The organism is Streptomyces sp. NPDC033177 (genome assembly GCF_055577715.1).
This window is the reverse complement of record NZ_JBVIPS010000003.1, coordinates 61242-118912: the sequence shown is the minus strand read 5'-3', so window position 1 is coordinate 118912 and position 57671 is coordinate 61242. Positions and strand designations below refer to the sequence as shown.

The following is a 57671-nucleotide window of genomic DNA, read 5'->3' as shown; positions in this document are numbered from 1 at the left end:
CGAGTGGTGCGGATGCCATGAGTGCTCCTGATGCTGGGACGGTTACGGAGGTGTGCGGCGGGCGGCGGCAGGGCCCGGTGGATGCGGCGCCGGACGGCGCGGGCAGGCTCAGGCGTGCGCCGTGGGCCTGCCCAGGTGGTGGACGGCGACAGCGAGGAGCGCCGCCGCGGCGGCGCCGCAGCCGATGAGTTGGGCGGTGGGCGTCGAGACGGTGCCGGTGAGCGGCAGTGCCGTCACGAGGGCCGCGGCGGCGATGCAGGGCGCGGCTGACGGCCAGGCCGCGCCGAACGCCTGGAGGAGCAGGGCGGTCCACAGCACGGCCCCGAGCAGGAGGAGCCGGGTCGCGCTCGCGCCGACGAGTACGGCACCCAGGGCGAGCGGCACGAGATAGGCGGCGGCGCACACGGCGAGCGCTCGCGCGGAGCGCAGCCTGAAGCCCCTGGGCGTGGTCGAGGCGTGCAGGGCGGCCACGGCGAGCCCCCGGTAGCGGTAGAGGAGCCATTCGGCGAGGCCCATGCTGAGCGTCAGCACGATGACGGCGTACGGCTCCTGTTGTCCCGCCACCGCGGTCAGCGCACCGGCGGCGAGCCCGAACAGGCCGTACGGAAGCGACTGCGCCAGGCGTGGCGCGGGGCCCGGCATGGGTGCCGCCCGCAGTGCCGAGCGCAGGGCGTGCCCCGCGGCGGCCGTCGCGAGCAGGACGGTGAGCAACGGCAGCCCGATGCGGAGGAGTTCCGGCGGCTGCCACCACGGCAGGGCCGCCGCGCCCACCACGACCGGCAGGAGCGCCGCCGCGAGGATCTTCTCGTGGCCGAGCACCAGGAGCAGCCCGGCCGCGGCGAGGTAGCAGGACTGCCCGACGGCGAAAAGCGCGGCGGCTCCCGGACCCGCGACCAGCAGGCCGGTGAGCGACGCGGCCACGATGCCGAGCGGCGCGCCGGCCAGCAGGGTGCGCCCCGCCTCGTGCCGCCCGGTCGCGAGCCTGCTGTACGCGCGGTGGCTCAGCGCCTGGGACCACGCCCAGGACACCAGGGCGGCGGCGATCAGCCCGTACAGCCCGGAGGCCGCCCCCCAAGCGCCCTGCGCCAGTACGTATGCCGTGCCGGGGAGCGCGAAGAGCAGCCCGCGCAAGGCGCACCGCAGGTGGTCGGGGCGCCAGGGGTCGGGCGGCACAGGCGGCTTCGGATGGCTGCGCGGCACCCGCCGGAAGACGGCGTCGGCCAGCGAGAACAGATCGGGGTGCCCATAGGTCTCCTGGATCCTGGCGCCGGTCAGGCCCTGCGACTCCAGGAGCGCGGCGACTTCGTAGGCGTGCACGGCCGCGCCCGCCTCGTCGGCGAGTTCGGCGGCGAGGTGGTCCACGGGGTCGTCGGCCCTTGCGGGACGCAGCGCGACGCCGGGCCGTGTGCGGTGCCGGTGGTCGTGGGGGCCGGTGCGGGGCGGGCGCGCCAGGCGCAGGGCGAGGGTGTCGTCGGCGCCGTAGGCCTCGCCGTACTCCGCGCCGCGGGCGTGTGTGCCACGCGGCCTGAGAGGGAGGGGGCCGCTCATCCCGCCACCTCGCCGGAGACCGGAGCGCGATGGCTCGCGAACTCGGGCTGATACAAGCCCTGTTGGCCTGGCGTGGCCAGCTCCTCGTAGATCGAACGGAACGCGTCGACCGTCTGGCGCAGCGTGAACTGCTCGATCACGCGCAGCCGGGCCGCCTCGCCCATCGCGGCGCGGCGCGCGGGGTCGCGGAGCAGTTCGACGACGGCGCGGGCCATGGCCTCCGGTGCGCGCGGCGGCACCACGAGTCCGGTGGGGCCCACGGCCTCGCGCACCCCGCCGACATCCGTGGAGACCGTGGCCCGCCCGCAGGACATGGCCTCGATCAGGGTGAAGGGGAAGCCTTCGCTGATGCTGGACAGCATCACCACGCTGCCCGCCGAGTAGGCGTCCTTGATGTGCTCGACTCGGCCCTCGAAGACCACCGCGTCACCGTGGCCGAGCTCGGCGGCCAAGGCTTCACAGCGCTCGCGGTAGGCCTCGCCGCCGCGCGGGGTGCCGCCGAACAGGCGCAGTCTGGCGTCCGGGATCTCCTGCCTGACCAGCGCGAAGCTGCGGATCAGGGTCTCCAGGTCCTTGATGGGGTCGACCCGGCCCGCCCAGCTCAGGGTGGGGTTCAGCGGTTCGGGGCCCGCGGGCGGGAAAGCTTCGGGGTCCACGCCGTTGTAGACGGTGCGGATGAGGGCGGGCTCCGCGCCGCCGCGCTCCTCCCAGAGGCGGTTGTAGCGGTTGCCCGGGGTGATCAGGGAGGCCTGGCGGTACGTTTCCTCGGCAAGCAGCCGGAAGAACCCGAGCAGCAGCGCCTTGACGGGCCAGCTGTACGGTCCCGTGCGATAGCCGAGGTAGCGCTCGCGCAGGTACACGCCGTGCTCGGTCAACAGCAGGGGCACGCCGTGGAGTTGGCGTCCCACCAGGCCGGGCATGGCCGCTATGCCGCCGCTCACCGCGTGTGCGACGCCGCTCTCCGGAGGGCGGGCGGCGAGCGGGCGGAGCGCGTGTTCGAGCAGGCTGGTGGCGGTGACCGCGTCGTGCAGCGTCGGCCGTGCCTCGGCGGTCGCGCGCCCGGGGACGTTCCACACGGAGGTCAGGACGTGCACCGCACGGTCGGTGCGCAGGGCGGGCGCCAGGGCGCCGTCGCGGGCGTGCCGGGCGAGGTCGTGCAGCGCGGGGGCGAAGCCGTCCTCGGCGGCCGGGTCGAGCAGGGCGGTGAGGAACTGCTCGTAGGAGCCGAGGAGTTGGCGTCGGCGTCGGCCGCGCGGGGCGTGTCCGGTGGGGGTCGGGCCCCACATGGGCAGACACACGGGTTCGTCGACGTGCGGCGGCAGCTCCCAGGCGAGGCTCTCGCGGCCGGTACCGGTGACGGCGAGCACACCGAAGTCGATGTCGGGCATGCCACGCACGAGTTGGTCGCACCAGACGCTGACGCCACCGTGGCTGTGCGGGTAGGTGCCTTCGGTCAGCAGGGTGACGCGGGTCCGCGCGGGCCGGCGCGACGGAGCGGGGAAGGGGGCCGGTATCGGCACGGGCGAGGGCGAGTCGGACATGGTGGGGCTCCGCGGGTGAGATACGAACGCGAGGGAGCCGGCGGCGGCGCCCGCCCCGGTGGACCGGGGTGGGCGCGTTCCGTGAACGGCGGCATGCGGGTCGTACGGGCGCGGGGGGATGGTGGTGCGGTCCGGCCCCTGATCGGCGGGGCGGTGTGGGTGACTTCTCGGATCCGGTGGCCGGCCGGGAGGGGCCGGCCTGCCACCGGGTGCGACCGTCGGGTCAGCGCCGGGGCGGCAGCGCGCGTGGCGTGTGGCCGTCGGTGCCGGGCTTCACGTACGTGGCGGCGCCGGGCGGCACGGGCAGTTTCCTGGCCGCCTTGGCGATGTCGGGCTCTCCGGCCGCCTTGGCCGAGGCCGGTGCGGACGGAAGGTTGAGCGTGACGCGGCTCTGGAGGAGCGCCGGGGACACCCAGCCGGAGGTTCTGCCCGCGTATGCGGTCCCGAACTTGTCGGTTCCGAGCAGGAGTTGCCGTACGGTGCCGGTGGGCATGGTGGCTCGGACCGCCACGCCGGACGGGGCCTGGACGGTCACCTTGGCGCCGATCCGGTAGGCGGTGACACGGCCCGCCTTGACGGCCGTGTCCCAGGCCGCGCGGGAGCGCAGCTCGCCGCCGATGTCGGCCATCCGCAGGTTGACCACGGGGGCGTTGTCCGCGAACAGCGCGCCGTACGCGTCGAGGACGGAGCCGAGCACGGGGTACGCGATGCGGTCCTCGGCGAGGTTCGACTGGTGGATGAAGTGCGGCCTGGGGTCGTTCGCCAGGACATGCCCCATCGCGATCGTCGACTCCACCGGCACGATGTGGTCCTCGTAGCCGGTGGCGGGGTCGAGGGGGGCCTCCAGGCAGGTGGCGACGGAGGAGTTCTCACAGACGCCGCTGCCGCCGTCCGCCTTGCGGGTGTAGATCCAGTTGTACTCGTCGACCTGCTCGCTCGCGCGGCCCGCGTTGTAGAAGACGTTCATCGGGTAGCGCGGCACGGTCAGGGCCGAGCCCACCGGGCGCTGTCCCCGGTCCCGGGAGTTGTCCGAGCCGAGCCAGGTAACGCCGTTGTCCCGCAGGGCCGGGCTCAGGTTCGGGTTGTCGTCGGGCTGCTGCGGAAGGACCTTGAGGCCCGAGTGCTCGCCGGTCACCAACTCGTCGTTGTCGAGAGGGAGTCCGGCGCGCTGCCCCCAGTTGCGGTTGTCGGAGACCTGCTGGGAGATCTCCGAACGCGAGACGTAGCGTGTGCCGCCGTCCGCGTTCTTCGCGCACACCCACGGCACGACGCTGACGTCCTGGACGCAGCCGAGGAAGGGGTGGTTGTAGGTGTGGTTGATCCAGCGGTGCTCGCCCCGGTCGGCGATGAGCCGGTCCGCCAGGGGGTCGGAGCCGCCGTTCTCCTCGCGGAAGAGCTCGCTGCCGCCGCCGTTGAAGGCCATGTCGAGCGGGAACTTGCGCCCCTTGGACCACTGGGCCGCGTAGGCCGCGTCGTCGGCGGTCATCCGGATCGGGTCGGGCGTGCCCTGGCCCGGCGGGCAGTCCACGTCGCCGGGGGTGCAGTTGAGCTCGCTGTCCCAGCGGTCGTCGGCCCCGAAGACGTCGTCGACGTGCACGGCGAAGTAGTTGCGGGACGAGCCGAGCTGGACGCCCTGGGTCATCCAGTCGACGATGCCGCGGGCGAGGAGCCGGAACTGCTGCTGGTGCTGGTTGTAGACGAATGTCACCACCAGCTCGCGCCGCCCGTCGTGGCGGTACTCACCGACGAGTGAGCCGCGGTCCGAGGTGCCGGGGATCGGCGCGTCCACGTAACTCGTGAAGTCGGCGCCCGGTGCGGGCTCGGACAGGAAGCTGTAACTCTCGTTCGTGTCAGGGGCGTTGTCCTCGAAGGGCACCTGCCCGGTGAGGTAGCCGAAGGGGCCGCTCTTGCCCGGCGCGGTCACCTGGGCCCGCACCCCGTCGAGCGGGCCGCTGAACTCGGGTGTCTGCAGGCCTGCTTCGGGCCTGGCGTACGTGTAGGCGTCGACCTGCGGGATGGCGTAGGTCTGCTCGTAGGAGGCGAGGGCGGCCATCTCGGCCGAACCGGCAGCGAACGGGTTGTCGTTGGGCAGCACGACCGCCTGGAACTTGGCGCGCGCCCTGCCGTCGACGGTGTCCGCCAGGAACGCGGCATCGATCACCGGCCGTCCGCTCTGCCGCAGGTCGACGGTCGTGTACGGCGTGCCCTGGCCGTCGAGTTCGGCGGTGATCGCGGCGGTGGCGGGGCCTCCGTCGGTCACCACGAGGATGCGTAGGTCGATGCGAGGCAGCTCGGCCGCCGATGCCGGGTTGCCTGGCAGTGAGAGCGCGAGAAGCAGAGCGGCGGCGCCGAGGGCCGCCGCTCGTGCGGTGTGATTCATGCGGTGCGTGGTCCCCTCCACGGTCGGGCCGAGGGGGTGTCTCCACCCCACGGCCCGCCCCCCAACGACGCACTCACACATCGCAGTGTGTGTCCGCGTCGCTCTGACGCGTCACATAGTGCGTCCCACCTGTGGGGTCTGTGCGGATTCTGTGAAACCTGGCGGAAAAAAGATGGCGAACCCTTGGCGGTACGAAATGAGCGTCACGGGACGGAAGATGACACACCGGAGCAGCGCGCTCCGGGACGTCGTGGCCGCTCAGAGGGGTCGTAGATCCCCGAGCGCCAGATAGATGCTGAGCACACGCACCGGATCTCGGCCCGCCCGGCGAACACCGGAATCGAATGAGCTCCGAACCGAACCGATTCAGCCAAGCGATCCGGGCCCGCGTCGCAACGCCTTCCCCGGAAAGCGCGTTCTGACCTGCGCGGCAAGCGCGTTCCATGAACATCTGGGGGCGCGTTTCAGGGCGTGATCGGGGGCGCGCGAGGGGGCGCTCTTGCATTCCGAGGCCCCGGGGGTGACGCGGAGCCCACCGCGGCGCGTTGGGCCAAGCGGGCCCTTCTCCCCCCACCGATGAGGGAGTCGAGCAATCCATGAGGCCTTCGGTGCCGGATACCTCATGTGATGACAGAGCGAGAAGTCTTGCGACGTCCGGTCGACCGGTGGCGCGTCCCGGCAGGCGCCTTGAGCGGCCTGCTTGCCGGGTTCGCCGCGCTCGCGGTCGCGGAGCTGGTGTCCGCGGCGGTGCGGCCCGAGGCCGGCCCGGTGGTGGCGGTCGGGGGCGCGGCGATCGACCGCACCCCCGCGCCCGTCAAGGACTGGGCCATCCAGCAGTTCGGCACGAACGACAAACTCGTCCTGCAAGCAGGCATCCTCGCGGTGCTCGCCCTGCTGGCGCTCGTGCTGGGGCTCCTCGCCCTGCGCCACCGCCTTGTCGGCGCGGCGGGAGTGCTGCTCTTCGGGGTGATCGGTGCGACGGCGGCCACCGGCCGCCCCGACTCCACCGGCTTCACCGACGCGCTGCCCTCGCTGGCGGGGTCCGTCGTCGGTGCCGCGCTGCTGTACTGGCTCGCGGGCCGCCTCGCCCTTCGCCCCGTGGGCACGGCCTCCGAGCGGACGCCGGTGCCGGATGAGCAGCCGTCCGTGCCGGATGAGCCGACTTCAGGGCGGGATACGCCGACCTCCGTGCCGGCCGGCGTCGACCGGCCGGACTGGGACCGTCGAGGGTTCATCGTCGCGGCCGGCGTCGCTGCCGCCGCGTCGGCCGGAGCCGGCGTACTCGGACGATCCCTGAACGGCGCGGGCGGCCAGGACGCCGTCGCCTCGCGGAACCAGATCAAGTTGCCCGCCCCGGCGTCGGCCGCGCAGCCGGTACCCAAGGGCGCGCGGCTCCGGGTGCCCGGCATCAGTCCGTTCGTGACGCCCAACAGGGACTTCTACCGGGTGGACACCGCTCTCGTGATCCCCAAGGTGAACGCCGACACCTGGCGCCTGCGCATCCACGGCAAGGGCGTCGACCGGCCGACGACCCTCACCTTCGACGACCTGCTGCGGCGGGATCTGATCGAACGCGACATCACCCTGACCTGTGTGTCGAACGAGGTCGGCGGCCCGTACGTGGGCAACGCCCGCTGGATCGGCGTGCGCCTGGCCGACCTGTTGGCGGAGTGCGGCGTCGAACCCCCTGCGAAGGGTGGCCCCGCGGACCAGCTGGTCGCCCGGTCCGTGGACGGCATGACCATCGGCACCCCCGTCGACGACGTGATGGACGGCCGCGACGCGATGCTCGCCCTCGGCATGAACGGCGAGCCGCTGCCGTTCGTGCACGGTTTCCCCGTACGCATGCTGGTCCCCGGCCTCTTCGGTTATGTGTCGGCCTGTAAGTGGATCAAGGACATCGAGCTGACCAGGTTCGACGACTACGACCCCTACTGGGTGAAGCGGGACTGGGCCCGCGAGGCGCCGATCAAGACACAGTCCCGGATCGACACCCCCAAACCATTCGCCCGGCCGAAGGCGGGCACGGTGATGGTCGCGGGGGTCGCCTGGGCCCAGCACCGAGGCATCGACCAGGTCGAGGTGCGGGTGGACGACGGCCCGTGGCAGCAGGCCGAGTTGGCCGCCGAGGACACCAGGGACACCTGGCGGCAGTGGTCCTTCCCCTGGAGGGCGACCGCAGGGGGCCACACCCTCACGGTGCGGGCCACCGACCGCACGGGCGAGGTCCAGACCGAGAAGCGCACCCGCACGATTCCCGACGGGGCCAGCGGCCGGCACTCGGTGGTGGTCAACGTCGACTGACGACGAACGGCCGACGCAACGGCGACGCACGGGCGACGCGACGACTGTGACCATCCCACGATTCACTCGTTTGAACGTGGTCAGGACGCAACGTCGTCAGCCTTTGGAAGGCTTTTGATCAATGAGCACATCGCAACGGCCCTCGTCGAGAGGGTCCGGGCGGGTGGCCCTTGACCAGGCCGAGGCCGTCATCGTCGACCAGTACACCCGGCTCGTACGCCTCGCCTATCTCACCCTCCCCCACTCGCTGGGCAGGCACCGGCGGGTCCTCGCCGCCCACGCTCTGGTACAGCGCGCGCTGCCCGGATTCCGCGTCGGCCGGGTCACGCACCGCGTGCCCGAGCAGCGAAGGGTCACACCCGACCCCGTGGTGGCGAGCATGCGGGCGCGCGTCCTGCGATCGGCGCTGGCGCACGACCGCCGTCCGCGCGGCTGGCCCGGTTTCCTGCCGCCGCCCCGCGCGCTGCGCCCCATGCTCCCGGTGGTCTGGGGGCTGCGGCTGTTCCCGCGCGCGGGCGGCACCGAGGAAGTCGCGCTGGGGCAGGCGCTCGCCGAGGTCCCCGCGGCCGCCCGCGCGGCGTTCGTGCTGCTGCAGTTGGACGGGCTGCCCCGCTCCGAGGTCGCCGAGTTGCTCATCGCCGCCCAGGTGCCCCAGCCCCAAGAGGCGGTGCACGCCGCCTGTGACGTGGCGGCGTCCGCGGGCCCGGCGGCGGAAGCGCTGCTGCGGTCACGGGAGTTCGACGCCTGTTCCGTGCAGACCCGCCCGACCGATCTGCTGCGCCGCAGGCGCCGGTACCAACTGACCCTGTTCACCGCGGGAATCATCGCCCTGTGTGGTGTGGTGCTGCTGGCGACCGTAGGCGGCACACCCTCGGGAACGCCTTCCCGAGCCGCCGATGTGCCGCTCGCCTTCGGCCCCGACGAGTTGCTCCGTACCTCCGGCGACGACTGGGCCGACACCTCACGGGTGGACTTCACCGCGTGGCCGGCCCGCGGCGCGCGCACCGACGACGACGCACTGATCAGGCGCGCGCTCGGCGCCTGGACCGATCCGCCGTCCGGCACCCGGGTCGTCGTCGCGAAGGCCACCAGTTCCGAACCCCCGCCCAGGGGAACCCAGTTGCTGTACGCGGATGTCGTCGGCCGGGAGGCGGTCGTACTGTTCCACGACGGCCGACGCGTGGTCCGCTACGGCGAACCGCTCGCCTCGCCGGGCGACACGACCCTGGACATCTCCCGTTCCGACGAGGCCGACGTGACCACGGCCGCCGCGCTCGTCGTCGGCCGTGAGGCGGGCAAGGTCCGCTATCTGACCGCTCCGTGGATCGCCGAGGCGCGGACGCGCGACCTGCTGGCCCCCGAGTCCCCCGGACGCCCGCTCGACGTGTCGGACGAGGGCCTCACCGACGCCGTCCCCGAGCCACCGGGCCAGGGTGCGTGCGACAGCCTGCCGGTGCTGCAACTGCGCTCCTCCAGCCGGATCGTGGAGAAGCACGCCTTCCTCGTGGCCGACCTCGGCGGCCTCACCCCCGTGCATCTCAGCTACACCCCGCTGCCCGGCGCCGGGGCCCCGCCCCGGCAGCCCCGCGAGGCGACCGGCAGCACGGCGCTGCGGAGCTGGGCTCACACCGCCTGTCAACTTCCCGGGCTGCGGGAGAGCGGCGTACGGGCCGTCAATCAATGGGAGTTCGCCGAACAGGACCTGCCCGAGCGGGGTGGCAGGGCCGTGTGGTCCTGCACGCGTGCCTCCACCTGGCGCGGCCCCGGCGACGTCCTCGTGCAGTTCCGCGCGTCGACGGCGTCCCCCACCGCGCCGGCGAAGGTCGTCGGGCAGGCACGGTCGACAGCGGCCTGCAGCCGGTTCGGCCAGCACATCGTGGCCGGCGCCCCCTGGACGGCGCCCTCCGGGCGTCACTACCTCCTCGCCGCGGGCAGCCGTGAGGTCGAAGAGATCAACGTGACCGGTGACGTGAAAGCGACCGAGCGAGGGCGCACCCTGGCCGTCAAGGCTCCCAAGAACCCCGACGCGACAGTGCGGGCGCGCCTGACGGACGGTGAGAGGCTGGAGGAGGTCGGCGAGCGGCGCGTGCGCTAGCCGACAGCCGAGCCCAGTCAAGTCGAGGAGTCCAGTACCTGTGTCCTTCAACGACAGCGGGCGCCCAGCACTGGTGTTGAGCCGCCCGGTCGAGAAGCCACGTGCCGCCGTGCTTCTGCTGCACGGCGGCCGGGAACACGGGACCGACGTGCCCCCGCCGTGGAATCTCCCGGGCGCACGGCTGCGCCTTTTCGAGGGCCCGATACGTCGGTCCACATCGGGGGGCGCGGTGCTGATGGGGCGGGTGCGCTATCGCGTCCGGGGCTGGAACGGAGAGCGCGAGGACCCCGCACGAGACGCCCGCCAAGCCCTGCGTGAGCTGGAGCAGCTCACCGGTGACGTGCCCACCGTCCTGGTGGGGCATTCGATGGGGGCCCGCGCCGCACTGCGCGCCGCGGGAGACCCGCTGGTCCGAGGGGTGGTCGGCCTGGCGCCCTGGTGCCCCGCCGGGGAGCCGGTCGCGCATCTGCGTGACCGGCGTGTGGCGCTGCTGCACGGCGACCAGGACCGTACGACCGATCCCGCGTCCTCCCTGGACTTCGCGTCGCGCGCCGGTGCCGCGGGCGCCGAGGCGGCCGCCGTGCTGATGCGCGGCAGTGACCACGCCATGCTCAGACGCGCACGCGCCTGGCACGCCCTGACCGCGAGCATCGTGGCCGGGTTCCTGGGCCTCGCCGAGCTGCCCGCCGCGATCGCCGGCCAGTTTCACAGCACGCCCGGCGCGGGGCTGGACGGGTCGTCGTACGACATGCCCTGAAGAGCTCGCCGCTCGTGACGGTCCTGAATCCGATGGCTGCCGCCTGCTGTCTTCTGCAAGAGGCGCACCTCGGATTCTTTCCAAGGCCGCCTGAGGCGCCGTAAGTTGGCGTGCGGAGACGATGAGCGCGCGTCTGCCATGGGGGCGACCTTGGCGGTAGCGTGGCAGAAATCTGCGCACACCGTCCCCGCGGGCAGCGAACCGCCGGCGTACGACCGCCGGGGGCCCCGGCGGTGTGTCCACGGAAGGGAGCGGCGGCATGACCGCCATGTCCGAGAGGCAGCGCGAGGTACGGCTGGCGTCCGCGTTCGTGGATCTCGCTGCCCCCTTGGTGCGCGAGGTGAGCGTGCCCGATGTCCTGCGCGCACTGACCGCACACTGTGTGGATCTGCTGGAGGTGTCGGCGGCCGGGGTGATGCTGGACGTCCCGCGCGGCCAGGTCGTGGAGGTGGTGGCCTCCGACGAGTACACCCGCTCACTGGAACTGTTCGGCCTCGAATGGGACGAGGGCCCGCTCATGGACTGCCGTCGCGCCCGGACACAGGTCCGCGAGTTCCGGCTGGACACCGAGCCCGCCTGCACGCGGTGGCCCCGGTTCACGCCGCGCGCCCTGCTGCTCGGCTTCACCTCGGCCGCGACGGTCCCGCTGCGCTGCCAGGACACGGTGGTGGGCGCCCTGAGCCTCCTCCACGACCGGCCGACGCCCCTGGACGACACCCGGCTGCGCCTGGCCCAGGCCCTCGCGGACACCGCCACCGCCTGCGTCATGCGCCAGCAGGTGCTGCACGAGCAGCGGACGCAGATCGCACAGCTCCAGGACGCCCTGGAGTCCCGCATCCTCATCGAGCAGGCCAAGGGATTCCTCGCCAGCTCCCGCGGCTGCAGCGCGGACCAGGCCTTCATCCGCATGCGGACGTACGCCCGCAATCGCCGGCTCAAGCTCTCCGACGTGGCCCGCCAGGTTCTGAACGGCGGCGTCGGGGACACCCTGCTCCGTCCCGAACGCTGAACCCGGCGACCTCTCCCGCACACCCCGCCGTCTCACTCCTGTGCTCTCTATGTGAGACGGCGTTTCGACATCTCCGCGGGATGCCTATGGTGGTGCGCATGTTCGGACCCGCTCGTCAGCTCGCTCTCGCGCTCTTCGCGGCCACGCCGTGGAGCGTCGACGACGCGCTCTGTCGCCGCTGACGCCTCGCTGAGCAAAGTGCGCTGTGCGCTGTGCGCTCACGCGATCACCGCCTGTCCGACCACTCCCCTCCCGCTCCCGGAGACCCCCTTGACCACCGCTCCCGATGCCGGGGCGCCGCCCCGGATCGCCGTGCTCCCCCCTTCCCCCACCTCCGCCCCCGCCCCGCGGGCCGAGGCCTTGCCGCCGGTCCGGCGGGTGCCGCTGGCGGTCGCAGGTGCCATCGGCGTCGCGCTCGCGGGCTACGTCTTCGCGGAGCACGGGGCCAAGCCGGGCACCCTGCTGCTGCTCGGCATCGGACTCGGGGTCGCCCTGTTCCACTCCCGGTTCGGCTTCACCTCCGCCTGGCGGCAACTGGTGGCCGTCGGAAACGGCACCGGGCTGCGTGCGCACACCCTGCTGCTCGGCACCACCGCCACGCTCTTCGCCCTGATCATCGGCACGGGCAGCGGCCTGTTCGGTTCCGTGCCCGCACCCAGCGCCGGGCCGATCGGGGCGGCGCTGCTCATCGGCGCCTTCCTCTTCGCCATCGGCATGCAGCTCGGCGGCGCCTGCGCCTCAGGGACCCTCTTCGCCGTCGGTTCCGGCCAGGGCACCATCGTGCTCACCCTTCTCGGGTTCATCACCGGCTCCACCCTCGCCGCCTGGCAGTTCGGCCTCTGGAACGATCTGCCGGCGCTCGACCCGTACGTGCTGTCCGACCACGTCGGCTGGTTCGGCTCGTGGGCGGTGACGATCGCGGCGCTCGCCGCGATCTGGTTCGTCGCCCGCGCCGTACAGGCCCGCCGCAATCCCCCGCCGGTCGGCACCCCGCCATCGGCACGCGGCGCCCTCCGCCGTACGGTCAGGGGCTCCTGGCCGCTGGCCGCGGGAGCGATCGCGCTGGCGGTGCTCGGCGCCGGCGTTCTGCTCGTCTCGGGTGGCGCCTGGGGCGTCACCAGCGCGTTCGCCCTGTGGGGCTCCAAGGTCGTGGGCGCACTCGGCGGCATGCCGGAGACCTGGGCATTCTGGCAGCAGCCGGGGAGCGCGGCCCAGCTGTCCGGGCCGGTGCTTGCCGACAAGACCAGCCTCACCGACATCGGCATCATGATCGGCGCGGCCGTCGCAGCGGCGGCCGGAGGCGTGTGGCAGCTGCACCGCAACATCCCTGCCCGCACGGCACTCGCCGCCGTCATCGGGGGCATCCTGATGGGCGTCGGCGCCCGCCTCGCCGGCGGCTGCAACATCGGCGCCTACCTGGCCGGCATCGCCTCGGGTTCCCTCCACGGCTGGATCTGGGCAGCCGTGGCCATCCTCGGCACGTGGGCCGGCCTGCGCCTGCGCCCCCTGTTCGGCCTGGGCAACCCGAAGCCGACGGACAGCGTCTGCTGATCTGCTGACCTTTCGGCGCGGGTGGCCGCCGGTGGGCAACTGCCCCCAGGTTCAGGCCGACTTGGCCGGGCCGGGCCTCGCTCCGGCGGGCCCGCCCACGACCGTGAGCAGGTCCACCACGAAGATCAGCGTCGAGCCCGCCGGGATCAACGCAGAGGGTGCCTGCTTGCCGTAACCAAGACGCGGGGGAACGATGATCTCGCGCCGACCGCCGACCTTCATTCCCCGCACTCCCCTGTCCAGGCCCTTGATGGCCTTGCCACCGCCCACGGCGAGCTTGAACGGCTGGTCCCGCTCCCAGGAGGAGTCGAACTCCTTCCCGGACGCGAACGTGACCCCTACGTAGTGAACTTGGACGACCCGACCCGGCAACGCCTCGGGGCCGTCCCCGAGCACGAGGTCCCGGATGGTCAACTCGGTGGGCGGGTCACCCTCCGGTACCTCGATTCCGGGCTTCACCAGTTCGCTCATCACGGTCCCCTCACTCACCACCGGAATCCCCACGCGGACCGGCCGGACACACGGACCTTCCACGCGGCAGACGGTCACGCTACCGGCAATCCCCTTCTCGGGCCCGTCCGGGACGCAACCGGAGACGCCGGTCAGGACGGGGGGACACGACACACCGCACACCCTGAGGACGCGAACCGTCGGATCCGGAGAATCATAAGAGCGCTCCCAATCCGGGCCCCAAGCGCTTCCGGGGCCCTTGGGTGCCCGGCGACGGGTAGGGCTTCTCAACTCATAGGCGGGGGTGACTGGTTGACCATGACAGTTTCACTCGTCACTTGACGCGCATCTCGCACCGCATCCGCCGCTCGTGCCCGACCTCCCGCTCCGCGCCCGTCAGGGTGAGCGGCACGGTGTGGTGGACGTTTTCGCTGGACGCACAGACACGCAGTTCGAGGGCGCCGGGTTCGACGACGCGGCGGCCGTCGGCTCCGGTGTACGCGGCGAGGTCCGCCGGGAACGAGGCGTGGACCTCGGCCGACGCCCCGGCCTCGAGCGGGACGCGGGCGTAGCCGACGAGCCGGACCTCGGGGCGGGCGACGGTGCCGACCGGGTCGTGGAGGTAGAGCTGGACGACCTCGGTGCCGGGCCGCTCGCCGGTGTTGCGGACGATGAGACGCAGGGTGGTCTCGCCGTCGGTGGACAGTTCGGGGGCGTCGCACTGCGGGGCGTCCCAGGTGAACGTGGTGTAGGAGAGGCCGTGCCCGAACGGGTAGAGGGCGGTGGGGTCCACGTTGCTGGCGTCGCCTCGGCGGCCGAGCGGCGGGGCGAGATAGGGGGCGGGCTGGCCGCCGGGGCCGCGCGGCACGCCGACGGGAAGGCGACCCGACGGCTCGACGCGCCCCGCCAGGACTCCGGCGACGGCGGCACCGCCCTCCTGCCCCGGGAAGAAGGCCTGGACGACGGCGGCGGCCCGGTCGGCCCAGCGACCGAGCGCATAGGGCCGCCCGCTGAGTATGACGACGACGGTCGGCGTCCCGGTGGCGAACACCTCATCCAGCAAAGCGCCTTGCCGGTACGGGAGTTCGAGGTCCTCGGCGTCGCAGCCCTCGCCGGACGAGCCGCGCCCGAAGAGGCCCGAGCGGTCGCCGACCACGGCGAGGCAGATGTCGGCCTGCGCCGGGTCGTCGCCGAACACGGCTCCGGGCAGTTCGGCGCGAAGCGCCTGGGCGAGCGTCGGGATGTCGACACCCGCGGGGAGTTCCGGGTGGTTGACGCCGACGTGCCGCGGGAACGTGTAGCAGCCGAGCATGGCGGCCTGTTCGTGGGCGAGGGGGCCGACCAGCGCGATGCGCAACCCGTCGGCGGCCAGCGGCAGCAGCCCCGCGTCGTTGGCGAGCAGGACGACCGACTCCTGCGCCACCGAGCGTGCCAGGTCGCGCATCTGAGGGGGATTCAGGTCGATGAGTACATCTTCCGCATCTTCCGCGTCTCCCGCGGACCCCGTGGACCCCGTACCCGGCTCCCAGTCCCGGTCGAGAAGGCCCAGCTCGCACTTCTGCGTGAGGACGCGCAACGCGGCGCGGTCGAGTAGGTGCTCGGGGAGGTGCTCGGCCGCGGGCAGGCAGCGTGCGGCGGGAAGTTCGACGTCGACGCCGGCGGCGAGGGCGAGCCGCGCGGCGTCCCCCTCCGTCGCGGCCACCTTGTGCGCGGACTCCAGGAATGCGATGCCGAAGTAGTCGGCGACGACTGTGCCGCCGAACTGCCATGTATCACGCAGGAGTTGGGTGAGGAGGCCGGTGTGTGCGTGTCCGGGCAGCCCGTCGATGTCGTTGTAGGAGGCCATCACGGATCGGGCGCCACCCTCGCGCAGCGCCATCTCGAACGGGGGCAGGACGACGTCGGCGAGTTCCCGCGGTCCGATGGAGACGGGCGCGTGGTTTCGGGCGGCGCGCGAGGCCGCGTACCCGGCGAAGTGCTTGAGAGTGGCGACGATCCCCGCGGCCTCCAGGCCGCGCACGTACGCGGTGCCGATGGTGCCGACCAGGTACGGGTCCTCGCCGATGGACTCCTCGGTGCGGCCCCAGCGGGGATCTCGGACGACGTCGAGGACCGGGGCGAGGCCCTGGTGGATGCCGACCGTGCGCATCGACGTACCGATGGACTCGGCCATCTCCGTGATCAGGGCCGGGTCGAAGGTGGCGCCCCAGGCGAGCGGTGTCGGGAAGATCGTGGCCCGCCAGGCGGCGAACCCGGTCAGGCACTCCTCGTGGGCGAGCGCGGGCAGCCCGAAGCGGTTCGCGGAACGGATCCGGCGCTGCAGGTCCGCGAGGCGTGCCGCGCCCGCGGCGGGCTCGACCGGGACGGTGCCGAAGGGCCGGGTCAGATGGCCGAGGCCGTGCGGCAGCAGGGTGTCGAGGACCGCGCTCTCGGCGACGTACGCGTGCTGCCCCGGTGCGACGGCGGCGGTGTCGGTGTCGATGTCGGCTCCGAGCCACACGCTGGACAACTGGGCCGTCTTCTCCTCGGCGGTCATCCGGGCGAGCAGGTCCGCCGCCCGGACCTTGGCGGGCAGGGTGGCGTCCTGCCAGGGCTTGACCATGGAACTCCTCAAGTGCGGTGCGTGCAGGTGCTATTGACGGACCTCGATCGGTGCGGCGGCGCCGTGTCAGCCCTTGGTCGCGCCCACGGTGATGCCGCCGACGAGCTGCCGTTCGGCGACGGCGTAGAAGGCGAGCGCGGGAACCATCGCGAGGACCAGGTAGGCGAAGACGCGGGCGATTTCGGCGGCGTACTGTCCCTGGAACTGCTGGACGCCGACGGGGATGGTCCACCAGGTCTCGTTGCTGAACACCAGGAGCGGCAGCAGGAAGTTGTTCCAGCTGCTCACCACGGCGAGGACGGAGACGGTGCCGAGCGCCGGGCGGGCCATCGGCAGCAGGATCCGCCAGAAGAAGCCGAACGGCGAGCAGCCGTCGAGGGTGGCCGCCTCCTCCAGTTCCCCGGGGATCTGCCGGAAGAAGCCGCGCAGGATGACGATGGTGATGGGCAGCCCGAACGCGGCCTGCGGCAGGATCACGCCCCATGGGTTGTCGAGGAGCCCGAAGGTGCGCAGCAGGATGAACAGCGGCAGGATCGCCACCGCGAACGGGAACATGAGCCCCATCGTGAAGAGCGTGAAAAGCAACTCCCGTCCCCGGTAGGCGAATCGGGCCAAGGAGAACGCGGCGAGGGCCGCCGCCCCCACCGTCAACAGGGTCGTCCCGACGGCGACCAGGGTGGACGCGCCGAGCATCCGCCAGAAGGGGCCCGAGGCGAGGATGTCCGTGTAGTTGGAGGTCACCCAGGGCGACGGCAGGCCGAACGGGTTGCTCGACAGCTGGTCCGTGGACTTGAAGCCGGACATGAGGGCGTAGAGCAGCGGTGTCACCATGCCGATGCCGACCAGCCACACGATCACGTACAGGGGCGCCTTGCCGAAGCGTCGACGCCCAAGCGCGTCGGGCGCATCGGGCGCGTCGGGCGCGGTCATCGGGTGGCTCGCATGTTCGTGAGGGCTCCTTCGGTGTCCCGACGCAGCACGAAGCGCTGGTAGGCGAGGGCGAAGACGAGGCTGATGAGGAACAGCGCGATGCTGATGGCGCTGGCGTAGCCGATCTCGTAGCGCTTGAACCCGAACTGGAACAGGCTGATGGCCATCGTCTCGGAGGCGTGGTCGGGGCCGCCCTGCGAGATCACCCACACCAGGTCGAACAGCTGGATGGCGCCGATGACCGACAGGAACACGCTGATGCGGACGGTCGGCCCGAGCAGGGGCAGGGTGATGTGGCGGAAACGCTGCCAGGCACCGGCCCCGTCGATGCGGGCGGCCTCGTGCAGTTCGGCCGGGATGCCCTGCAGGCCTGCCAGGTAGAGCATCATGTGGAAGCCGAAGTACTTCCACGTCATCACGAGGAACAGGGTCGGCATGACCGTCGACTGGTCGGCGAACCACAGCCCGCCGAGCCCGTCGAGGCCGACCGTGCCGAGCACCTTGTCGGCGAGCCCGGCGTCCGGGGCGAAGATCATGGAGAACAGGACACCGGTGATCACCTCGGACAGGACGTACGGGGCGAAGAACAGCATCCGGTAGACGGCCCGGCCGCGCAGCTTCTGGTTGAGCAGGACCGCCATGGCGAGCGCGAACGGCAGTTGGACGAGCACCGAGAAGCCGACGAGGAGCAGGCCGCGCCACAGGTCGCCGAGGAAGACCGGGTCCTTGGCGAGGCGACTGTAGTTGTCGAACCCCGTGTAGTCCGAAGGGGACCCGAATCCGCCCCAGTTGAAGAGGCTGACGTAGAGCGCGTACAGGATCGGGGCGAGCACGAGCGCGCCGAACAGGATGAGGGCGGGCAGGGTGAAGGAGACGGCCGTCAGCCAGTCGGTGACGCGCCGGGCGAGCGGACGCCGGTTGCCGGGGCCGGCCTTCGTCTCCTCGGCGACGGCTTCGGCCGCGTCCTTTACGTAGGTCGAAGTCATCGTCTCTTACTGGCTCTTGGCGACCTGGGTGATGGAACGGGTCACCTGCTCGGGGGACTTGGAACCGGCGATGAGCGCGGCGACGGAGTCGTTGACCTCCTGGCCGACGGCCGGCGGGTAGGCCTGGTCGAGGTAGAGCTGGAAGCCGGTGGACATGCCGAGCATGTCGGACACCGCCGTGAGGTTGGGGTCGGTCAGGGCACTGGTGGCGTCCTTGACGACAGGGATCGTGTCGGCCTTGGAGACGAGGATGCGGTCGGACTCGACGGTCATGAAGAACTGCAGGAAGTCCATGGCGGCCTTCGGCGCGCCCTTGCGGACCGCGTAGCCGCCGCCTCCGCCGAACACGTCGGTGAGTTCGCCCTTGCCGCCGGCCACCGAGGGGAAGCCGAAGAAGCCGAGGTCCTTGCCGATGCCCTTGCCCGCGTCGGCCTGCACGGTGGGCGCCCACTGGCCCATCAGCTCCATGCCCGCCTTGCCGTTGCCCATGGTGGCGGCCTCTCCGGTGGGGGTGGAGTAGGCATCGCCGAGGAAACCCTTCTGGAACGGTTTCAGCGCCACCAGGTCCTTGAGGTGCTCGCCCGCCTTGACGAAGTCGTCGCCGGTGAAGTCCTTGGCGTCGGCGGCCTTCTGCATGCCGTCGACCCCGGCGATCCTCATCGACAGATACGCCCAGAAGTACATGCCGGGCCACTTCTCCTTGCCCGCGAGGGCGATCGGAGTGATCCCGGCGGCCTTCAGCTTCCTGACCGTGTCCAGGTAGTCGTCCCAGGTGGTGGGCGGGTCGCTGATCCCGGCCTTCTCGAAGAGGGCCTTGTTGTACCAGAAACCCACGGCACCGATGTCGAAGGGCACCGCGTACGTCTTGCTCTCGAACTGGTACGCCTTGACCGACGCGGGCACGAGCGTGTCGGCCCACGGCTCGATCGACGCGGTGAGGTCCTCGACGAGGCCCGCGTCGACCTGCTGCCGCAGAACGCCGCCGCCCCAGGTGTGGTAGATGTCCGGAAGTTTTCCGGAGCTGGTCAGCGCCGTCATCTTCGACTTGTAGGCGTCGTTCTCCAGCGTGACGAGCTTGATGCGCACGTCGGGGTTCTTGGCCTCGAACGCCTTCGCCCGCTCGGGCCAGACGGTCTTCGACGGTTCGGTGGTCTGGATGTTCCACCATTCGAGAACGGTCCGGCCCGAACTGTCCTTCCCACTACCGGAGTCGGAGCCGCCGCACGCGGTGAGCGCGGCCGCCCCGAGACCGGCGGCGGAGGCGGCGCCGAGGAAGCGTCGGCGGGAGAGATCGGAGGCTGGCATGGGCGCACCTTCCGGAAGTGATCCGAAAACTATCGGTAGATGGCCACGGAAGTTACGGACACAAAGCGGGGGTGTCAACGGCCTTAACAAAAAGGCCCGTTGACACCCCCGGCCGGGCGCCTGCCCCGCTACACCTCGCGTGGGGCCGCTGTACTGGCCCTGACCACCAGTTCCGTCGCCAGCTCGATGCGCTGCGATGCGGGTGCGACGGAGCGCGCGAGATCGAGAACGGCGCGGGCTGCCAACTTGCCCATGTCGGACAAGGGTTGGCGCACGGTGGTGAGCGGCGGAGCGCTCCAGCGCACCTCCGGCAGATCGTCGAAGCCGACGACGCTCATGTCCTCGGGCACCCGCAGGGCGCGTCGGCGCAGCGCCTCGATCGCGCCGAGGGCCATCTGGTCGCTGGAGGCGAAGACGGCGGTGGGCGGCTCGGCGAGGTCCAACAGCCGGTTGCAGCCGGTGAATCCGGACTCGTGGTAGAAGTCGCCGGGCACGATCAGCTCGTCGTCGACCGGCACACCCGCCACGTCGAGCGCGGCCCGGTATCCGTCCAGCCTGGCCCGCGAGCACAGCAGCCGGGGCGGGCCTTCTATGAACCCGATCCGCCGGTGCCCGAGCCCGAGCAGGTGCTCGGTCGCCGCCATCCCGCCCGCCCAGTTGGTGGCGCCGACGGTCGGCGCCTCGGTCGCGGGCGATCCTGCCGGGTCGATCACCACCAACGGCACGCCCAGGCGCTGCAGTTCGTCGTGCAACCCGGGTTCCAGGACGGACGTCACCAGGATCACGCCGTCGGATGCGCGGGCCCGCAGATTGGTCATCCACTGCCGCGCGGCGCCCGCCCGGTCGTGGATCGCGGAGACCACCGTGCCCACCTCGGCCTCGTGCGCGACCTCCTCGACACCGCGGATGATCTCCACGGCCCAGGGGCTGTCCAGGTCGTTGAAGACCAGATCGAGCAGGGCCGCACGGTCGCCGGGCGCGGGCGGTCGGCGCTGGTAGCCGTGCCGGTGCAGCAGGTCCTCCACCCGGGCGCGGGTGGCCGGTGACACGTCGGAGCGTCCGTTCACCACGCGCGAGACGGTCGGGACCGAGACCCCGGCCTCCCTCGCGATCTCGGTGATCGTCACCTTGGCCGGCCCGTCCGGGCTCCGCGTGGTCGCCTTGCGCTGAGCGCCTTCCCCGGCCACGTCCCTCACCTCCGTCGACTCGCCGTCCGGAAGATTTCCGAACGCCTTTCGGAAACCGTAGGACATGCTGTCGCCCCTGCACCGGTCAAGCCCTCGGTCCGTACGACCGCCCCGCCCGCTCCTCCACCGCAAGGAAGGCGACGGCCCCCGTACAGAATCGCCCTCAAACACGAAATAGGGGCCATCCGAAGATGGCCCCTACCTGCGACGTTTCCGTCGGGACGACAGGATTTGAACCTGCGACCCCTTGACCCCCAGTCAAGTGCACGATTCTGGTTCGGAGTTCTGGAGCTCCCTTGACGGCCGTACGACGCCACCCAATGAGGTGGATGCCAACGAGGAGACGGAGCAGAAGCCACTCGCCTCGACGCCCGTCGAGGCGGGACGGACCTCAGAGGAATCAGCTCTCACACGATGACTGGTGGCCTGCCTCGCCCTGACCGCCCAGGTATGGCTGCCCAAGGGCCCAGGGCCGAAGGTCACCGGCCTTGGCCGCAGTCCCTGCGCCCGCTTCCCCGACCGCTCGCAGGAGCGCGCTTACCGCCCCGCCGACCACTACGAGGCCCCGGACCGGCAACTGACACCGTCTGACCTCGTGCCCAGCCAGCGCTGATCGAGGGCATTGGCCGTACTGGCGCCCGTCAGCACGGCCAAACACTTCAGTCTCGACCGGAACGGAAGCGTGACAGACCGAGATCAACTACACCCCGTTGTGCCAGCCTTGCGGCTTCACCCGCTCCGCATGGGGCACCTTCCGTTGTTCTGGGTCCAGAAGCGGCGTGCAACCCGGTCGGGCCGTGACCGCTTCTGCTTCGGCCACTCGCCGGCGGCCTCCCCCTTGTTCCTCGTACGCTGCTCGGCGGCCGCACGCGCAGCGGCTGCTCACCCAGCAGGGGTGAACGTGGCGAGACCGGCACGCTCCTGCCGGCTGGCGACTTCTCCCGCTTTTTTGTCAGCCTCGTGGGTTCCGACTTCCCGCGCGGCCGTCAGTCCCTTGAGGACCCGGCGGAACTGCACGGCGGCATCACGCCAGGTCAGACGTGCAGGCTGGGATGACGGTCGTGGCGTCCAAGGGGCGGAACACGATCATTGCCACAAGATCATCGGCTGATTATATTTCCGGAGACCAGTCCGACAGCGGCTCCCTTGCCCCGGCGGGGGCCGTGGTCTGCCGATGAGGCTCGCCGTCCAGGGCTTCGTGATTTGGAGGATGTGTGCCTCGCGACCCTCGTTCGCACCGCCATACAACTGGCGGCCTCTCGGTGTCCTGCGACGGCGAAAAGCCCGAAGCAGGCGAATCTCGCCGACGAGCCGCGACAGCGCTGCGCTCCGCCATACCCGATGTGCTGGACGCTTACCAAGCCGGTCTGTTGCGGGTGGACAGCATGCTGGCCGAGCGACCGGATCTGTGGTCGTCGTGCAGGCGTCAGGCGGTGGCGATCATCGATGATTGTATTGCCACCCTGGAGCAGGGGGGCCTGCCGGACACCACGGCAGCGGAGGACTACACACGGCTTCTCGGTGTGAACCGAGCCCTTCAGAGAGTACCGGTCGCCGAATCGGTGCGAGCTGCCGAGCTGTTGTGGTCGGCCCTTCAGCCAGCGGTCCATGCTGCTGCGGCGGCTGCGGCGCCGCAGCAGCGGTCGGTGATCTGGCAGCAGGTGAACTCTGCTTTCCGGGCCGCTTCTTCGGTACGCCTCTACGCCGGAAGCCGAGGCTACGAAGAGACACGCGATCAGATCCTCGCCCCTGCCAACCCCCGGTCCCCTGAGACAACACAGCCGCGCACAAACCCCGCACCGACCCCTGAAGAGAGGGGTGGCCTCTCGGAGGAACTGACCCCGCGGGAGCGCCAGATCCTCGACGCGGTGGCCTTGGCGCTCACCAATCGTCAGGTTGCTTCCCAGTTGGACATCAGCGAGGGAACCGTGAAGCGCCACCTCTACAACATCTTCAACAAACTCGGGGCGACATCCCGGATGGACGCGGTCCTGAAGGGCGCGGAGCGAAGGTGACCGTCCCCACGAGCTTGACCGCACAGCCGACCGAGGTGGCGCCGGGGTCACCGCGAACCCACTAGCGTCACAAGCATGACCAGGTTTGCGGCGTACTGCGTGATCATGAACGCCCGGTAGGCGTCGCGGCGCGCATGTCGATCGCGGTGCTCGGTGTGCCTGCCGCGCAGGCAGAGCACCGTCACCCACCCCGCGCCGAGGACCAGCGGGAGCGTGCCCGGCAGGACAGAAGGCGCCCAGGTCCACGCGGCCGCGGGGGCGCCGACACCGACGGTCAGGGCACCCGCGACCGCGAAGCGCCTGGCAACGTGCAAGCCGCGAGTGGCGGCGAGTGTGCGCCTTCCGGCCTCGGCGTCACCTTCCGCATCGCTGAAATCCTTCACTACGGCACCGACCAGGGCCATCCACGCGGCCATGGCGGTGGCGAACACCACGGCGGGAACGGCAAGGCCATCCCCGACTGCTGCCGCGCCGCCCGCGTAGGACGTCCAGCCGAGGCCGAACACCACGACCGCGCAGGGAAGGCTCGCCCGCTTCGCGGCCAGGGGTGGCGCCGAGTACGCCCATCCCAGCGCGAGGAAGACAAGAACCCAGCCGATCAGACCGCCGCACGGAGCGGACAGCAGCAGGGCGAGCAGTGCCGCTGCCAGCGTGACCGCGGCGGCGCGGCGCAGCGGCAGGGTGCCCCGAGCGATCGGGCGGTCGGAATCGTTGCGGCGGTCCTCCTCCACGTCCATCACGCCGTTGAACAGGTAAGCGAAGACGCTCGCGCACAACCATGCCGCCGCCCCTGCCAGGATCCGGGGGAGATCGAGTTCATCCTGCGTCGCGAAGGCTGTTCCCGTCGCGAACCGCAGCAGGAAGGCGACCTGCACGGCGGGCCGTGCTTCTGTCCAACACAGGCGAGCGGTTCGCGCGGTGGTGTAGATCTTTCCCCGTCTGCTCAACAAGCGGGCACGGCCCGGCACTTCGATGACAGCAACCATGTCCAGGAGCGTAGAAGAGCTCCTTGCACGCCGGGAGCTTCTACAACCAAGGTGGCAGTAGTTGAGCACCTGCCCGCCGCCGTCATACGACTCTGGCTGAGGCAGGGTCGTCGGTCTCCTGGGCTGCTGGGGTCCGGCCTGCGTTCGTCACGCCGTGCTCAGGAAGGCGGCGATGCTCGGCACGAGCCACAGCGCTTGCCGCAAGCAGCAGCAGCCCGACGGCGACAGTGCCCTGCACCGTGAGGGGGTAACCGAGAGCACCCTGGACGAGGTAGGCCAGACCGGGCTGAGCAGCGAGCAGAGCCATGGTGACCGTGGCCGCCGTGCGTTGGGCACCGACCTGAAGGGCGTAGAGCGGAATCACCACGCCAGCGAAGGCGACCAGCGCCGTCACCCCCCAGCCCAGGTGCGGCTGCTCGACGAATTGACCATTGACCAGGGCGAGCGCGGCGACCACGTAGGTCAGGTGGAAGCGGTGCGCCATCACGACGGACGGCGCGACCCCGCGCTCACCGAGCCGGCGGGAGAGCCGGGCGAGCACCGTGGCCCCGATTCCCGCGAGGAGGGCGAGCCCGGCGCCGACGGCGCTCGCGGCTGGGCCGGACTGCCAGGACGAGGTGTCCAGCAGGGAGGGCTGTACGGCTGCCGCGGTGACCAGGGAAGCGACGAGCAAGCCCACCGAGCGGAGCCAGTCCGCGACCGGACGGACCTCCCCCGACAACCGGGCGAGGATACTCGCGGCGACCGGACCGACGCCGGCCATCAGACTGGCCGCGAGCGCCGCCGGTACCCACACCAGCGCCACATACAGGCCGAGGAAGGTGACCGCGCTGGCCACATTGAGCGCGGCGAACTGGCGCCACGCACCACCAAGTCCTGTCGTACTTTGCCTGGTTGAGCGATTCTTGATTCCGCTCACTCGGTTGACCGCCAGGAAGAGCAGAGTGCACCCGAGGAAGGCAAGCAGGGAGAATCGCAGGCTGTCACCGCTACTGATGCGGCCGGAAAGGAAAGCCTCGGCAGCTGCCTGCATCAGGACCGAGAACGCGATCAGGGCAATGGCACGCACGTCAGGCAGCCGCTCCTTGTTCTTCCCCGACGCCCCGCGCGTCTGTCGCGACGTCGACCATGCGGTAGAAGGCGTGATCGTCCTCGATGTGGTGGACGAACTCCAACGAGCTGTGGAGCAGGTCCTCGTCCTCGTGGACAAGGTAGGCGATGCCCGAGGCCCCGGTCGTCAGGGTCCGGTCGGGGATCGGGGCGCCGGTGGAGGGAAGCCTGTCGATGGAGTGGAAGCCAGGCAGGCGGCGCAAGGTACGCGCACCCTCCACCGAGGCGAGTTCTCCGTCGCGAAAGCTCCGAAGGAAGAGCTTGGCGAGTGTGCGTCCCCCGCCGTAGGGGAGGTCGAACCGGCGGACGAACTCCTGCGGTCGCAGAAAGCGTTCGGCCACCAAGTGCTGATGGCTGTAGCCGAAGGCGGCGTGATAAGGGTCGGGGGCCAGAGACGGTCCCATGATCCGGGAGTTGACCTCCACGAGGCGAGGTCCGGCGGCCGTGAGCATCACCTCGGTGTGGGCGGCGCCCTCCTTGATACCCAGGGCGTCCAGGCAGCGCAGGACGTAGTCGACGAGGTCGCGCTCCCCCTCGTCGAGCTGCGGGCGGGAGACGATGTGGCGCAGGACCGGAGCGCCACCGATGGTGTCGATGCGTTCCCGGTAGACCTCCGTGAGCAAGTGCCGGCCTGCCATGCTCACGGTGTTGACGATGTATTGAGTGCCTGTCAGGTACTCCTGGAGCAGCAGGTCGGTGTTCGTCTCTCCCATGAGGTTGGACTTCAGCAGCGTGGTCTCGACGGCAGCGCGCGCTTGGGCGCGGCTGGTGACCACGGTGCAGCCGTCGCTTCCCGCGCTGTCACGCGGCTTGATCACCACGGGGGTGCCGGGAGCGGTGCCCCATGCGTCGAGTGCCTGGTCGAGTTCGGCGGCGGAGGCGATGGTACGGGTGCGGGCCGCCGGTATGCCCGCGGCCTCCAAGGCACGCACCATGAGCTCCTTGTCACGGCGAGCGGCGGCAAGGTGCTGCTCGTGGTGCGGGAGTCCAAGCACGTCGGCCAGTTCGTCGGCGAGCAGCACTCCTCGCTCGCTCGCAGCGATCACCGCGGCGACCGGTTCGTCGCGCAACAGATCGGCCGCCTCCTGTACGGCGTCGGGGCCGGTCCGCGTCAGCAGGTGAGTGCGGGGTGCGATGTCGACGGCGTGATCAGCGTGCAGGGCGGCCTCATAAAGGTGGAGGACGCGGGCACCTTCCTCGCTGAAGGCGGCGGCGAGTTCACGGCCGGTGGAGACGGGGTCGACGAGTACGTACACGAGGATGCCTTTCGTAGCTGGGGTTCGTGCGTGCTTCGGGCGCCTGACGCGTTGGTGTGGCGTCCGGTTGCGGGGGCGCTGCTACCGGCACTGCGGGCAGGGGGACGACAGTGGCCAGGCTCTGGGCCACCACGTCGGCCTGCGCCGCCGCGGTCCACAGGTAGTTGACGATGGCGGTGCGCCCCCCGGCTGCGGCTCCCACCATCCAGATCCGCTCCGAGGCGCCACCGCCGGGTGACATGAGCCTCAGGCGGTCGTCGGTCAGGGGTGGAGCGCAGTAGGGCGAGCACGCGGCGGCGCCGAAGGCCAGGAGAGCCGGCCCATGCGTACACACAGCGGGCGGCCGGTATCCGGATGCCGCGACGACGTGGGTGTAGTGCTCGGCAGCGCTTTCGGGGTGCCACCGGGCGTGCCAGCCGCCCCCGGGCGCGGGGGCGAGGGACGCGGGGGTTCCTCGCCGTACCACGAGCCGGCCGGCGAGCCCGTGCCGTGCCAGACTTCGGGCGCTGGCCACGGGGATGGCGGAGATGTGACGGGCGATCAGTGGACGGAAGCGGATGAGCAAGCGGTCCCGGTCGTCGCGGGGCCAGCCTTGGGTCCAGTCGTTGACGGCTTCGATGAGTTCGGCGATGAGGGACTGCCAGGTGTTGGCGCCGGACTCGGTCTGCCGCAGTTCGGTGCCGAGCCGCCGCAATGCCTCGGGTTCGGTTCCGAACTGCTTACCGAGGGCGGGCGCGGGCAGCGGCGAGGCGTTCCGGACCGCGCGGACCAGAAGCCTGGTGAACGCGAGGTCGAAGCCTGGGGACCGGGGGTCCAGCGCGCGCAGCCCGGAAAGGAGCCCGGCCGGACGGTCCGGGCGGCACAGCCGGTCCCGGACCGCGGGAAGCTCCCCCGACGGCGAGCACAGGGTGACGTGTCGTTGTTCGGCACACAGTACGAGTGCGGCGTCGACCCCGGACAGTTTGGTGCCGAGGACCAACGGCCGTGCGTCTGCGACCAGTTCTCGCAGCCGGCCGGAGGGGTAGGCGCCGACCAGCAGGCCGGGGTGGTCCGCGTGGTCGCGGAGCGCGTCCGGCAGGCGCGGCTGGTCGCCGCCCACCGCCACCACCACGTCCGTGGCCTCCAGGGTTCTGCCGTCCATCAGGGTGACGAGGTATCCCCGGCCCGGTTCAGCTGCGGACCGCACCGTACCGGCCCGGCCTGTCACCTGGCGTACCGCGCAGCCGCGCGCCATCAGCGCGCTCCGTGCCTGAGCGAAGCGCTCACGGCAGTACTGCCCGACCAGGGTCCGCGGTACGAAGTCCGACCGGCTCACCGGCCACCCGCGCCCGGCCAGGTAGCGCAGCAGGTCGGACTGCTCACCCCGGTGCAATGAGGTGACGTCGACGGAGGTGTTGCAGCGCAAGCGCGGGTCGGCGGTTCCGAAGGCCACCCCGAATCCGACCGGCCGTGGGTCGATCACTGTCACCGACCGGGGGCGGACGTCGGCATGCTGCGCAAGGTGATGGAGTACCGCGGTGGCGGAGGCTCCGCCACCGACGACCACCAGGTGGCCACCGGTACTCAGGGGGCGGCTTTCGCGGCTGTCCACGGGGAGTGTGTCTCCTTCCTCTCAGGGGCCCTCTCAGGGGCGGGTGTTACTCGCGTGAGGCGACGGTGCGCAGCCAGTCGGCGAACGCGGGCGTGGTCAGCAGATCGGAGTGGCCACCGGGGAAGGTACGGCGGGTGCAGGAGCCGGCGGTCGCCGCGGCCCACTCCGCTGTGCCCTCGGCGGAGGTGAGCGGGTCCGCTGCCCCCCGCGCGGCGAAGACCGGGCACCGTGGGTGCGGCCGGGGTGTGGCACCGAAGTGCGCGAGCAGGCGAAGGTCCTGCATGGCGGCGTCCAGGACCAGGTCGTGCCATTCGTCGGACGGGTCTGGCACCAGCCGCGGGTCGATGCCCTCAAGGTAGGCGGCGACGGCTGCCCGGTCGGAGTGTGCGGCCTGTGGGACGGTGAGCAGCTGAGGCGCGTTGGCGCCGACGACGACCAGCGCGTGGACAGAGGTTCCGCGCCGCTCCAGTTCGGCCGCTGCGGCGTGGGCGACGTAGGCGCCGAAGCTGTGCCCGACCAGGGTCACCCGCTCGGCGGGCGGTTTCCGCGCCTGTTCCGCGCACGCGTCGACGACCTCGGGGAACGTCGTGTCCTTGCCTATGTCGCGCCCGAAGCGGCCGGGGTACCGGGCGATCCGGGCGCCGGGTCCGAGCTCGTCCACGAGGGGTTTGAGTTCGCCGCCGAAGGATCCTGCCCCGGGCAGGATGAGCGTGCCGTGTGATCTTGGAGGCACCGGTGTCTCCGTTTCTCCCTGTCGGGGTCAGAGGGTGAGGCCCAGCTCGTCCATGATCATCGCGATGCTGATCGCGCTGATCCTGAAGTCCCACTTCCCTGTCTCGGCCGGCCCGTCCAGGCAGTCGGCCGTGAACAGGCCGCAGGCCTCGACCAGCGCGCGCCAGTCCTCCCAGGTGCGGCTGCTCGTGATCGACTGGACGTCGTAGGCGGTGAAGCCGTGCTTTCCGCGCTGCAGGACGGACTGCGGAACGATGCCTTCGTAGGCCGACCTGAGGCAGGCCTTTCCCTCGAAGTCGGCCATCTTCCTGTCGTCTTCGACCTGAAGGGCGAGTGAGACGACGGAATTGCCGAGGAACGGGTAGCGGCCTTCGACGGAGTGCCGCATCAGCATCGAGTCCCCGTGGTCGCCGAGCAGGTGGCCGGACATCTGGACGTACACATCGGCGATCGAACGCAGCTGCATACGGGACAGCTGCCGCACCTCATGGTCGGTGAACGGGATGAGCCGCGAGTGGTGGAACTCGTGGCCCGTCAGAGCCTCGCGTACCCCGGGCGTGAGGAACCCCTCCCGTCGGCGTGCCACCGTGTCCCAGTCCACCTCCCATCCGAAGTCCGGTCGGCCCCAGGCCTGTTCGTTCTCCGCCCGGGAGGGACGCCGGGAGCGGGCCAGGTCATCGAACGCATAGGAGTCGTAGCCGAAGAACAGCTCGTCCGCGCCCTCTCCGGACACCACCCCCTTGATGCCGGCGTCTCGTACGCTGCCCGCGAGCATCATCGCGGCGACGTTGTAGGTCTCCCGCTGCGGGTAGCAGCAGTGCCGGACCATCTCCTCGAACCGCGCGGTGATGTCGCTGTGGTGGCAGGAGACCTGCTCGTGCTTGCTGCCGACCGCTTGCGCCACCTCGCGCTGGAAACGGCCCTCGTCGAGCCCGGGGTCGTCGAAGACCACCGAGAAGGTGCGGACCGGCTGGGCGCTGAGGGCGGCCGCCTCCATCACGATGGCGGTCGAGTCGAAGCCTCCGCTCAGGTATGCCCCGATCTCCACGTCTGCCCGCAGTCGGTCATGGACCGAAGCGCGCATCGCTTCCCGCAGCGCCTCATCGGTGACGGGTCCGGCCACCGGTGCGAACTCGCCGTAGCGCCAATAGCGCAGCGTCTGGCTTCCGTCAGCGTCGAAGCGGACGGCACACCCAGGCGGGACGGCTCGGACCCCTCGCACCAGGGTGCGCGGAGCAACGATGTTGCCCAGCGAGAGGTACTGGTCGACGGCGCTCAGGTCCACCTTCCGCGGCCGGTCCACACACTGCACCAGCGGCTTGAGTTCGGAGCAGAAGTGCACCTGCGGGCCGACCTCGGTGTAATACATGGGGCAGATGCCGAAGCGGTCCCGGGCCAGGTAGAGCGCGTTGCGGGCGCGGTCCAGGACGACAGTGGCGAACTGCCCGTCGACCAGGTGCAGTCCCTCAAGTCCGTACCGTGCGAAGAGTTCCGGGACGACGGCGACGTCGACGCCGTTGCGCGGCCGGTCGAGCCCCATACGGGACCGCAGTTCACGCGCGTTGTATATCTCCCCGTTCGTCATGGCCACGTAGCGGCCGGTGCTGTCCTCCGCGGGCTGCCATCCGTCGGCCAGGCCGGTGAAACCGAGCCGACCGAGCTTGGCGCAGATCGTTTCGGTGTTCAGTGAGTAGGTCTCGTCCGGGCCTCGGTGCACCTGCCGCTCGTGCATGGCCGCTGCCACGCCGCGGTCGGTGACGCCGGACGGCGAGTATGTGCCGCACACACCGCACATGGTGGTCACACCCCCCGTTCACGCACGTGGTCGACCAGCACTTTCAGGTTCTCCGCCCGAAGGACGTCGCGTACGCCGGCGTCCATCCAGCCGAGGCCCTTCAGCTTGTTGACGAGGATGACCGTGGAGGCCGAGTCGCCTCCCAGGTCGAAGAAGTTGTCCTCCACGCCCGCGTCGGCCACTCCGGTCAGACGGCGCACCAGGGCGAGGACCTGTTCGGTCGGTCCGTCCTCGTGCCCCGCCGCGCCCGACTGCTGCCGGCGGGCCCGCAAGGCGTCCCGGTCGACCTTGCCGTTGCGGGTGTAGGGCAGGGCTTCGACCTGGTTCAGTACCGAGGGGACCTTGTACGGGTCGAGCACCGCCTCCAGGTGTGCGCGAAGCTCGCGGGGGCTCGCCTCGCCCTGGTAGTGGCACACCAGCGCGTCGGCCGCCGAGGGATCGTCACCGTCGTACGCCTCGGCGTCCACCACCGCTTCGACGACGGCGTCGAGCCGGCAGGCCGCGCTCTCGATCTCCCCCGGGTCGAGCCGGTAGCCGCGCACCTTCAGCTGCCGGTCAAGCCGCTCGACGAAGTAGTACTGGCCGTCGCGTACCTCGACGATGTCGCCCGTGCGGTAGACGCGGTCCGCGGGGCCCTCGCCGAAACGGCGCAGGCCCTGGGACGTGAGGTAGCCGATGCCTACGCTGGGACCGGTGACGAGCAGCTCACCGCGGACGGCGCCGCCGGCCCCTGTCGCGGACCCGCCGGGCAGCTGGGCCACCTCCAGACCGCAGTCCCCCACCACCACGCCCAGGGGCACGACGTCGGTGCAGTCGTCGGGGTTCAGCGGGGCGCTCAGGAGGTTGCAGACGGTACTCTCCGTGGTCCCGTAGGCGTTGTGGAAGTCCGTGTGCGCGGCCCACTTGCGCACCACGGCGGGGCGGCAGGCTCCCCCACCGTTGATCACGTGGCGCAAGCCCATCGCGGCCGTCGGGTCTGTCGCGGTGAGGGCGTAGGGCGTGGTCTTCAGGTGCGTGACGCGGTACTTCTCCAGGGTCGCCTGAAGTACGGCGCCCGGGCTGAGGTGCTCCTCGCCGAGGACCACGAGGCAGGCGCCGGCGGACAGCGTCCACAGGATCTCGGTGAGGCAGCCGTCGAAGGTCAGCCGGGCGAACTGGAGCGTGCGGCTCTCGGGTCCCAGTTCCAGGGCGCGCACATGGTCGTGGATCACCCCGGCCAGGGGCGTGGCGCTGACCAGCACGCACTTGGGCTCACCGGTCGATCCCGACGTGTGGATGGCGTAGCCGACCTGGTCCTCGAGCGGCACGATCGCTCTGCCGGCCTGTTCGTGGGTGGCGCGCCACTGCGTGGGCGTGGGCACCAGGACGGGCGCGCTCGGCCCTGCGGAGGTCTCGGCGATCCAGTCCACACAGAGAGAGGCGACCTTCGCGTGGTTGGAGGAGGCGCTGTCGCGTGGGTCGAGGAACACGAAGGGGCGTTCGGCCCTGAGCGCGGCAGCCATGGCGATGATCGAGGCCGGGGTGCGGACGGCCTCGATGCCGATGAACTCGCCGGGCGAGGCGAGAGTCCGGAGCTCGTGGGTGAACTCGGCGACAAGGCGGCCGAATTCGCGGTAAGTGACGACGCCGTCGGCTGTCTCGATGGCAGGGCGCTCCGGATGGCATTCGATCGCCGCGGAGAGGGCGTCCGCCACGGAGGTGTGCTGTGCGCTCAAGGTCTCAGCCCTTCACGGTGTGGGACAGGGTGCCGACGCCCTCGACGAGCGAGGTGATCGTGTCGCCCGGCTCGATCACGGCCGCCCCCGGCGTGCCGGTGCAGATGACGGTGCCGGGTGTAAGGGTGCGTCCGGCGCTGAAGTACTCGACGAGGAAGGCCAGGTCGTACTTCATGTCCGATACGGGGGCTGAGGCGATGACCTCACCGTTGCGAACAGTGGAGACCCGCGTCGACCGCAGCGCCTGGTCGTCGAACTCGTCAAGGGTCACCACCTGGGGGCCCACGCTGCAGAACGTGTCGAAACCCTTGGCCCATGGGATGTAGCGCGGGTTCTCCCGGATCACGTCTTCCGCGGTCATGTCAAGCACCGCGGTGACGCCGGCGATCACCGATCGCCAATCCTGGCCGCGCACGTTCTTGCACTCCTGGCCGACGACGAGCCCGAGTTCCGCCTCCGCGGTCACCCGGCCGCTCTGCGCGGGCAGTTCGATCTGGCCGCCGTTGCCGATGAGGCAGCCCCTGGGCCGCAGGTACGAGCCGGGTCCGGAAGCGGGCTGCTGCGTGCTGAGGTCCTGGGAATGTCCCAGGTAGTTGAGTCCGGCTCCCCAGATGTCACCGCCGTCGACGACGGTGGCGGCCTCCTCCAGGCGTACGTCGAGCAAGTCGGTGTCGGTCACCTGGTCGAGGAGTTCGGCGAGTTCCTGGCGTCGGTCGACACCAAGGAGGTCACTGAGCCGGTATGGCAGCTGTCGGCCGGCGAAGGCGTCCAGGGTGGAGAGCGGGATCCAGCCGCCGCGGTGGGACACCGCCGTCCGCAGTCCATTGTGGGTGTTGACTCGGGCCAAACGCATGGCGTTCCTCTCAAGTGGGGTGGACGAAGGTTCAGGCCGCGGCGGTCTGCCGGGAGAGGTGCTGCGCGGCCGCTCGGATGTCGGTCTTCTCGGCGCTGCGCCGGGCCAGGCCGACGGCGGTCTCCATCAACGGGGCGGGCTCGACGGAGAGTTCCTCGCACAGCTGGTCGATGAGCGGGAAGAAACCGGAGTGAATTCCGATCACGCCGCCGAGAACCTGCATATTGCGGTCCTCGGGGAGGAGTTCCAGGCTGGTGCGGCAGAAGTGCGCCAGCTTGGCCAGTTCCTTGTAGTCGAACCGGTCCGATCCGAGAACGCGCATGATTCCGGCCAGCGATTCCGTCTCCGCGTTCCCGGCACCACGACCGATTCCGTCGAGCGTGCCGTCCGCGATGGTCGCGCCCGCCTGGAACGCGGCGATGCTGTTCGCGTTCGCCATGCCCAGGTTGTCGTGCCCGTGGAATCCGACGACGGGGCAGATGTCCTTGGCCACGGTCACATACCGCTGCACGTCGTCCGGCATCATCGAGCCGCAGGAGTCGACCACATACAGGCCTGCCACGGCGGGGATGTCGCGCAGCAGCTCGGGCAGTTCCTGCGCGGGCGTGCTGCTGGTCTTCATGAGGTTGAGGTAGACCTCGTCGCAGATCTCGGTGGCGCGCCGGAGGTAGTCCAGGTGGCCTTGGACCTTCTCGGGCTCCATTCCGATCCGTACGAACGACATGCCTTCCTTGCACAGGTCAGCGAGGGTTTCGAGCCGGCTGAACGAGGGCTGCGCGAACATGCCCCAGGGCGTGGTGGAGAGTTCTTGTCCTGCGATCTCGCACCATGTCGCCAGGTCGATGTTGGAAGCCTTGATTCCGGACCGCTCCGCCTCGAACCCGAGGCCGTGCCCGACCTCGACCTTGTTGATGGGTGTCGCTTCCAGCCTGCGGAGCAGCTTCCTGACGAAATTCTCGTCGAGTTGGAAGTCGACCGCGTAGGAGCCGTCCCGCAACGTCGCGTCGAGAATCTCAAGCCGCCGCGACGAGAACGTCCGGGCAGGGGCTGCGTACATCTTGGTCCTCCGAAGCAGTGGGGAATGGACTGAAGCAGTGGGGAATGGACTGCCAGATCAATGCGGATCTGCCACGACCTTGCAGCACGCGACGGCGCCCCGGGGGGTGCTACAACGAAGGGCGGGCGGCAACACCGGGAGACGTACAACCTTCGATGCAATGCAGGGTGAGACCCACTCAACTGCCTTCTTCGGCCTTTACGTTCTGGGTATCGAGTTCGCCGCCTCGCGAGGGATTTCGCATAGGGCGGCGGGCTTCCAGCGGCGTCCGGTCGACCGGCATTTCGCCGGCGCACCTCATTTCGGTGCGCACCACCGACGCCCCGTCACGGGCTCTTTGGCCCTCACCCGTTCACGTTGGACCCCAGGAGGACAGATGCGCGCGACCGTGCTGGAGAACCTCAAGGGCGCACTGCCGGAGCACGATGTTCCGGCCGTCGAGGAGTGCGTCACCGAACTGTACGAAGCCTTGCCGCACCACGACGACCTCAGCCGGAACACGGTCATGGTCGCCTACGGCGGCGGTAAGGACAGCGCGTACGCAGTGGCGTTCGTACGAGCGGTCCACCTGGCTCTCGCCGAGCGCCACGGAGCCACCTTCAACCTGAGGGTGGTCACCATGCGGCACGGCGGCATGCCCTACCAGGTGATGCTCAACATCGACGCCACCTACAAGGCCCTCGGTCTGTACGGGGATCGCGACGTGGAACTGCTGCTGATCGAGCGCGACCGCGTAGTCCCCTTCGACCGGGACCGCAGCATGCCGCACCGCCTGATCGCCTTCAACCGGACCGACATGCTGATGTCCGGTCACCGTACCTATGGCGACGGCCGGGCCACGTTCTGCAACGCCTGCAACCTGAACGTGGCCAGTTCCTTCGGCGTCGCCGCCCGCCACGGAACGGGCGTGGACCTGATCATCACGGGTGACTCACCGCAGGAGCAGCGGGACTACGCGGTGTGGATCCGGCAACTGGCCCGCGGGGCAGGGCAGAAGCCCGCCGACAGCAAGAAGCGCTTCCGGGGGACACTGGAGACCCTCGACGGCCTGGCACAGGCCTACTTCCAGGAGATCCACGGCCGGGACAACAGCGACCGGGTCAAGGAGCGGGGGGTCACCTCCGACGTCCCCTCGGCGCTGGAGTTCTTCTCCATCTACGACTACACCAGCTACGCCTCGGGGGCGCACTGGCGGCTCCTCACGGACTTCCTCGGCTTCGTCTTCGACGAGATCGCGTTCAACTTCACCGAGTCCGACTGCGCCAACCCCGCGCTCATGGCCCACCTGCGCGGCCTGCGGACCGAGCACGTCTACGGGCGCGGGTACGGCGAAGGCATTGCCCAGTACGTGGACTTCGCCCTGGAACTGATGCGCAAGAAGCACTTTCCCGAGCACCTGGTCGAGGAGATCGCGGCGCGTTACCGCACGGACGAGGGCGTCGAGCGGATGCGCGAGGCTGCCACCCGCTACGCGGAGGACGCCTTCGGCCTGGACACCGAGCAGTTGGTCTGCATGGTCTACTCGCCCTTCGCCGGCCGCGCGGCGAACCTCCATGACTACCTGGCCGGGGAGTGCCCCGACCTGCTCGCCGAGGAGGACCGCGTCCGCGGGCTCCTGGCGGGCACGGACACCAGCGACTGGCTGGCCGCGCGCCTCGAACGCCTCAGCGGCCTGAGCCTGACCGACCTCCGGGCGCTCCACGACGGTCCGCTGTGGTCACCGTTCGACGCCAAGGGCACGCAGTCGGGAGTCCTCCCCCTGGTCATGGACAGCGACCCGCACAAGAAGATCATCAGCGTGCGGCGCAGCTCCACCGGTGACGAGGTCCTGGACCGGGTCGCCGGCCGCTAGAAGCCGGGAGACATCTATGACATCCGACGCCAATCCTTCCACTCCGCCGGCGGGCTCACCCGCCGCTCCCTACCTCAACCTGCTCGTCACCATGGTGATGTTCGGCAGCGCGTTCGCCAGCTCCAAGGTGGTCGTCGGCGCGATGCCGCACCAGATGGCCGCAGCGCTACGGTTCGGCGGAGGAGCCATACTGCTGATCGTGCTGGCCATCGCGCTGCGCCGTAAGTCCGCGCCCATCGGACGCACCGCCGCCCTCCGCGCGGGTCTGATCGGCCTGCTCGGCGTACTGGCCTACAACTTCTTCTTCTTCTGGGGCCTTTCGCTGGCACCCGCTCTCGACGGCAGCATCATCGTGCCCGTCCTGAGCCCCATCCTGACCACCGCGACACTGCTGCTCCTACGCCGTGAGAAGGCGTCATGGGCGCGCGTCGCGGGCCTGCTGGTCGGCCTGACCGGCGCTGCCGTCTTCCTGCTCGGGGTCGGCCACACCAGCAACCAGCGGCTCCTCGGTGACCTCGTCTTCGTCGCGGGCGCCGCCTGCTGGGCGGCGTACAGCATCCTGTCGAAGTCGCTCCTTGCCGGCATCGCCCCTCTGCGGGCGACGGCCTGGGGGACCGCCGTCGGCGGACTGGGGCTTGTGATCCTCGCGGCGCCGACGGCCGGCGACGTCGCGTGGTCAGCGGTCTCGGACCTGGCCTGGGCGAACGTCGCCTTCCTTGCGATAGGGCCGACCGCGATCGCCTACTTGTTCTACTACCGGGGGCTGCGCGACGTCAGCCCTTCCATGGCCACGGTCATGATGTTCACGGTGCCGGTGTTCGGCACGTTCTTCTCCACGGTCTTCCTGGGCGAGTCGTTCACCGGCGTGCAGCTGACCGGCACCGTGGTCATGCTCGCCGGAGCCCTGCTGGCCGTCCTGGGGAACACGCTGGTCGAGCGGACGGCCCGGGCCCAGCCGCGGGTCCCGGCCGCCGACAGGCAGACTGAGGAGGTGTCCTGATGGATCTCGCCCTCTCCGGCCGTACGGCTCTCGTCTGTTCGTCCACGCAAGGCCTCGGCGCGGCCATCGCCTCGGCCCTGACCGCGGAGGGCGCCAACACCGTCGTCAACGGCCGGCACGACGCACGGGCGAAAGAGGCCGCCGCACGCCTGCCGAACGCCGTCGGCGCCGGGGCCGACCTGCTGTCCCCACACGGCCCGGAGGAACTCTTCAAGGCCACCGTGCGGGCCTTCGGGCCACCCGACGTCCTCGTACTGAACGGTCCGGGGCCGCGACCGGCGCAGGCCACCGACGTCACCGCCGCGGACGTCGACAGCGCCTTCGAGACGAACGTACGGCCCCACATCCGCCTGATCTCACTGGCCCTGCCCGCCATGCGGGCACGTGGTTGGGGCCGCATCCTCGCGGTGGGCTCCAGTGGAATCGCCGCTCCCATCCCGAACCTCGCCCTGTCCAATCTGGGCCGGGCCGGTCTTGCCGGATACCTCAAGACGCTGGCCGCCGAGGTCGCCGCGGACGGCGTGACCGTCAACCTTCTGCTGCCGGGGCGGATCCGAACCGAGCGCACCAGGACGGTCGACGCCGCGAACGCCGAACGCACCTCCCGCTCGGTGGCGGAGGTGGAACGGGAATCGGTCGCCGCGATCCCCGCCGGCCGCTACGGCCATCCCTCCGAGTTCGCCGCCGCCGCCGCTTTTCTGTGCAGCGCACCCGCCTCTTACGTGACCGGGGTCGCCCTGCGGTGCGACGGCGGCCTCGTACGTGGCCTGTGACGCCCGCCCCCTCCCCCACCCTCCAAGGACAATTCACCATGCAGACCACCAGAGCCGAGATCACGAAGGCTCTCGCCGACATAGTCGGCGAGATTGCGGGCGTTTCCTCCGACGCTGTCCGCGAGGACAGCTCCTTCACCGACGACTTGGACGTCGACTCCCTGTCGATGGTCGAGATCGCCGTCGCCGCCGAGGAGCGATTCGCCGTCACGATTCCGGACGAACAAGTGAAGCACTTCAACACGGTCCGCGATGTGGTCGACCGCATCGTCACGCACCAGCCCTGATCGCCCTGTGGAGATCCTCGTGAACTACCTCGCACTGCCCCTGCCCGCCCCACAGGCGCCCTCGACGACATTGCGCTGCCAGGTCCTGGCTGCACTCCTCAACCGAATGGCAGTCCAGGACGGACGTACGCTCGCCTCCCCAGGTCCGGTCGACCCGGCGGCCGCCCTTGCCCGTACCGCCACCGCGGCGGGCCTGACGGGCCCCGCCGAACCTTCGGAGCATGAAGCGATTCGCTATGTGCCCACTTCAGCGGCGCGCGACCGGGTGGGCTCCGAGCAGGACGGCACGTGGCCTCAGTCGACGGCCGCCCGCCATCGCAAGGCCCTGCGCCGAACCCCCGGAGCGGTGTTCACCTTCCCTGTGGAGGACCCAGATGCGGCCGAGGCCGCCCTGGCCGTCTTCACCACGGACTGGTCGCCGACGCCGGCGGGCTGCGCCGTGGCCGTCCATCCCGGACACCCTCTGAGCCTCGGTCTGCCGACCGGGCACACGTCCTCCTTCACGGGCCGCTACTGCCGTCATCCGCTCACCGGGGACCTGCTGCCGGTATGGACCGCCGGCTGGGTCGCACCGGAGTTCGGAACCGGGGCCGTCCTGGTCAACCCCGGCCACGACGCGACCGACCTGACCTTCGCCCGCGAGGTCGGCCTGCCCGTACGCTTCGCCCTGACCCCGCCCGGCAAGGAGGAGGACCCCGGGCACTGGCCCCTGCCTCCACTGGCCGGAGGCGGGCGCGCCGTGCGGACCGGGTCCACCGACGGCCTCGACGCAACCGCCGCCCAGGCGGAATACTTGCGGCTGGCCGCAGCCCACGGACTCGCCGGCAAGCACACGGACATCGGCACGGGCGCGTTCGCCGTAGCCGCCTTCACCCCCGACGGCCCTCACAAGGTCCACTGGGACGGGGCGCGGCGCACCGTCTCGGACACCGGCCCAGCCGTCCCCGCCCGGATCAGCTCCTCCCCCGTTCTCGCCGCCGCCGAGCCGGCAGTACGACAGGCAGACCTGTGCGTCGTCACACCATCCTCCGCCGCCGAGTCACAACTGCTGGCCCTGCGCCTGCTGCTCGCCGAACCGCACTTGAGCCCATTGCCACAACAAGCCCCCGATGTCCTGCTGGTGGGCCCCGTCGCAGGTCAGGCCGACCACCTCGCGCGGGACGTCCTCGCGCTGGCCGTGCTGACCGGTGCCGACCCCGGGGAGACACTCTCCCTCAAGGCCCAGCAGACCGACACCGCGCAGCGCTTCCTGCGCACCCACGCCGAACTCGTCGAGTCTGCGGAGGAGACCGCGGGTGAGGCCGACGAGGCGACGCTCAAGGCCGCCGCCCAAATCAAGACGGCGCTCCGACAACGAAACACCAAGCACGCCTTCACCCACCTGTACCGCCTGCAGAAGTCCTTGACGAAAACCCGGACGCCACTCAGCGGTTCCCTCACCGTCTACGAGGCGCTCGCCCACATCCTCACAGGCCTGCCCGGCCGCCGTCCCGAAAGCCAACTCACCAAAACCTGGCAGCTTGTCTGACAACCTGGGTCGCCAAGCCTGTGCCGTTCGGAAACTCATCGCTACTACTCGGAGGTGGTCTGGCGCGGCATCGCTGTCTGCTGGAACCCTGGCCGGGTGATCATTTCACTGGTGTACCAGGTCTCGCGGAAACTGCTCGCGGTTCCGGCGGTGCTGCTACGCGGAGGGGTGGCCAAGGGCGCGGAATTGCTGGTGCTGCGGCACGAGAACGCGGTGCTGCGCAGGCAGCTCACGAAGCCGGTGCGCTGCGAGCTGGCGGATCGACTGTGGTTCGCAGGGCTTTCCTCGCTGATTCCGCGACGCCGGTGGGCGCAGGTGTTCCCGGTGGCACCCGCGACGCTGCTTTGGCGTGGTACCGCAGGCTGATCGCCCGGAAATGGGACTACAGCGAGCGCCGGAGCAGGCCCGGTCGACCGTCGACTGCGAGTGCGGTGAGGGCTCTGGTATTGCGACTCGCCAAAGAGAATCCGCGCTGGGGCTGCCGACGGATCCAGGGCGAACTCGTCCGGCTCGGGCGTCCGGTCGGCTCGACGACGATCTGGGAGATCCTCAGTGCAGCGGGATGTGATCCGGCCCCACACTGCAACGGTCCGGCGTGGCGCGAGTTCCTGACCGCGCAAGCTGAGGGCATCATTGCCTGCGACTTCGTCCATATCGACCTGGTCGACCTGCGCCGGGTGTACGCGCTCGTGTTCCTCGAGCACGGCACACGCCGGCTGCACATCGCGGGAGTGACTGCCCATCCCACCGGGCCCTGGACGGTGCAACAGGCGAGGAACCTTGCCGTCGAGTTGGGTATGCGGGCGGACTCACTGCGTTTCCTGCTCCGAGACCGGGACGCGAAGTACCCCGTCCTCTTCGACCAGATCCTCGCCGACGCCGGCATCCGGCTCGTGCTCACCGGCGTCCGGTTACCGCGCGTGAACGCGATCATGGAGTCATGGAGCGCTGAGTCCAGATCTGCCGCCACGATTGCTGGACCGTACCCTCATCTGGGATGAGCGCCATCTGCGCCGCGCGCTCAACCAGTTCGAGCTGCACTACAACCACCACCGGCCCCACCAAGCGATAGACCAGCCAGCACCCCAGCGCGCCGTCCACGAACCACTCACCCCCGCACAGATCACCCAACTGAAAGTGCGCCGGAGAGACCGCCTCGGCGGAGTCATCCACGAGTATCAACACGCCGCCTGAGCCGCGCGGATGGAGTTTTCGGCAGGCGCAGGGCCGGTGCGCGGCTGGTCCACGCTGCTCGACCTGTTCACCCCATACAGCATCAGCCATCTGCTTCAACCAGCCCCCGTCAGCAACGACGTCGGCGCCGCACGGGTGTGGTTCGAGGTCCTTCAGGAGCCGGACCTCGTCACCAAACGGGCGACCGAGCACCTACCGCGAGCGTCTCCATATGGCGCCCTACAGACGCCAAGGTCCGCTCGCACCCCGACAAGGGGACTCACAGGAGCAGCCATCCCCAGCCGCTACCCCCTGCGACCTGCGCAGCATCCCGCCACCGAGTTCAACCTCTGGATGCCGTGTGCACCAAGACATGGAGTCCACCCAGACAAGGGGTCGGCAAAAGCCGTCAAGGGGTCGAGTGGGAGCACGGCCCCTTAACCGAAATTCGAACAAGGGGGCGAAGGGTGAGACCCCTTGACACGCACGCCACGTCACACAGCGAAGATTTTCTGTGGGAGCGACCGTTTCGGGTGACCCGGGGTCGACCCCCGGTTGACGTCGCTCCCAGACCCCCGCTTCCAGGGAACACAGGGAGCGGCTCCCCGCTCCCAGGTTTGCTCCCGAACACGAAGTAGGGGCCACCCGAAGGTGACCCCTACCTGCGACGTTTCCGTCGGGACGACAGGATTTGAACCTGCGACCCCTTGACCCCCAGTCAAGTGCACAATTTGGGTTCGGAGTTCTGAAGGTCCATTGGCGCCCGCACGACGCCGTACGCGGAAGTACGCCGCCGCCCAGCCCTATACCCGGCAGATCCCACGCCCGCCTAACTTCGCACCCTCACTGCGTCAGCGGCGAGGTCGTCGGCATCGGCGCCCGGAAGCTGCACGAGGTGACAACAGCCGGCGATCGGGGAAAGTCCGCGCCTTCCAGCCGCAGCCCCGCATCAGCCCAGGCTCCTGTGTGTTGTGTGCGAGCCACGCGCAGCCCATACACGAGAGCCACACAGTCGGACAGGTCAAAGCACCATATTCCCGTTTCCTTTACCTTTCTCTGCGCCATCGGGTGGCCGGTCCAGCTGCCCGCAACCCTGAGCATCCGCGGCATGCGCGCGTTCTGACCTCCGCCGACGCCAGTTCACTGAGCCTTTCCAGCGGTGCGACTCAAGAGTGAGGACGGCCTTGGCGATTGACGTCATTCGATTCGGGCTGCTGCGGGATCTGCGGAAACGCGCCAGGTCTTGAGCCCTGTACTACTCCGGGAAACGCAAACGCCACGGGTATGAACGTCCAGGTCCTCGCCGATCCTTCGGACGACTGCTCTGGGTCCCGCCGGCTCAGCCCGGCTCGACTCACGACCTGACCGCCGCGCGGCAGCACGGGATCATCGAAGCCCTCGCCGATGCGGGGCTCAAATGCTGGGCGCACAAGGCATATCAAGGCACCGGCGGATCCGTCCGAGTTCCGTTTCGGAGCCGCCGCCTCAGCCGATGGAAGCGTCGCTACAACGCCACCCACACCAAGATCCGCTGCCTCGGCGAGCGGGCCATGGCCACCATCAAGGGCTGGCGCCTCCTGCGGAAGCTCCGCTGCAGCATAAACCAAATCACCGACGTGGTGAAGGCCATCCTCGTCCTTCACCACGCGTCAGCGTGAGGTTGGAAAAAGCTCAGTGGTGAACCCCGCCGCTACAACGGATCACCCGCCACGCGACATTTCGATGCAGTCATCTCGAAATGCTGACTTCCCATGTTAGAAGAGTCGTAGCCGGTCGTCCTCGTCTGCGATCGCGTTCAATAGCCGCAGGAGGACCTTGATGGCGGCGGCTGCATTGGTACTGGGTTCTGGGGCAGACCATTCAAGTGTGCTCCAGAATGCGGAGTATAGATTCTTCAGACGGCGCTCGCCCCAGGGAGTATCTCGCAGCGCTCGTGTTGCATCGTTTAGGGCATCGAGCGTCATCTCCTGGCCATCACACGAAGCTAAAAGTAGCAGATGGGCGAAATTCTGTTCGCTCTCATCTGGTTTCCATTCGCCATTGAGAAAACGGGTGAGTAGTCGCTCAGAGATAGTCAGTGCTGCGACTTCGGGCGCGCATCGTCCTAGATTCTCTTCGCGTCCCCACGGGTGCCAATGTCCCTCCCATCTCCTGCGAGCGTTGTCCGAGTACCAATGGTCTTCGGGGTCCCACGGGTGTCGTCTTCGAGTTTCTGGCAGAGACTCGGGCGAGCGCCAGGGGTCGCGCATTGGAAAGCGAATGGCGTCCCCACCCTGAACCGATGGTTGAGTCGGGTCTGAATTCGCCAACTTGCGTTTCCGGTGCGCTGCCTGTTTGCAGGCGTTAGAACAATACTCTCTTGGTCTGCCCGTATGTGCCGGCTTTGACAAGATTGAGGTGCAGTGGGCGCAGATCGGGAGTCGATCCAACGCCATCTCACGCGAAAGTCTGCGAAGGGTAGAGGAATAGCGTGGGCCGTGAGGAGACTTCATCTCTTCCAGTAGGGCCTCAACGTGCCCCCCGGCCTTTAGTCGCTCGATAGCTTGAGAGACGAGGATGCTCGGACCCCAAGTTCCGGTCCCGTTCCCGGACTGTCCTCGATCCAGCTGTGAGGCAGGAACGCCGAAGAGGTAGGCTACGAGCAATTCGAGTTCGCCTCTCGGGATTTCCGTGAGTGCGGCGTCGAGCCCGGAATACCCAATATGACGTGAGACCGGATCACTTTCAGGTCCGCGCCGTCTTCTGGCCCGACTCAATTTCGCTTCCCCCGATTCTTCCCTGTTCCCCGACTCTTCCTGGCTCGGGCGCCGCAGGGCTTGCTCGGGCTCTCATTGAGCCTTCCTGCGGTCGATGGCCACCGTCGGCGAAGCAGTGCCACTAGGACAAGGCCCGCGACCTCAAGCGAGGAGAGTAGATCCTTGTCGGGGATCCGGTCGATGACCTTGGATGCGATGAAGGCAAAGACCAGGATGGCCAAGACCATCGCGATGATGACAGCAATCGCCAGGTACCCAAAGCCCAGCAGCCCCTCGGTGAGAGCGTCGGGCATGTGACTCCTCCTACTTCAAACGCGACGAAGCCCCCGGCCTGCGCGGCACGAGGGCTTCGATGGTCAATCTGTCTGGAACGCAAAAAGGACGCCGAGAGCGAGTCCACATTGGCCAGGTCGCGCACGGGTGGCCGACCTTCTCACAATCTACCGCAACCAGGGCCCAGCGTGGGTTGGTTGGTTGAAGTGGGGCGTTTACCCAGGTCAGAAGCAGGAATGAACCCACACCGCAAGTCGCACTCGAACGCCAGTTGCATGTGCAGTTTCGTAACACGGGCCTTGACCCCTGATGTTGCACACACGAGACACTGGATCCTGAGGATCTGAGAACGGACATCTCGTGGTCATGGAGCGTTACCCGCCGGAGTTCAAGGCGGACGCGGTCGCGCTCTACGAGTCGCGGCCGGAGGCGACGATCAGGTCGGTCGCCGCCGATCTGGGGATCAATCCGGAGACCCTGCGGAACTGGGTGAGGGCTGCCGGCGCAAGCCGTCCGCGGGGACGCCGGACGCCGGAGGCGGCCCAGCCGCCGGAACCGCTGGAGGCGGAGAACGCGGCCTTGCGGAAGAAGGTCCGCGAGCTGGAGGAGGAACGCGAGATCCTGCGGAAGGCGGCGAAATATTTCGCCGGGGAGACGCGCTGGTGAACCGCTTCCAGTGCGTCGCTGACCTGCAGCGCCGCTACGGCGTGAAGCGGCGCTGCAGCGTCCTTGGCGTCAGCCGCTCGAGCTACTACTGGCGCCGGACAGCCGCCGGCAGGGCCGCCCGGCGGGCGGCCGAGGCACAACTGGCCGTCCGGATACGGACGGTGCACCAGGAGTCGGACGGCACTCACGGAGCGCCGAGGATCACCGCCGAGCTCCGGGAGACGATCGGTGAGGCGGTCAACCACAAGCGGGTCGCCAGGATCATGCGGGAGTCCGGGATCGAAGGGGTCCGGCTGCGCCGCCGGCACCGCACCACCGTCCCTGATCCGGCTGCGGTAAAGGCTCCGGATCTGATCCGCTGCGACTTCACCGCGGGAAGGCCGAACACGAAGTACGTCGGCGATATCACTTACCTGCCCATCGACGGTGGGAAGTTCTGCTACCTGGCGACCGTCATCGACCTCGCCTCGCGCCGTCTGGCCGGGTGGGCGATCGCCGACCACATGCGCGCGGATCTCGTGACCGACGCCCTGGCCGCGGCCGTCCGCACCCGCGGAAGTCTCGCGGGATCGATCATGCACACTGACCACGGAGCCCAGTACACGAGCAGGGCATTCGCCGAAGCCTGCAGGTCAGCAGGGGTCCAGCAGAGCATGTCCGCAGTCGGCTCCAGCGCGGACAACGCACTCGCCGAGTCCTTCAACGCGACCTTCAAACGCGAGACCCTGAAGGGACGAAAGAGCTGGCCAGGCGAGCGCGAGGCCCGACTCGACGCGTTCAGATGGCTCCACCGCTACAACACCCGACGCCGACACTCCCGCCTCGGACAACGACCACCAATCGCCTTCGAAAACACCTTCCACCTCACACCAACTACGCTCACACCAGCCGCATAACCCGTGTTCAGGATTCGGGGTCAAGGCCCCTTCACCAGTTCGAACTGCACTGCAACACCCACCGGCCTTACCAAGCGAAAGACCAGACAGCACCCCTGCGCGCCGTTTCCGCACCGCTCCCCACGCACAGATCACCCAGCTCGACGTACTCCGAAGAGACCGCCTCGGCGGAGTGCTGCACGAGTACCAACATGCCGCTTGAGCGGCGCGGATGGGGTTTTCGGCAGCCGCAGGGCCGACAATTCATCCGCACAAGTCAGCGTCCAGCTCGCCGACCGCCCGGCCCACCCGGCATGATCCCTCTTCATGCTGGCCCGCCTGGCGTATCTCGCTCGCCTTCGCCGCCCTGCGCACGCTCCCGATGAGTGACCGGAACAAGGACATCGAGCCACGGAGCGTCGGCGAACTCCGCATCCGGGCAGGACTCGAACTAGCGCCCGCCGACCGCCTGGGCGGCCTCTTCTCAGCCGCCACGCCGGTATGCGGTTAGGGCCCACTGGGTGAGCCCAAGCGATCCGGCCGCCAGCGCACACAGCAGGGCCATACGGATCAGCACCGGCGAGGCCTCCAGCGTCCCGTTGTATGCGTACCTGGTCAGATCTACGGCCCAGTTCACAGGATTGGCGCTGACAGCGACGGCAACCCAGTCGGGGACCAAGTCTTTCGGCATGAACGCGGTCGACAGAAAGGTCATCGGCATGATGAGGAAGTTCACGACCCCGATCAGGGATTCTTCGCGGCGCACCACTAGCGCCACGGTGTTCGACAATGCCGCGAGCGCCATGGCGATGGCAGCGAGGGCCACGAAGAGCACGAGGACTCCGAGCACCCCGCCATGGAATCGGACACCGAGCGTGTAGCCGACCCCAGCCAGGATCAAGGTGGACACCACGGCGCTGACGATCTGCTGCAGTAGGGGGCCGATGACGAGTGCGACCGGCCGCACCCGAGACGCGAGAAAGCGGTCCAACGTGCCTCTCTCCATATCGGCCAGCATCGACAAGCCATTCCATCCGCTCGTCAGCAGGACGGTCATGACGATGAGTCCAGGTAAAAAGAACTGGGCGTAGTTGTCCGTGCCGAAGCCCGGGATATCGGAGATCCGGTTGAACGTTGCACTGAACAGCAACAGCCACAGGAACGGCTGCACCAGCTGAATGGCGATCAGCCAGGGCTGCCTGTACACGTGCAGGAGATGGCGCTGCGCCACATTTGCGCACTGCCCTATGAACTCGGTCATGCCGGCCTCCCGGAGAGAAGGCGGCGGCCAGTGTGCTTCCGGTAGACGTCGTCGAGCGTCGGCTGAGACACCGTCACTGAAGCCACCTGTAGCCCCATCGCACGCAGCCGTTCGAACACCAACGGCGCAGCAGCGCTCCCTTCGACCGCCCGCGCCTCCACAGAGGTTCCTTCACATCTGATCTCGGTGAGCCCGGGGATACCGCCCAGAGCGTCCTTCACCACGTCCTCGTCGGTTTCCGTGACGAGCTTGAGGCGGAGGGTGTCGCCGTGCAGTTGCTGCTTCAGCACGTCCGGCGAGCCCCGGGTAATGAGCCGGCCTCCTTCCAGGATCGCGACCTCGTCGGCGAGGGCGTCGGCTTCCTCTAGGTAGTGCGTCGTCAGCAGGATGGTCAGGCCGTCCTCCCGGACGAGCTTGGCGAGGTCAGCCCAGAGCTGCACCCTGATATCCGGATCGAGGCCTGTTGTCGGCTCGTCCAGGAACAGGATGCGCGGCTGGTGCACTACCCCCATCGCGATGTCGACCCGCCGCTTCATACCGCCGGAACAGGCGCTGGCCTGGCGACGGGCCACCTCGGTGAGGCCGATCCGATCCAGCACAGCGTCGGTGCAGTGGGTGAGCTCCCGGCCGCGCAGGCCGTGCAACCTGCCTTGCAGCAGCACGTTTTCGCGCACCGTCGCGGTGGGGACGACGCTGATCTTCTGGCCGACGAGCCCAATCAGCCCACGCACCCGGGATGCCTCACGCACCACGTCTCGGCCGGCGACCTGTGCGATGCCGGAGTCCGGACGCGAGAGCGTGGCGAGGATGCGCACGGCGGTGGACTTGCCCGCGCCATTGGGCCCCAACAGCCCGAAAACCGTTCCTTCGCGCACCTCGAAGCTGAGCCCGTCGAGCGCCCGGATTCCCCGAGGGTATGTCTTGACCAGCTGATCCACCGAGATTGCAGCTGCTGTCATAGGAATGCGAGCTCCCTGACGAGAATCTGCCCGAGCTTGGGGATCGCCGCACCGAGAAAGTCATGTCCCCCGGCGATGATCGTCAAGGTGAAATCCATACTCGTGTGGTCACGCCAGGCGAGCAGATCAGAGAAATCGACGAAATCGTCCTCACGCGCACCGACGACGGTGACGGGGAGGTCGAGGGGCCCTCCGTCTCGGTGCTCGTGCTCTTCGAAGACCTGGTAGTCAGCCCGGATAACTGGTTCGAACATCGTGAAGAGCTCTGGGTCGGAGAGCACGGGCTCCGGGGTCACCCCCGAATCCCGCAGATTCGCGATGAGATCGGGCTCTGGCAGGGGGTGCACCCACCGCTCAGGCGGGATAGTGCGTGGCCCGGGCTGCGCCAGGACCACCAGCTTGGCCGGTGCGTCGCGCCCGGTTCGGACGAGTTCTCGCGCCACCTCATAGGCGAGGTTCACGCCGGAGCAGTAGCCGGCCAGGACCAGCGGCATATTGTCAAGTCCATCGATGGCCTTGACGACCTCGGCGACGGTCTCGCTCATCGTGATTAAGGGTTTCTCGCGCCGACGGGACTCACGGCCGGGCAGGCGCAGCGCACAGACGTCGATATCGGAGGGCAGTACGGAGCCCAACGGGCGGAAGGCGGCGGTACCGCTGCCAGCGTGCGGGAAGCAGAGCAGACGCACCCGGGGCGAGCGCACCATTCCGAGCCGGACCACCGTTGACTGTGCGCCGCTCATGATGCGTTCGCCTCCGTCGTCTTCAGGTGCAGCCGCAGGCTGCGCGGGCGCATGTCGGTCCAAACTGTTGCGATATGGTCGAGGCACTCCTGCCGAGGGCCGGTCTTTTCGCATACGGACCAGCCGGCGGGCACGGGGCGGTTGGCCGGCCAGATCGAGTACTGCTCCTCCTCGTTGACGACCACGTGGTACGTCTGGTCCTCGTCGTCGAACATCAACGGCTCCCTTCGTTGCACGTAAACTGCTTGCTGTCCACACAGACCGTCCGAATCTCCACCGTGTGGCGCAGGCCCTGCACATCACGCAGCCACAGCTCCCCCGGACCGGGCAGCATCTCGCTCACCGCGACGACACCCTCTGGATCCCGCTCCCTGCCACGGCGCATCTTGGCCCAGAGCGAGTCGAGGAGCGCAGCATCGCGCAGGTCGACGTAGGTCGGCTTGACCTCGCCGGGCACCATCCAGAACCCGACCTCGGGCAGGCCATGGCGTTCGGCCACGCCGCGCACGTGAGCGCACACCCGCTCGAGCCTGCCCTGCCTGATCTCGGGAAACTCCGCCAGCGGCACCTGCCAGCGCTCGCGCGAGACGACTAGGTTGTCGATCTGCACCCGGGGCCGGTGCGCGGCGCGCTCCAGCATCCCGAATTTGTTGAAGGCCGACAGGGCCAGATAGTCGTCGAGCACGGGAACGAGGTCGGCCTGGAAAGCGCCGTCGAGCGACGTGACGACGAGCCGGCCGTCCCTGTCGCGCACCCGGAGCGCGCCCATGGGTAGCAGCTGTGCCTGCCGGGGTGCGTAGCTCGGCTCGCCGGTCGCCCCGAGGTAGGTGTAGTGAGGGGAGGGGTAGGCCTCCGGTGGACCGGTGCGCGAGTTCATGGCTCCGCCCAGGGTCGGGTAGAGCGGCACAATCCGGTACGGCATGTCTTCGTCCATCCAGCGCCTCAGCTCTCGCTGCTCCGGGTGCCGGGCGAATGCGTGCAGCTGGGTGAGCGCGTTGATGGTGGGGTGCAGCTCGCCGAGGACCGCGAGATATCTCCCGTCCTGCATCTCGGCCGCGGCGAACATCAGGTCGGGGCTGTGCCAGCGCGCGCTCGGCCAGCCGGGGCCGGCCGCAGGGAACGCGGCCTTCACCTTCTCTCGCAGTTCGGCGGAGCTCAGGATGACCGGCGTCGAACCCGGCTCCGCCCCGAGAACTCTGGTCCACCGGTGCCGGAGCTCCGCCGCGGCGTCGGCGGCCGGGCCCGTATCGCTGTTGTAGAAGGTGGGTGAAAGCTGCTGCAGCAGGGCGGCCAGCGGACATCCCGTCGTGGACAGCTCCCGCTCGTGGGCCAGCAGTTCCCGAGCGGCGGCGAGGTATCCCTCGGCGATCCGCCGCGAAAACCATCGTGCGCTCTGCAGCACCAGCTCGAGCGCGGGCGCAAGCTCGTCGAGGATGTCCGTGCTGAAGGACGGGGCGAACTCGGACAGGCAGTCCTCGTAGGCGACGTTGCGCCCCGCGTAGTACTCACCGTCCCGGCGGCGGGAGGACCGCTGAGTAATCTCGGTGAAGCGTTGGTTCAGCGCCTTCAGCGCGGTGTCGACGGCCTCCGGGTCCCCCAGGCACGCCGTGACGCCGTCCCGCGCGCGTACCAGCGAGGCCAGTTCACGGGCCGCGGCGGCCCGGAGTTCCTCGTCGGCGACGCGTGCGAGCTGCATGCTGAGAAGCTGTTCCGGGTGACGGCTCTGCGGGATAAAGAAGCCCTTGGTGAGCACCCCCATCCCCTGCAGGGCGCGGATCTCGGCGGCCACGCCCTCGGCACGGTGGCTGTCAGCGCACTCTCCTACGAGCTCGCCGACGGTACGGAAGCCGTCCGCCACCGCGACGATGCGCTGGCCCAGCTCGGACAAGGAGACCAGGGAGCCATCGCCGAGGTAGACGCCGCCCGCGACGGGCAGCACCGCCGACGCAAGGTTCGGCGACATCCATGTGTGCAGGCCGTAGCGGTCGGCGAGGGCATCCGCCACCGCCTGAATCGCCCACACCTCGAAGGAAACCGGCCCGCGGGGCGTCGCGCCGAACTCGCCTGTCCTGGTGGGTCCTTCGTTCCAGCGCCCCCACGCAACGGGACCGAAGTAGCCGATGGTGTCGTTCTTGGCGCAGTAGCGCGCCCGGTAGCCGGCGAGCGTCCGGTTGAGCTGGCGCTCGTCGGAAGTACCCACGGCAGGCCGCCGCGCCTTGCCCGCGATACGCGAGTGCTGCCAAGTCAGGGCCTCGAGGAAGGGCTCTTCCCGCACCGTGCCGACGTCGCTGACCCAGTCGAAGGGCAGGCCCGCTGCACGTACTTGTACGGATCTCCAGATGGAGAATTCTCCGCTGCCCAGGGAGATCAGATGCCCGTGCGTCATACTGTGCCCGCGATCGCGGCGGTTTCGGCGAAGGTCCGCACGCACAGGTCGTATGAGTGCTCCGCCTGGCCCGCCCCGACGACGGCGATCTCGTCGACACCGGCCTGCCGGTACTCGGCGAGGCGCTTGGCCACCTCTTCCTCCGTAAAAGAGCCGAGCGCCCGCACGATTTCCTCATCGGGCTTTCCTCTCTCCACCACGCCACCGAATCCGCTCGCCCTGAACAGCCCGCGGTAGGTCTTGACGCGCAGATAGGAGGTGAGCAGCCGCGCGAAGCCCACCCGGTCGGTGTCCGGCTCGCCCGTCAGCCCTGCGTGCATCATCGCCACGATGCGAAAGCCGTCGGGGCGCCCGCCGCGCCGCGCCCAGCCCCGTCGCAACGCCGACAGCGCATGGTGCATGACGTAGTCAGGGGTGCACATCCACAGGATCACCCCGTCCGCCAGCTCGCCCGCGAGCTCGAGCATCCGCGGGCCGAACGTCCCCAGAAGGACCGGGAAGTCCGCACGGCGCTCGCCGGAGTACAACGCGTGGCCGCTATGCCACTCGCCGGAGAAGCTGACCTCGCCCTCGCGCACCAGCGCCGTCACGATGGAGAAGTATTCACGCGTGGCCGGTACCGCCGGAGCCGCCGTGCCGCCCACCATCCAGTCCCCCACCCCGCGATGGCCCAGTCCGAGGCCCAGCGCTGTGCGCCCGCCGGAGAACGCGTCGGTGGTGAGCGCAGCCTGGGCCATGACCACGGGCGGCCGCGAGTACATCGGAAGGACTGCAGAACCGATCCTGATCCGCTCCGTGGTCATGGCCAGGGCCGCGAGCACGGAGCCGACGTCCATCTGGTTGGGCAGCTGCGACAGCCAGACCGAGTGCATGCCGAGGGCCTCCGCCTCACCGGCAAGGCCGAGCACGGTACGCGGCGGCATACCGCTGCTCTCGATGACGGCACTGAGCAAGAGGGGTTTATCCGGCATCGGTCATCCCCAGCTCCGCGAGTGCCTGGCGCGCCTCGTCCTCCGAGAGTTCAGCGACCTTCGCGACCAGTGCCGCTTCTATGGCGGAGGCGAGGGTGCGCACATTGCGCGAGTCGAAGAGCAGTGCGGCCGACACCTCGACCGCGAAGCTCTGGTTGATCCGCGCCACCAGCTGCACGGCAAAGAGCGAGTTGCCGCCGAGGTCGAAGAAGTCATCCTCGGCACCGATCTGCTCAACGCCGAGCGTCTCGGACCACAACTGCGCCAGAATCTTCTCGATTTCGGTGGCCGGCTCGGCGTACGGTGCGGCGAGCGTTCTCGCCGCCCCGGCGCCCGTGGCCGCGAGCTGCTCGGTCAACGCCGAGCGCACCAGCCGGGCGGTGCGTGCGAGCCGTACGTCCAGGCCCTCCGGGCACCAGATGACCTGCGGCCCGGCATCTGTGGCGAGGATGCGTCGCAGCGCCTCCTCACCTTCCTCCGCGCGCACCTCGTCGCCCGCCTGCTGGCGTGCCTTTGGGGCAGATACGAAGCCGCGCGCCTCGTCGGCAAGCTCGTCCGGCATTCTGAAGATCGTGAACGCCTCGATCGAGACGAGCTCGTTTCCGTCGTCGTCGACGATCGTGATGTCGCAGGACGGTGCCTCCCCGAGCGTGTTGTCACGATGCCGGACCAGCGAGTGGACTCGCCCGATCAATGGCTGGCGTATTCGGCACCTGCCGTAGCTGAACGGCAGATAGGGCCCTTCGCCATGGATGATCTGCCCGATCGCGACGCTGCAGTCCAGAATCGCCGGGTGCACACCATAACTGTCCAGATCGGCTTGGAAGCGCTCGGCGAGTTCCACCGTGACCAGCTCCGTGCCCGGGGCGGCGTAGCGACTCGTGATGCTCTCCGTCCACCGTGGCCCGAAGGTGAGGATGCCGAAGTCCGCGAAGTCGGGTACGGCTACCGGTTCGAGCCCGGCCCGCAGCTGCCCGAGTTCGTGCTTGACCGGCTCGTCTCCAACCAGCGCTCCTGCGACACCGCGGGCGTAAGCAACGCCGTCCGGCTCTCGCACCGTCGCATCGAAGCGGCCGTCCGCACGGCGGCTCAGCTCCAACACCGCCCGCATCCCCGGCCGGACGGTCAACGGCTGCATGAACATGAGCTCGGCGAGTTCCGCGTTCTGCTCCCCCGTGAGCTCGGCGAAGCCGGCACGGATCAGCTCGACATAGCCGGTGCCCGGCATAGTGGGGACGCCGCGCAGCTGATGCTCGGCCAGGAACCAGTTTGCCGGTGACAGGTCGAGCTCGAAGACGGTGACTTCGTCGCTCGCTTCCGAGCGGTTGCGTAGCATCGGGTGCTCGACTCGCTGCACGTGGGCGCCGAGTGCCTCGCGCTCCCAGGAGATGTCACTGAAGATCATGGGTGCGTCGACCTCGTGCGCCATGCCCACCTCGGCGAAAGGCGGCCAGTTGACGGAGACCGTGTGGCGCCCCTCTGCCCAGCGCGCCTGCGCGAACGCATCGAGCACCGCGTTGGCGCCGACGTAGTCCCCGAGCCCGAAGTCCCCGGACACAACGGCGATCGACGAGTAGAGCACCATGAGCTCGGGAGCGAAGACCTCGTCGAGCAGGTACGTGCCGCGCACCTTCGGCGCGAGCACTGCTGCGGCCTCTTCGTGTGTACGCGTCTCCAGCATGCCGCCGCCGGCAACCGCGGCGAGGTGGAAGACGCCGTCGACCGGGCCGAACTCCCGCTGCACGAGGTTGCGCACCTCGTGCATGCGCTCCTCGTCGGTGACGTCCGCAGCCAGTACCAGGGCGCGGCCGCCGACCGCCTCAATCTCCTGTACGGCACGGATCCTGCGCGCCTCCCGGCTGTCCGGGGTGGACTCGAGAATCTGCTCCCACTGCTTGCGATTCGGAAGGCCGTTGCGGCCCAGCAGGACCACCTTCGCGGAGACGAGCATCGCGAGCTGGCGGGCGAGCACCAGGCCGAGGCCTCCCAGGCCGCCGGTGAGCAGATATACCCCGCCCTGCTTGAGCCTCGCCGGTACGCCCTCGGCCGCCTCGACCGGCAGCCCTGCGTAGGACCAGACCCACCGCTTGCGGCCGCGATACGCCACCTGCGTATCGGAGCGTCCGGAGGCGATCTCGGCGAAGAGCTGCGCCGCCCCGAGTCCGCGCCGCGCGCCGAAGTCGACACTGCGGCACCCGATCGACTCGAACTCTTTGGGAACCAGCCTGGCCAGGCCCAGAACCGCGGCCTTCGCCGGCTCGATGCCGCCGTCGCCGGTGACGTCCTGCATCTGGGATGAGACAAGTATCAGTTCGAAGGGCGCACCTGGCGCCTCACGCACGGCGCCTTGCAGCCACTTGAGGGCACTGAAGAAGCCACGATCTAGCCATGCCTGCGCGTATTCTGCCTCGCTGGCGCCCTCCGGCCGCTCGCCCAGGAGCAGGCAGTGCACGAGTTTGACTTTCTCGCGCTCCTGCGGATCCAGCGCGGTGACGGCGGCCATAGCGTCGGCCTCGGTGTTCACGGTGACCGTCTTCGCACCGGCGCGCTCTGCGAGCATGGCGACCTCGGCGGCGACCGCGCCACCCGCCTGGCCCAGGATGATCCATACACCGTCCGCGGCGGACGCCACCGGCGCTGTGGTCTCCAGCCATACCGGCACGGTGTAGGCACCAACTCCGGCCGGGGCCGTGAGTTCGCCTCCGGACTCGGCAGGCTGAGGATCTGCATCGATCCAGTAGCGCTGCCGCTGGAAGGGATACTCAGGCAGGGTGATCAGGTGGCGCTGCTCGTCGCCCCAGTACCGGCTCCAGTCCACGGCGACGCCCTCTGCCCAGGCACGGCCCACGGCGTTGAGCAGTGTCTCGGTCTCGGACACCTGCTGCTTCGGGTGCCGCATCGTGGCGATGGCGACCGCGGTCGTGTCGTGCGCCGTCACATAGCCGGTTAGGGTCCGGCCGGGACCGACCTCGATCAGGGCGCGCTCGCCGTCCGCGATCAGCAAGCGCACCGCGTCGGAGAAGCGTACACAACCGCGCAGATGGCGAGACCAGTACGCGGGGTCCATCGCCTCGTCGTCAGAGATCCACGTGCCGGTCAGATTGGACACGAACGGGATCGTCGGCACGCTGCGCGTGGTGGAACGCACGGCCTCCTCGAAGCTCTCCAGGATCGCGTCCATCATCCGCGAGTGGAAGGCGTGCGAGGTAGGAACCGGCCGGCAGCCGATGCCCTGCGTCGTCAGGCCGTCCTCGAGTTGGCGAACAGTCTCGTGCGTGCCCGCGACCACACACACGCCCGGTGCATTGACCGCTGCGAGATCCACGTCCGACGGCAGCATGGACGCGAGGAGTTCCTCGGAGAGGGACACCGCGAGCATCGCGCCCGTTTCCACCGACTGCATAAGTCGGCCGCGTTCGGCAACTAGCCGCAGCGCGTCGTCGCGGGTGAAGACTCCGGCGAGCGTGGCGGCGACATACTCGCCGATGCTGTGGCCGGCCATCGCTGCTGGCTCGATACCCATGCTCTGCAGTGTCTTTGCCAGCGCATACTCGACTGCGAAGAGGAGCGGCTGGGTGTGCCGGGTTTGATTCTGGACCTCGGCATCGGCACGGAGCAGCAGGTCCTTCAGGTCCAGCCCGTGCGACTCCCGCAGTACCTGCGCACACGCGTCAATCTCGCCGCGGAACTCCGCTTCTGTTTCGTAGAGTTCTGCTGCCAGATCCGGGTGTTGGGCACCCTGCCCCGGGAAGAGGAAGGTTGCGGTGCGGTCCGGCTGCGCAGTGAACGAGGGGAGGCCCGCGCTGATCCGGGTTGCGTCCGGATCGGTGGCCGATGTCACGGCGAAGCGTCGTAGCTGGTGGTGCTTGCGCCCGTTGGTCAGCGTGTAGGCGACATCGGCAACCTCGCTGGGGTGCTGTGCCACGTGTATGGCGAGCTGCTCGGTGAGCGAGTCGAGTGCTTCCTGCTTGTGCGCCGTTATCGGGACGAGCTGGGCGCCGCGATACGGGGCCGGTGAGGCAGCGCGCGCCGGGGCCTGCTCGATGATGACGTTGGCGTTGGTTCCACCGATGCCGAACGAGCTCACCGCTGCCCGGCGCGGACCGTCAGCGACGTTCCAGGACCTGGGCTCGTGATTGAGGTAGAACGGGCTGCGGTCCAGTTCGAGCCGAGGGTTGGGCTTGTCCACGTTGATGACGGGGGCGAGCAGTCCGTCCCGGACGCTGCATACAGCGTTGACCAGTCCGGCGACACCCGCGGCCGCTCCGAGGTGACCCACATTGGCCTTGACCGACGCGATCGCGCAGTAGCCGGTCTCGTCGGTCCGCTCGCTGTACGCCGTCGCGAGCGCACCCACCTCGATGGGGTCGCCGACGACCGTGCCGGTACCATGAGCCTCCACATAGCCGATCGTCGCCGGATCGACCCCCGCGTCGGCCAGCGCCGCGCGTACTACTGCGACCTGGCCCGACTTGCTGGGTGCGAAGAAGCCCGTCTTGTCGTTGCCATCGTTGTTAACCGCCGAGCCGAGGATCACCGCGTGGATCGGGTTGCGGTCGGCAAGCGCGGCATCTAGAGGCTTCAGCAGGACTGCGCCGCACCCGTTGCCGAAGACAGTGCCGCGCGCCTCGGCGTCGAAGGGTCTCACTTGCCCGTCCGGGGCGTAGAGCCCGCCTTCGTTGTAGGTATACCCGCCAACCTCGGGCAGGCATATCTCGACACCGCCGGCGAGCGCCACCTCGCACTCACCGTTGCGCAGCGCGCGTACTGCCGTGTGGACTGCGACCAGCGAAGTGGAGCATGCGGTCACCATGGTGATCGCAGGTCCGGTCAGCCCGAGCCGGTAAGCGATGCTGGTCGCCAGGTAGTCCGTGTGATTGTTGATTATTGCCATGATCGTGCCGGTCGCGCGCATCACGGCACTATTGCGGTACAGGTTCTCCTCGAGGTAGGCGTTGTCCTTGGCGCCCGCGTATACGCCGATCCGCACGTCCGGCCGACCAGGCACGACGCCGCCGCCTTCCAGCGCGGCATGGCACACCTCCATGAAGACGCGGAACTGCGGATCGAGCAGTTGAGCTTCGCGGGAATTCATGCCAAACAGCGAGGCATCAAACATGTCGATGTCACCGATGACGGGAGTGGCGGGCACATATGTGGGGTCGTTGATCTCCTTCTCGGAGTGGCCGGCACCACGCAGTTCGTCTTCAGTGAAGAAGGATATCGAGTCCACACCCTCCAGCAGGTTTCGCCGGAAGTCCTCAATGTCACGACCGCCGGGAAACCGTCCACCCATGCCTACGATGGCGATCGGTTGCCCATGCAGCTTGAGGCGTTCAGCATTCGCCGCGTCGAGAGTCATGCTCGCAATCCTGCGGCGAGCAGAGTCTGACCAACAAGACCGGCGGGACTCCTGGCAACAACTCGCCATTACCCTTCCCACCCACCCGGTGGCCCTTTATGTTGTGGCCAGTGCCGACTAGCCTCTGGCCGACAGAATTCCCCATTTTAGAGCTTCTCATCAGCTATCGCAGCCACGAGCACTCCATGCTGCTGAGCTTCTTCGATGTGGCCACCGAGCGGGTGACGGTCCGTGAAGCGAAACGAGCGAGGCCCCCGGGCTGTTGATCGAGATGTCTGACGTCTCAATTACGTTGATTCAGCGTCTTACGGACTCCCCAACCGGAACGGGCCGCTTCCCCCGTTCCGGTTGGGGAGTTCTCGTGTGTCAGGCGGCTGTTCACCCCGATGGCGCTAACGTCGTGCGCGGCTCCGGTGTCTTTGAGCGGTGACACCGCTCGGCCAGGCCCGGGCCTGCTCCTACGTACGTGTTCCGCACCCAGGACCGGCGACGCAGGGGGAATCGATTCCATGACCGTCACAGCAGCACGCCGCACCATGTCACCGTGTCGCTCCGCCGCCCGCACGGCGGCCGTGGCGGCCCTGTCCGCCGCCGCGCTCCTCGGCGGCGTTCTCACGGCTCAGGCCGCCGCACCCGCCCGCACGACGGGCGCGGCTGTGGAGCTCGCGCCGGCCGGTGTGCTCGCGACCCAGTGCTACTACAGGGTCAACGCCAGCGGCGGTCTGCTGATCCGCAGCGGTCCCGGCACCGGCTACTCGGTCGTCGGGTCCTACGCGAACGGCTCCACGATCCTCGCGTCGGCGTCCACCACCAACGGTTTCCGCAAGGTGGGCACCAACCGCTGGGTCTCCTCGGCGTACACCGTCCGCATCACCAGCTATCCCTGCGAGTCACAGGGACCCGCGCCGAGGACACCGTTCCCCAGCCCTTCAACGGGCCGTCGGGCGCCGGAAAGCCCCCCCGCGGGCCAAAGGCCTTCCCCCTGCCCCCCACAACCCCCCAAGCCCCCCCCAGGGTTTTTCCGAAAACCGGAAAGAAAACACCCTAACCC

The 57671-nt window shown here is 69.3% G+C and carries 42 protein-coding genes, 1 tRNA gene and 2 pseudogenes (1 of these 45 only partly in view); 16 read left to right on the top strand and 29 right to left on the bottom strand.

Features of this window, described 5'->3' with window-relative positions; all coding sequences use genetic code 11:
- The 4 genes from ACZ5U5_RS11605 to ACZ5U5_RS11590 form a co-directional block, all read right to left on the bottom strand.
- Positions 1–19, bottom strand: the 5' end (the start) of a protein-coding gene (locus ACZ5U5_RS11605) for a GDP-mannose 4,6-dehydratase (protein ID WP_469019574.1). 983 nt of this gene lie to the left of the window's left edge; 19 of the gene's 1002 nt are visible here — the first part of the coding sequence; the start codon lies at positions 17–19; its stop codon lies off the left edge, out of view.
- 89 nt (positions 20–108) lie between these two features.
- Positions 109–1548 carry a hypothetical protein gene (locus ACZ5U5_RS11600; RefSeq protein WP_469019572.1) on the bottom strand — a complete coding sequence of 480 codons (1440 nt, stop codon included), beginning with the start codon at positions 1546–1548 and terminating at the stop codon, positions 109–111.
- Complete coding sequence (pelF, locus tag ACZ5U5_RS11595; protein WP_469019570.1) at positions 1545–3089, bottom strand: GT4 family glycosyltransferase PelF; 1545 nt, start codon at positions 3087–3089, stop codon at positions 1545–1547. Before pelF ends, ACZ5U5_RS11600 begins: the two co-directional genes overlap by 4 nt.
- Before the next feature lie 223 nt (positions 3090–3312).
- Complete coding sequence (locus ACZ5U5_RS11590) at positions 3313–5469, bottom strand: hypothetical protein (protein ID WP_469019568.1); 2157 nt, start codon at positions 5467–5469, stop codon at positions 3313–3315.
- 627 nt (positions 5470–6096) lie between these two features.
- Between ACZ5U5_RS11590 and ACZ5U5_RS11585 the strand changes: the two genes are divergently transcribed.
- The 5 genes from ACZ5U5_RS11585 to ACZ5U5_RS11565 all read left to right on the top strand — a co-directional run bounded on the left by ACZ5U5_RS11585 (position 6097) and on the right by ACZ5U5_RS11565 (position 13185).
- Entirely contained in the window at positions 6097–7773 is a 1677-nt protein-coding gene (locus tag ACZ5U5_RS11585) for a sulfite oxidase (RefSeq protein ID WP_469019566.1), read from the top strand.
- A gap of 121 nt (positions 7774–7894) precedes the next feature.
- The gene (locus tag ACZ5U5_RS11580; protein WP_469019564.1) at positions 7895–9868 is read left to right on the top strand and encodes a hypothetical protein; all 1974 of its coding nucleotides are present in this window, start codon (positions 7895–7897) and stop codon (positions 9866–9868) included.
- Between the two features lie 40 nt (positions 9869–9908).
- Positions 9909–10625, top strand: coding sequence for an alpha/beta hydrolase (locus tag ACZ5U5_RS11575; RefSeq protein WP_469019563.1), 717 nt, complete (start codon positions 9909–9911; stop codon positions 10623–10625).
- Between the two features lie 259 nt (positions 10626–10884).
- Positions 10885–11634 (top strand): ANTAR domain-containing protein, encoded by a 750-nt coding sequence (locus ACZ5U5_RS11570; RefSeq protein WP_469019561.1) that lies wholly within the window; start codon positions 10885–10887, stop codon positions 11632–11634.
- A gap of 270 nt (positions 11635–11904) precedes the next feature.
- Positions 11905–13185 (top strand): YeeE/YedE family protein, encoded by a 1281-nt coding sequence (locus ACZ5U5_RS11565; RefSeq protein ID WP_469019560.1) that lies wholly within the window; start codon positions 11905–11907, stop codon positions 13183–13185.
- 51 nt (positions 13186–13236) lie between these two features.
- On the opposite strand, the gene ACZ5U5_RS11560 is transcribed toward ACZ5U5_RS11565, so the two are convergent.
- The 6 genes from ACZ5U5_RS11560 to ACZ5U5_RS11535 form a co-directional block, all read right to left on the bottom strand.
- Entirely contained in the window at positions 13237–13656 is a 420-nt protein-coding gene (locus ACZ5U5_RS11560) for an FKBP-type peptidyl-prolyl cis-trans isomerase (RefSeq protein ID WP_469019559.1), read from the bottom strand.
- Between the two features lie 313 nt (positions 13657–13969).
- Positions 13970–16237: a glycoside hydrolase family 3 N-terminal domain-containing protein gene (locus ACZ5U5_RS11555; RefSeq protein ID WP_469019557.1), complete on the bottom strand. Its 2268-nt coding sequence runs from the start codon at positions 16235–16237 to the stop codon at positions 13970–13972.
- A 66-nt stretch (positions 16238–16303) separates the two neighbouring features.
- The gene (locus tag ACZ5U5_RS11550; protein ID WP_469020805.1) at positions 16304–17068 is read right to left on the bottom strand and encodes a carbohydrate ABC transporter permease; all 765 of its coding nucleotides are present in this window, start codon (positions 17066–17068) and stop codon (positions 16304–16306) included.
- Between the two features lie 95 nt (positions 17069–17163).
- Entirely contained in the window at positions 17164–18153 is a 990-nt protein-coding gene (locus ACZ5U5_RS11545) for a carbohydrate ABC transporter permease (protein ID WP_469019556.1), read from the bottom strand.
- 6 nt (positions 18154–18159) lie between these two features.
- Positions 18160–19458 (bottom strand): extracellular solute-binding protein, encoded by a 1299-nt coding sequence (locus ACZ5U5_RS11540; protein ID WP_469019554.1) that lies wholly within the window; start codon positions 19456–19458, stop codon positions 18160–18162.
- Positions 19459–19586: 128 nt separating this feature from the next.
- On the bottom strand, positions 19587–20711 hold the full coding sequence (locus ACZ5U5_RS11535) for a LacI family DNA-binding transcriptional regulator (protein ID WP_469019553.1): 1125 nt from the start codon (positions 20709–20711) through the stop codon (positions 19587–19589).
- A 355-nt stretch (positions 20712–21066) separates the two neighbouring features.
- Between ACZ5U5_RS11535 and ACZ5U5_RS11530 the strand changes: the two genes are divergently transcribed.
- Both ACZ5U5_RS11530 and ACZ5U5_RS11525 read left to right on the top strand, forming a co-directional pair.
- Entirely contained in the window at positions 21067–21258 is a 192-nt protein-coding gene (locus ACZ5U5_RS11530; RefSeq protein WP_469019552.1) for a hypothetical protein, read from the top strand.
- A 730-nt stretch (positions 21259–21988) separates the two neighbouring features.
- Positions 21989–22660: a helix-turn-helix transcriptional regulator gene (locus ACZ5U5_RS11525; protein WP_469019550.1), complete on the top strand. Its 672-nt coding sequence runs from the start codon at positions 21989–21991 to the stop codon at positions 22658–22660.
- A 47-nt stretch (positions 22661–22707) separates the two neighbouring features.
- Here the strand turns inward: ACZ5U5_RS11525 and ACZ5U5_RS11520 are convergent, their stop codons facing one another.
- From ACZ5U5_RS11520 to ACZ5U5_RS11480, 9 genes are all read right to left on the bottom strand, one after another.
- Positions 22708–23646 (bottom strand): UbiA family prenyltransferase, encoded by a 939-nt coding sequence (locus ACZ5U5_RS11520; RefSeq protein ID WP_469019548.1) that lies wholly within the window; start codon positions 23644–23646, stop codon positions 22708–22710.
- A gap of 82 nt (positions 23647–23728) precedes the next feature.
- Entirely contained in the window at positions 23729–24715 is a 987-nt protein-coding gene (locus ACZ5U5_RS11515; RefSeq protein WP_469019547.1) for a hypothetical protein, read from the bottom strand.
- Between the two features lies 1 nt (position 24716).
- Positions 24717–26012 (bottom strand): ATP-grasp domain-containing protein, encoded by a 1296-nt coding sequence (locus tag ACZ5U5_RS11510; RefSeq protein ID WP_469019546.1) that lies wholly within the window; start codon positions 26010–26012, stop codon positions 24717–24719.
- On the bottom strand, positions 25975–27603 hold the full coding sequence (locus tag ACZ5U5_RS11505) for an FAD/NAD(P)-binding protein (protein WP_469019544.1): 1629 nt from the start codon (positions 27601–27603) through the stop codon (positions 25975–25977). The genes ACZ5U5_RS11510 and ACZ5U5_RS11505 overlap by 38 nt, the downstream gene beginning before the upstream one ends.
- A gap of 46 nt (positions 27604–27649) precedes the next feature.
- Positions 27650–28336, bottom strand: coding sequence for a thioesterase II family protein (locus tag ACZ5U5_RS11500; RefSeq protein WP_469019543.1), 687 nt, complete (start codon positions 28334–28336; stop codon positions 27650–27652).
- 27 nt (positions 28337–28363) lie between these two features.
- Positions 28364–30130 carry an asparagine synthase (glutamine-hydrolyzing) gene (asnB, locus tag ACZ5U5_RS11495; RefSeq protein ID WP_469019541.1) on the bottom strand — a complete coding sequence of 589 codons (1767 nt, stop codon included), beginning with the start codon at positions 30128–30130 and terminating at the stop codon, positions 28364–28366.
- Between the two features lie 5 nt (positions 30131–30135).
- A complete protein-coding gene (locus ACZ5U5_RS11490; protein ID WP_469019540.1) occupies positions 30136–31845 on the bottom strand; it encodes a non-ribosomal peptide synthetase in 1710 nt (569 codons plus the stop codon).
- Between the two features lie 4 nt (positions 31846–31849).
- Positions 31850–32698: a fumarylacetoacetate hydrolase family protein gene (locus ACZ5U5_RS11485; protein WP_469019539.1), complete on the bottom strand. Its 849-nt coding sequence runs from the start codon at positions 32696–32698 to the stop codon at positions 31850–31852.
- A gap of 31 nt (positions 32699–32729) precedes the next feature.
- Positions 32730–33755, bottom strand: coding sequence for a beta/alpha barrel domain-containing protein (locus tag ACZ5U5_RS11480; RefSeq protein ID WP_469019537.1), 1026 nt, complete (start codon positions 33753–33755; stop codon positions 32730–32732).
- A gap of 376 nt (positions 33756–34131) precedes the next feature.
- Here ACZ5U5_RS11480 and ACZ5U5_RS11475 point away from each other — a divergent pair, with 376 nt between their 5' ends.
- The 7 genes from ACZ5U5_RS11475 (at position 34132) to ACZ5U5_RS11445 (ending at position 40196) form a co-directional block, all read left to right on the top strand.
- Positions 34132–35607 carry a PqqD family protein gene (locus ACZ5U5_RS11475; RefSeq protein WP_469019536.1) on the top strand — a complete coding sequence of 492 codons (1476 nt, stop codon included), beginning with the start codon at positions 34132–34134 and terminating at the stop codon, positions 35605–35607.
- Between the two features lie 16 nt (positions 35608–35623).
- Entirely contained in the window at positions 35624–36607 is a 984-nt protein-coding gene (locus ACZ5U5_RS11470) for a DMT family transporter (RefSeq protein WP_469019534.1), read from the top strand.
- Positions 36607–37380, top strand: a complete 774-nt coding sequence (locus tag ACZ5U5_RS11465; RefSeq protein WP_469019533.1) for an SDR family oxidoreductase — start codon at positions 36607–36609, stop codon at positions 37378–37380. Before ACZ5U5_RS11470 ends, ACZ5U5_RS11465 begins: the two co-directional genes overlap by 1 nt.
- Positions 37381–37418: 38 nt before the next feature.
- Entirely contained in the window at positions 37419–37667 is a 249-nt protein-coding gene (locus ACZ5U5_RS11460) for an acyl carrier protein (protein ID WP_469019532.1), read from the top strand.
- 19 nt (positions 37668–37686) lie between these two features.
- A complete protein-coding gene (locus ACZ5U5_RS11455) occupies positions 37687–39195 on the top strand; it encodes a hypothetical protein (RefSeq protein WP_469019530.1) in 1509 nt (502 codons plus the stop codon).
- 96 nt (positions 39196–39291) lie between these two features.
- Positions 39292–39561, top strand: a complete 270-nt coding sequence (locus ACZ5U5_RS11450; RefSeq protein WP_469019528.1) for an integrase — start codon at positions 39292–39294, stop codon at positions 39559–39561.
- A gap of 65 nt (positions 39562–39626) precedes the next feature.
- A complete protein-coding gene (locus tag ACZ5U5_RS11445) occupies positions 39627–40196 on the top strand; it encodes a hypothetical protein (protein ID WP_469019526.1) in 570 nt (189 codons plus the stop codon).
- Between the two features lie 848 nt (positions 40197–41044).
- Here ACZ5U5_RS11445 and ACZ5U5_RS11440 read toward each other — a convergent pair.
- Positions 41045–41144 (bottom strand) — tRNA-Pro (locus tag ACZ5U5_RS11440).
- A 380-nt stretch (positions 41145–41524) separates the two neighbouring features.
- Positions 41525–41616 (bottom strand): annotated as a pseudogene (locus ACZ5U5_RS11435) (IS5/IS1182 family transposase); the annotation flags it as partial.
- A gap of 5 nt (positions 41617–41621) precedes the next feature.
- Here ACZ5U5_RS11435 and ACZ5U5_RS11430 point away from each other — a divergent pair.
- Positions 41622–42026: pseudogene (locus tag ACZ5U5_RS11430) on the top strand (transposase family protein); the annotation flags it as partial.
- 1094 nt (positions 42027–43120) lie between these two features.
- On the opposite strand, the gene ACZ5U5_RS11425 reads toward ACZ5U5_RS11430, so the two are convergent.
- Entirely contained in the window at positions 43121–43417 is a 297-nt protein-coding gene (locus ACZ5U5_RS11425; protein ID WP_469019525.1) for a hypothetical protein, read from the bottom strand.
- A gap of 340 nt (positions 43418–43757) precedes the next feature.
- On the opposite strand from ACZ5U5_RS11425, the gene ACZ5U5_RS11420 reads away from it, so the two are divergent.
- Positions 43758–44959, top strand: a protein-coding gene (locus ACZ5U5_RS11420; protein ID WP_469019524.1) for an IS3 family transposase whose coding sequence is annotated in 2 segments (ribosomal slippage) — positions 43758–44049 and positions 44049–44959 — 1203 coding nt in all. Because the reading frame shifts where the segments join, the coding sequence is not laid out codon by codon here.
- A gap of 463 nt (positions 44960–45422) precedes the next feature.
- Here the strand turns inward: ACZ5U5_RS11420 and ACZ5U5_RS11415 are convergent.
- Genes ACZ5U5_RS11415 through ACZ5U5_RS11385 form a run of 7 tightly spaced genes read right to left on the bottom strand, consistent with a single transcriptional unit; the run spans position 45423 to position 56620 of the window.
- Entirely contained in the window at positions 45423–46199 is a 777-nt protein-coding gene (locus tag ACZ5U5_RS11415; protein ID WP_469019522.1) for an ABC transporter permease, read from the bottom strand.
- A complete protein-coding gene (locus ACZ5U5_RS11410; RefSeq protein ID WP_469019521.1) occupies positions 46196–47158 on the bottom strand; it encodes an ATP-binding cassette domain-containing protein in 963 nt (320 codons plus the stop codon). The genes ACZ5U5_RS11415 and ACZ5U5_RS11410 overlap by 4 nt, the downstream gene beginning before the upstream one ends.
- Positions 47155–47901 carry a thioesterase II family protein gene (locus ACZ5U5_RS11405; RefSeq protein WP_469019520.1) on the bottom strand — a complete coding sequence of 249 codons (747 nt, stop codon included), beginning with the start codon at positions 47899–47901 and terminating at the stop codon, positions 47155–47157. The genes ACZ5U5_RS11410 and ACZ5U5_RS11405 overlap by 4 nt, the downstream gene beginning before the upstream one ends.
- Positions 47898–48116 carry an MbtH family protein gene (locus ACZ5U5_RS11400; protein WP_469019518.1) on the bottom strand — a complete coding sequence of 73 codons (219 nt, stop codon included), beginning with the start codon at positions 48114–48116 and terminating at the stop codon, positions 47898–47900. The genes ACZ5U5_RS11405 and ACZ5U5_RS11400 overlap by 4 nt, the downstream gene beginning before the upstream one ends.
- The gene (locus ACZ5U5_RS11395) at positions 48116–50287 is read right to left on the bottom strand and encodes a lantibiotic dehydratase (protein ID WP_469019516.1); all 2172 of its coding nucleotides are present in this window, start codon (positions 50285–50287) and stop codon (positions 48116–48118) included. Before ACZ5U5_RS11395 ends, ACZ5U5_RS11400 begins: the two co-directional genes overlap by 1 nt.
- Positions 50284–51258 (bottom strand): LLM class flavin-dependent oxidoreductase, encoded by a 975-nt coding sequence (locus ACZ5U5_RS11390; RefSeq protein WP_469019515.1) that lies wholly within the window; start codon positions 51256–51258, stop codon positions 50284–50286. Before ACZ5U5_RS11390 ends, ACZ5U5_RS11395 begins: the two co-directional genes overlap by 4 nt.
- Complete coding sequence (locus tag ACZ5U5_RS11385) at positions 51248–56620, bottom strand: type I polyketide synthase (RefSeq protein ID WP_469019513.1); 5373 nt, start codon at positions 56618–56620, stop codon at positions 51248–51250. Before ACZ5U5_RS11385 ends, ACZ5U5_RS11390 begins: the two co-directional genes overlap by 11 nt.
- Positions 56621–57671: the final 1051 nt, after the last annotated feature.

Bases quoted from the DNA above. Each gene is read 5' to 3' on its own strand.
- ACZ5U5_RS11545 (WP_469019556.1), bottom strand. From the start codon at position 18,153: ATGACTTCGACCTACGTAAAGGACGCGGCCGAAGCCGTCGCCGAGGAG.
- ACZ5U5_RS11520 (WP_469019548.1), bottom strand. From the start codon at position 23,646: ATGGTTGCTGTCATCGAAGTGCCGGGCCGTGCCCGCTTGTTGAGCAGA.
- asnB (WP_469019541.1), bottom strand. From the start codon at position 30,130: ATGTGCGGTGTGTGCGGCACATACTCGCCGTCCGGCGTCACCGACCGC.
- ACZ5U5_RS11585 (WP_469019566.1), top strand. From the start codon at position 6,097: ATGACAGAGCGAGAAGTCTTGCGACGTCCGGTCGACCGGTGGCGCGTC.
- ACZ5U5_RS11590 (WP_469019568.1), bottom strand. From the start codon at position 5,469: ATGAATCACACCGCACGAGCGGCGGCCCTCGGCGCCGCCGCTCTGCTT.
- ACZ5U5_RS11410 (WP_469019521.1), bottom strand. From the start codon at position 47,158: ATGACAGCAGCTGCAATCTCGGTGGATCAGCTGGTCAAGACATACCCT.
- ACZ5U5_RS11480 (WP_469019537.1), bottom strand. From the start codon at position 33,755: ATGTACGCAGCCCCTGCCCGGACGTTCTCGTCGCGGCGGCTTGAGATT.
- pelF (WP_469019570.1), bottom strand. From the start codon at position 3,089: ATGTCCGACTCGCCCTCGCCCGTGCCGATACCGGCCCCCTTCCCCGCT.
- ACZ5U5_RS11390 (WP_469019515.1), bottom strand. From the start codon at position 51,258: ATGCCGGATAAACCCCTCTTGCTCAGTGCCGTCATCGAGAGCAGCGGT.
- ACZ5U5_RS11475 (WP_469019536.1), top strand. From the start codon at position 34,132: ATGCGCGCGACCGTGCTGGAGAACCTCAAGGGCGCACTGCCGGAGCAC.
- ACZ5U5_RS11405 (WP_469019520.1), bottom strand. From the start codon at position 47,901: ATGAGCGGCGCACAGTCAACGGTGGTCCGGCTCGGAATGGTGCGCTCG.
- ACZ5U5_RS11465 (WP_469019533.1), top strand. From the start codon at position 36,607: ATGGATCTCGCCCTCTCCGGCCGTACGGCTCTCGTCTGTTCGTCCACG.
- ACZ5U5_RS11560 (WP_469019559.1), bottom strand. From the start codon at position 13,656: ATGAGCGAACTGGTGAAGCCCGGAATCGAGGTACCGGAGGGTGACCCG.
- ACZ5U5_RS11540 (WP_469019554.1), bottom strand. From the start codon at position 19,458: ATGCCAGCCTCCGATCTCTCCCGCCGACGCTTCCTCGGCGCCGCCTCC.
- ACZ5U5_RS11415 (WP_469019522.1), bottom strand. From the start codon at position 46,199: ATGACCGAGTTCATAGGGCAGTGCGCAAATGTGGCGCAGCGCCATCTC.
- ACZ5U5_RS11400 (WP_469019518.1), bottom strand. From the start codon at position 48,116: ATGTTCGACGACGAGGACCAGACGTACCACGTGGTCGTCAACGAGGAG.
- ACZ5U5_RS11485 (WP_469019539.1), bottom strand. From the start codon at position 32,698: ATGCGTTTGGCCCGAGTCAACACCCACAATGGACTGCGGACGGCGGTG.
- ACZ5U5_RS11395 (WP_469019516.1), bottom strand. From the start codon at position 50,287: ATGACGCACGGGCATCTGATCTCCCTGGGCAGCGGAGAATTCTCCATC.
- ACZ5U5_RS11460 (WP_469019532.1), top strand. From the start codon at position 37,419: ATGCAGACCACCAGAGCCGAGATCACGAAGGCTCTCGCCGACATAGTC.
- ACZ5U5_RS11570 (WP_469019561.1), top strand. From the start codon at position 10,885: ATGACCGCCATGTCCGAGAGGCAGCGCGAGGTACGGCTGGCGTCCGCG.
- ACZ5U5_RS11535 (WP_469019553.1), bottom strand. From the start codon at position 20,711: ATGTCCTACGGTTTCCGAAAGGCGTTCGGAAATCTTCCGGACGGCGAG.
- ACZ5U5_RS11385 (WP_469019513.1), bottom strand. From the start codon at position 56,620: ATGACTCTCGACGCGGCGAATGCTGAACGCCTCAAGCTGCATGGGCAA.
- ACZ5U5_RS11470 (WP_469019534.1), top strand. From the start codon at position 35,624: ATGACATCCGACGCCAATCCTTCCACTCCGCCGGCGGGCTCACCCGCC.
- ACZ5U5_RS11425 (WP_469019525.1), bottom strand. From the start codon at position 43,417: ATGCCCGACGCTCTCACCGAGGGGCTGCTGGGCTTTGGGTACCTGGCG.
- ACZ5U5_RS11600 (WP_469019572.1), bottom strand. From the start codon at position 1,548: ATGAGCGGCCCCCTCCCTCTCAGGCCGCGTGGCACACACGCCCGCGGC.
- ACZ5U5_RS11580 (WP_469019564.1), top strand. From the start codon at position 7,895: ATGAGCACATCGCAACGGCCCTCGTCGAGAGGGTCCGGGCGGGTGGCC.
- ACZ5U5_RS11555 (WP_469019557.1), bottom strand. From the start codon at position 16,237: ATGGTCAAGCCCTGGCAGGACGCCACCCTGCCCGCCAAGGTCCGGGCG.
- ACZ5U5_RS11550 (WP_469020805.1), bottom strand. From the start codon at position 17,068: ATGGTGACACCGCTGCTCTACGCCCTCATGTCCGGCTTCAAGTCCACG.